This window comes from Labilibaculum manganireducens (assembly GCF_002843385.1).
GTDB lineage: Bacteria > Bacteroidota > Bacteroidia > Bacteroidales > Marinifilaceae > Labilibaculum > Labilibaculum manganireducens.
On sequence record NZ_MVDE01000036.1, the window covers coordinates 1 to 50,671 of the forward strand.

Consider the following 50,671-nt stretch of genomic DNA (forward strand, 5'->3'; position numbering starts at 1 on the left):
TAAGTAACCAAATAGACCATATTCCATTTTCCTAATAAAATAAACCTAGTAGTAACCAATAAAACCAAACAGCAATGAAAAATTTTGAAATAGTATCCCAGGAAGAATTACAGAACATCAAAGGTGGCATCAACGAAATGACCGATAAATCAATATGTGACGATTACATCGTGTAAGTAACCAAATAGACCATATTCCATTTTCCTAATAAATAACACCTAGTAGTAACCAGTCAAACCAAACAGCAATGAAAAATTTTGAAATAGTATCCCAGGAAGAATTACAGAACATCAAAGGCGGTGTAAACGAAATGACTGAAAAATGCACCCTTGAGGATTGTATCGTGTAATGACCAGATTGATCATATTCCATTTTCCTAATAAATAACACCTAGTAGTTAACCAGTAAGACCAAACAGCAATGAAAAATTTTGAAATAGTACCTCAGGAAGAATTACAAAATACCAAAGGCGGTATCAACGAAATGACCGATAAATCAATATGTGACGATTACATCGTGTAAGTGATATATCTTCAAAAAGATTGACAAAACAATTATAATGATTTATATTTACTGAGCCCATGAAAAATTTTGAAGAAATATCTATACTAGAGTTGCACCTTACCAAAGGCGGTGTAAACGAAATGACCGATAAATCAATATGTGACGATTATATTGTTTAAATAATCCAAATATATATTTCCTATAAAAATTTTATCAATAAAATTAGTGTACTTGTTTTTAAGTAGTGTAAAAAACAAAAGACTAATTGACTCTATTATTGAGACCAAATTCATTTGCATGGAGAGACGTCCTACATATAAAGAACTGGAGCAATTGCTAAAAGAAGAAAAAGCTAAAACTGCCAAGGCAGAAGTACTTAAAAATTCTTTTCTGGCAAATATGTCACATGAAATTAGAACACCAATGAATGCTATTATTGGTGCTTCAGAATTATTACGTGACGATTCTCTTTCAAAAATAGAGCGAAATGAATTTACTAACATTCTTAATACCAGCAGTAAAGAATTGTTGGATTTATTTAATAGAATACTTGAACTTTCCCAATTAGAAAGTGGTTCTATGAATTTCCAGGAATCGGAAATATCAGTTCACGCTTTATTTATCCAATTGTATTCTGTATTCGAACAAAATATTACTGATTCTCAGAAAAATTTAATTCTAAATTTTACTGAAGATCTTCAAGAAATTAAAATATTCACGGATCTTGACAAATTAAAGAAGGTTCTATCCTATCTTCTAGAAAACGCAGTGAAATTTACTGAGAAAGGAGATATTGATTTTGGTTGTGCAATTCAGGATAGAAATAATATTCTTTTCTATGTAAAAGATACTGGTCCCGGAATTAACGAAACTGAACAAGAACAAATATTTAAAAAATTCACGCAAGTGGATAATTCGTACACAAGAATTTATTCAGGTGCCGGATTGGGTTTGAGTTTATGCAAAGAGATTGTAAACTTTTTGGGTGGTAAATTATTTATCGATTCACACCTGGGACAAGGTTCCATTTTTTATTTTACAATTCCCCTAAAATATTCAGAATCAAACATCATTTTAAAAGAAAAAATAGAAGCTATTTTAAAGCTTAATATTAACGATATATATTCTTTTTCCACTATTAAAAAGAATATTGCTATTTAGGAAAATTACTAGGTAATAGAAAGGAGCTTGCTGGTCACAAGCTCCTTTTTTTTATTTCGATTTAAAGGATATTTCTTTTAAATTCAGTAGGAGGTCAAATACAATTGTTAGTATCAAAAAGTTGAACTTTTGATCCCAATCGTAGAAAAATCCTGCACAAGCCACAATCATAAATAGAATATTTGCCAAACGCAAAACATCCAAAATTTTAAATGATTTAACGCTTTCATAATTTAGTGTACTAAATCTGTAAAATACATTAAGAACCAGTCCAAGACTTAAAACAGCCAATCCGTATTTCTCAGCCTGTAAAATAAATAAGGCACCAATAATAATTAGTATTGTTGCAATGGTATAAACAATTGGTAATATTTTATTCATCTGTTCTTGCTATTAAAAAAGTAATTCAGGATCAGTAAATTTGTTTTTACCCAAATGTGCATACGCCAGAGGAGTTACTTCTCTTCCGCGAGGCGTTCTTTTAATAAATCCTTCTTTGATTAAAAACGGCTCGTAAACTTCCTCGATTGTACCACTATCTTCACCAACAGCAGTTGCAATTGTAGAAATACCAACCGGCCCTCCATTAAATTTATCAATCACAGTATTTAGAATTCTATTGTCCATTTCATCCAAACCGTGTTTATCAATATTTAATGCTTCCAAAGAGAATTTAGTAATACTCAAATCTATATTTCCATTTCCCTTTACCTGAGCAAAATCGCGCACCCTTCTTAAAAGTGCATTTACAATTCGTGGTGTTCCTCTGCTTCGTGAAGCAATTTCACCAGCAGCTTCATGAGAAATCTCTACGTTTAAAATTTTAGCAGATCTTTCCACAATTTTAGTTAAAATAGGAAGGTCGTAATACTCTAAGTGACAATTTATTCCAAAACGTGCACGCAAAGGTGAAGTTAGTAAACCCGAACGAGTTGTTGCACCAATTAATGTAAAAGGATTTAATTCAAGTTGGATGGAACGTGCAGCGGGTCCCTTATCAATCATTATATCGATCTTGAAGTCTTCCATAGCAGAATACAAATACTCCTCTACAATCGGACTTAAACGATGAATTTCGTCAATAAACAACACATCGTTAGGTTCAAGATTAGTTAAAAGTCCGGCAAGGTCTCCTGGTTTATCCATTACCGGACCCGAAGTAATCTTTAATCCAACACCCAATTCGTTGGCTAAAATATTTGAAAGTGTTGTTTTACCCAATCCAGGAGGTCCGTGAAGCAGCACATGATCCAAAGCCTCTTCCCGCATTTTTGCAGCTTTAACAAATATGCTCAGGTTTTCAACTGTCTTTTTTTGACCTCGAAAATCACTAAATTCAAGAGGTCGTAATTTCTTTTCATACTCTTTTTCGTTGTCCGAAAAATTATTATCTCTGATATCCAAGTGATCCTCCATTAGAAGCAAGATTTGACTACATTCATTTGTAAACAATGAAGTGATTTATACAAAAAAAGGTTACGGAAATTTATTGATCGCTCATTCAGAATAAGATTAAATCCTTTTCATGGATAAAGCTGAAGCTGCAAATTTATTTAAAGATCTAAACTTTTTAGCACTTTAAACAAATTATCAATTTCAAAAGGTTTCGCGATATGACCATTCATACCATTTCTCAGACATTTTTCTTCGTTGGCAATCATGATATCTGCAGTTAAAGCTATAATTGGAATTTTCCGACCATTTTCCAGATTTCGAATTGCTCTCGTTGCATCTAATCCATCCATTTCAGGCATCATGATATCCATTAAAATAAAATCGTAATCGCCTTGTTTAAACATCTCAATTGCCTCTATTCCGTTATTGGCAACATCAATTAAATAACCATATCGTCTTAAAGTAAATTTAACAACGGTTTGATTTAACTTATTATCCTCAACTAATAAAATGGAATAGTTTTTTGTTTCCCAGCTCATATTGTATTTCGTGGATTTTTCAATGCAATGCAAGATAATAAAATCATTACAAAAATTAGATATTTGGTCGAACTAATGATTTGAATATATTTCAAGCCTTCAGAACCAAATTAACCCTTATCAACAAGTCTAATATTATTATTTGTTTTTTAAAATTTCTTAAAAGAATATAATGATTAATATATCCTGTTAATACTGTTGGTAAGAGTTTCCGTATTTTGTTGATTTTTGATTAAAATTAAACCTAGTAACAGGAAATGAACAGGTATTGTTAATTTTATTACATTTGATTTACAATGAAATATCAACGTTATTAACAACTTGTTAATAACGTTAAATATTAATAAAAATTTAACTTATTGATATTAACAGTCTGTTGAAAACCTGTTGAGAGATGTAAATCTTCAAATGAAAAATAAACTTGTAATGGAATAATATTTTTTCTATACAATCAGGAAATTGTATGATCCAAAGAAAAGATTGTAAAATTTAGTAAGGAAAAATCAACAGTATGTTAACTGAATGTGAACAAAAATGTTGATAGCTGTAAAATTCTAATGTAAGTGTCAGATTTACAGTCTTATCATTCATTGTTTTTATTCAGTTGTATGTAGATATTTTAAAATCTCTTTTTTTCAAGCAAATGAGTAATTTTAATTAGTTTTGTAGCCTTAAACAATGAAATATTTTTGTGAATTTTAAAGAATAGATTAAAAATTAAACATTTTTTAATCTGCTTTATTTTGAAAAATTACAAATATGAAACGTTTATGCCAAATCGATTTTGACACACAGGGAGATAATTATTTCAGCATGAAAAGTTCTCCCGAAACAAGTTCGGGACAGGCTATATGGTAAATAAAAAAGAAATAACAAGTATATGAAAACACTAAAAATAGCTATTGCATCAGATCATGCAGGTTATCAATTCAAGAATAGGCTTGGAGAATTTTTAAAGAAAAACGGTTATTTAGTAACTGATTTTGGCACCGATTCGGAAGCTAGTATGGATTATCCGGATACAGCTCATCCATTAGCAGAAGCTGTCGCGTCAGAGAAATTTGATTTTGGATTTACTCTTTGTGGTAGTGGAAATGGAATTACCATGACTGCAAATAAGCATCAAAAAATTCGTGCGGCATTGTGTTGGAATTCTGAAATTGCTGAATTAGCAAGGTTGCATAATAATGCAAATGTGTGTGGAATTCCCGCTCGATTTATTTCTTACGAAGAAGTAGAAAAAATTGCAAAAATATTTTTATCAACTGATTTTGAGGGTGGTAGACACCAAACTCGAATCGATAAAATTCCTTTAAAATAGTGTGCTATTTTTTTTGATAAACAGAATCTAAATAAGGAATTAAAGAATTAAAGATGCTTTATTAGTAGTAAATATTGTTATATTTGTGCTGATTGTTAGATGAATATGAGAGTAATACTAAATAGAAAGAATGTTATCGAATACCTGTAAATATGCAATTCGTTCAGTAATTTATTTATCGCTGAATGGCACAGAAGGAAAGAAAATTGGAATCAAAAAGATTTCGGAAGATTTAGAAATTCCAACTCCATTTTTGGGCAAAATATTGCAAAGTTTAGCCAGACAAAAATTGCTTACTTCAACAAAAGGGCCTCATGGTGGATTTGGTATGGGCAAAAAGCCATCTGAAATAACTTTAATGAATATTGTTGAAATAGTTGATGGATTGGATATGTTCGAGAATTGTTTGATTGGTATGAGACCCTGTAAAACACATACAAATAAACAATCACCTTGTCCGGTTCATAACCAATTTGGAAGTATCCGACAAACCATTTATGATTTATTTAATGGCAAAACAATTGGTGAATTAATAGATGAAATGGGAACAGCTGAAGAATTTATTAGTTTATAGTATTTTCTTTAAAAAAGATATTTTATTGAAGGGCTTGCAGTTTAACAGCAAGTCCTTTTGTTTTTTTAACCAAGGATACATTATTATAGCAAAAATACCTCCTAAAATATCAGCGAATAAATCCCAATAATCGCCGCTTCTATGTACAAAATAGTTTTGCTGAAGGTACTCTATTAAGCCTCCGTAAAAGGCAATTAATGCTAGTATAATTACGGCACTATAAATACGTTTTAATTTCGTTTGAATACTTAGTTCTGCAAATAAGAAAATTCCCATTATAAAGAACATTCCGAAATGAACAAGTTTGTCGAAGTGTGGTATTGATATTAGTGGAGTGTTGGGAAGGTCATCTCCAGGAATTGAGCATAGAATGAAAATGACAACTGCCCAAAGAATGTTTCTCCAAAATAATTTAGTATTCATAAAGTTTTGCTGAATTTTATTCAAAGGTAATACGCATTTTTAAGATTTTTATTTTTTCAGGAGAATACTTTCTTTTCTATCAGCGTAGAATTTTCACCGGAAGTGATTGTAAAGAGGAAACAATTGATCCGGCACTTGTAAAATATTGTATATTTATGATATCTAATTTTGAGTATTTATAGTTTTAAAAGGTACTTATTGGATACAAAAAAAGGAATCAATTTGATCCCTTTTTAAGTTAGCATGCTGTTTTAATCAGTACTTTTTTAAGCTGCCCAGAAAAGAAATATCACTTGTAATTTTAGGTTCTCCCTTGTATTTAACCGAACCAATTCCTGAGATACTTACCCGAAGATCTTCTTCTACACAAACTTTACCACTTCCAACTCCACTAATATCAATACTTCCTCTTTTTGCAATCAGATCGTAGGCGCTTACACTTCCTGCTCCGGAAATATTAATTGATACTTCGTCGCATTTACCAGCTAATTTAATAGTTGAAGCACCACTATTATCAATTGTTAATCGATTGGCTGAAAGTTCTAAATCAGCAGAAGATGCACCGTTTATTTCAATATCCAACTCATCAAAACGAAGCATTTGATCGCTTTTTAAAGAAATTGCACCATTGGCTTTTAATCCGCTAAGATGTTTAAAACCAATGTATAATTTTAATTCTTTTGATTTGTAAATACTCTTTTCGGTTGATATATAAAGTACGTCGCCTTTTACCTGGGTTTTAATAATATCCATAAGATTTTCATCGGCAACTACTTTTAGGCTGTAATCATCATCCTGAGAAAGAATAATAGTAAAGGCTCCGTTAACTTTAATGGTTTCGAAGGTGCTTACTTCTCTTTCCTCTGTTTGTACATTTCCATTGCCTTTTACTCCATCTGCCTGAGCAGGAAATATACATATAAGGCTGATAAGCAGAATCGATACTAAGGAAAATATTTTTCTAATTGGATTCATAACTACTATTTTTAGGTAAAAGTTCACTTTAGCTTTGTTGATATAAAGACGTTTCGGGAATATAAGTGTTGCATTTTTTCGAAACTGATTGTTTTTAACAGCTAACAAAAGTTAACAAGATTTTTAATTATTCGCTTGTTGAAGAGGAAAATTTGTCAAATGAATTTACCTTGCAGAAAAATAGATTGATATGTCGGGAGTATATTTTCACATTCCATTTTGCAAACAACTTTGCCACTATTGTGCTTTTCACAAAAGTATTTCATTGCAGGCAAAAGATGATATGTTGGAATGCTTAAAGCTTGAATTAAAACTTAGAAAAGGATATTTAGGTGATACAAGTTTAAATACCATATATTTTGGAGGAGGAACACCATCAGTGTATCAACCAAAAGAAATTGAATCGTTGATTGATGAAGTGGCCAAGTATTTTACCATTGATGTAAATGCGGAAATTACATTGGAAGCCAATCCTGATGATCTTACTGAAAAATACCTGCAGGAGCTAAGTAAAACCAGGGTAAACAGACTCAGTGTGGGAATTCAGTCGTTTCATGATGAAGATTTGATTCTTATGAACAGAAGACATACCGGTAAAGAGGCTTTTTATGCTGTTCGCAGAGCTCAGAGTTTTGGTTTTGACAATATATCGGTAGATCAGATTTATGGCGTTCCAGGTCTGAGTATGGAAAAGTGGAAGGAGAATTTAGATCTGGTTTTTGACTTGAATGTTCAGCACATTTCATCTTACCATTTAATGTTTGATCCGAACACGATTTTTACAAAAAAGCTGGAAAAAGGACAGTTGGTTGAGATGGATGAAGAAGAGAGTTTTGAGCAGTTTAATTATTTGATTAATGAAGCCAGAAAACATGGTTTTATTCATTATGAAATTTCTAATTTTTCGAAAGAGGGATATATTTCAAAACACAATTCAAGTTACTGGAAACAGAAAAAATATCTTGGAATTGGACCATCAGCTCATTCCTACAATTTGGAGCAAAGAGAGTGGAATATTGCCCATAATTACAAATATATAAAAGCAATTAGGGAAGGATTGAGTTTCTCTGAAAAGGAAGAATTGAGTGAATTCGATCGTTTTAATGATTTTGTTTTGACTTCGCTTCGAACTTATTGGGGAATGGATTTGGAATTGGTGCGTAAGGATTTTGGCGAAGATCTTTATCAGCATTGTATCACAAAATCTAAAAAGTATCTTTTATCTGATCATGTAAGACAAGAAAATAATTGCATCATTTTAAATGATAAAGGTGTGTTTGTATCCAATGATATTATGTCCGATTATTTTTGGATTGAGGATGAATAATAGAATGTAAATACAAACGTTGATAAAGAATATATAAATTACAATTCTATTTTGGATGAAAGCAATTACTTCTTTTTTACTTGCGTTTATTGTACTAGGCATTTCAAATGTTTATTCGCAAAACGATTCAATTCAAGTCTTGAGCCCAAACCATTTTAACAGGGTTTTACAGTTAAATCCAGACGTTGTACTAATAGATGTGAGACCAAAGAAGGAATTCAAAAAAGCTCATATTAAAGGTGCTCATTTAGCTCAAAATTCTGAAGAATTATTTCACTTGATTGATTCTTTGGGAACATCGAAAGTATACTTGCTTTATTGCAAGTATGGAGAGCAAAGTGTTGATGCCGGGAAGATGATTTACGAAAAGTATAAAATATCTGTTTGTTCCCTGGAAGGAGGATTGGATGCCTGGCTTCAGGAGGGAAAAGAAATTGAGAATTGATATTATTTCTGCTGCAATTCTTCCAACAAATTAGGTTTGAATAAACAGGACTGTGTTGGGTCTGCCAATTTAAACTGTTTTGGTACCATTTCTCAAACAATTGTTCAATTCGAATTTTAAATTGTAAGAATTTTTGCAGCAATTGATTCAAACAGATTTGGTTTGAAGGATTGGACTGAGATAGATCTGGCAATTAGAGATGTTTTTCAAAAAACTGGAACATTATAAACAGAGAAATAGAAACAAAACAAAAGGCAGACCCTTGAAGATCTGCCTTTTCTAATTATCTGTATTGTAGTTAACTATTGTACAATAGTAGTTCCGTTGTAAGCTTTATTTAAAGCATCCGACAACCAGGAAGGTTTTGCAGTACCTGCACCAGCACCTGTTGCGTCAGCATTTTCTGTAACTGTTAGTCCAGTAATGGCTTTTACATCATTACCAGTTCCCATATCAACAAATTTAACATTGGTAACAACAATATCACCAGCATCAATTCTAGCATGTGCGGCAGCATCTTTTGTTGCGTCATCAGCATAGAAATATGCCTGAGCTTTGTTAGCTGCCAATCCGCCAATTACAATGTTGTCAATGTTCATTTTACCAGCACCTTCTTTTAAATAGAATGGTTTTTCACCCATTCCGTAAACAGTAAGGTTTTTTAAAGTAGCATTGGTCATAGGAGTTGCAGTACCGTTATCACCATTGTTTGATCCTTCAATTCCTGATTTTGTAGAATTGATTGATAACCAATACTCTCCGGTTCCATTCCATCCGTCAGCGAAATCAATTCCATCATCTTCACTGTCAACAGAAACAAAGTGAGTAGCGTTTACAGTTCCACCGAAAAATTCCATTCCATCGTCACCACCTTTATAAGATACGATATAATCAAGAACAGTTGCAGAACCAACAGCGAATAAAGAAAGTCCGTTAAACTCCTTGGTATCAGTATATTTGTAACCTGTATATTCCAAACGCAGGTAAGTAATGCTTCCTGAATTATCATCAGCAACATCGCCGCCATAAGTTAAACCGGAAACTTCAGCACCAGCACTGGCGTCAGCTTTGTTGGTTGGAGCATATCCGCATAATACCAATCCACCCCATGCTTCTGCTTCTTCTTTTGCACAAGTCATAACAACAGGAGCATCAGCAGTACCATTTACAAAGATTTGAGCTCCTTGTTCAACAGCGATGTAACGAACTGCAGCATTAGCCTGAGTTACTTCCGAAGCGATAATTACAGTTCCTGCAGGTATGGTTAATTTTGCACCTTTTTTAACAATTACAGGACCATCAAGAATATAAGTAGTATTGGAATCTAATGTTTTATCTGATGTGATATCTTCGTTTAACACCAAAGTAGCTTTTACTGCATCACCAAAAACAGTAGTTGTTGCATTAATTGTATTTAATGCGTCTGGCATCCAGTCTGGTTTGTTGATACCATTACCAGCACCACTGGCAGAAAAGTTTTCTGAAACGGTTAAACCTGCCACAGTCTTAACTGTATTTCCTTCACCCATATTTACGAATTTAACGTCGGTAACTTTAATATCACCAGCATCAATTCTAGCATTTGCGGCAGCATCTTTTGATGCATCATCAGCATAGAAATAAGCTTGAGCTTTTCCGTCTGCTAAACCACCAATAACGATATTATTGATATTCATTTTACCAGCACCTTCTTTCAAATAGAATGGTTTTTCGCCCATTCCAAATACTGTAAGGTTTTTTAAAGTAGCATTGGTCATTGGAGTTGCTGCTCCGTTATCGCCGTTGTTTGATCCTTCAATACCTGATTTTGTTGAATTGATTGAAACCCAGTATTCTCCGGTTCCAGACCATCCGTCAGCAAAATCGATTCCATCATCTTCACTGTCAACAGAAACAAAGTGAGAAGCATTAACCGTTCCACCAAAGAACTCCATACCATCATCACCACCTTTATAAGATACGATATAATCAAGAGTAGTTCCAGAACCAACACCGAATAATGAAAGTCCGTTAAACTCTTTGGTATCAGTATATTTATAACCTGTATATTCCAAACGCAGGTAAGTAATGCTTCCAGAATTATCAGCAGGAACATCGCCACCATAAGTTAAACCGGAAACTTCAGCACCGGCACTGGCATCAGCTTTGTTGGTTGGAGCGTATCCGCACAATACCAATCCCCCCCAGGCTTCAGCTTCTTTTACATCACTGGTCATTACAACAGGAGAATTGGCAGTACCATCAATATTTATTTTTGCTCCTTGTTCAACAGCGATGTAACGAACTTCACTGTTTGCAGAGGTTGGTGTTGTGGCTTCGATTCTTGTTCCCGCAGGAATTGTTAAAGTAGCTCCCGATTTTACAAGAAGTTTTCCTGATAACTTGTAAATTTTGCTGGCATCCAATGTCATGCTTTCGGTAACATCCCCCTTAAAATTTTCAACTGTAAATTTATCAAGCGGGTTATCAGTCCCATTGTCATCATCTGAACAACTTGATAAAGCAATTACAGAAATCGCTAACATCGATAACAATAAATTTTTCATTTTTTCTTTTTTTTTAATTATAAAATGGAATTTTTTTTAAAATGTATAGTTTGCTCCCAAACTGAATTTTACTCCTTTTTTATGGTGTTTAACTAACCAGTTTTGGGTTTCATTTTCTTGAATTCTATCTATATTTTGGTTTAATATGTTTTTTACAGAGAGGCTTACACCGAACTTTTTCAATTTGGATTTTACAACAAAATCGAGATTGTGAATTTCCTTGTCTATCTGATTTCCCAGTGATGCATATCCAATTAGATTTAATCGGTCAGAAACATAATTGTAGGAAAGGGTAGAGGTTATTGAATTAACAGTGTTCCAAGAGTATTTATAGCTTAAATTTGCATTTGCAATAAGTGGAGCGGCTCCTTGTAATTCCTCTTTATCTTTATTGAAATTTGCATTTACAAGACCTTGAGATTGTTCGTTAATTTTTTCACTATCCAATGTCTGCTCAGTTTTCATTAAGGTAAGATTGGCTGTTGTGTACAGTTTTTTCGCAGAATTTCCGGAAGAAATTGTGAAAATATCTTTTTTAGCTTCCAGCTCTACTCCATATACATAAGCCCAATCTCCTGTATTTGCATAGGTAAAATCGTTGCTGGCGGATGCCATTACAAATTTGTTGATTGGGTCTACGATGTATTTACCAAAAACAGCAGCAGAAAATAGTTCATTTGGTTTAGGATATACTTCCCACTTTAATTCTCCATTGTAGTTTTTTGAAGGAGTTAAATATGGATTTCCTAATGATTCTTCGTCTTTATCTTGAAATGAAAATAAGGCAGTTTCTTTAAATTGCGGAAGCGTATAAGTTACACCTGCTGCAAACCGCAGGTTCGATTTATCAGTTAAAGCATATCGCAAGGATAGATCAGGCAATACTTTTAATTCCGTGAAATCATTTTGGTCGTTTCCTAAAGCAGTATTGTATTCAATTTGCTGATAAACATTTTCAATTCTAACGCCTAATAAAAGCAACAAACGGGCAGTAAAGTTGTATTCTAAGGAAGCAAATCCTGCATTGATAGCCTGTTTTCCATCGTAAGTATCAAACACAATAAAATGACTTGATCTAACCCTTAAGTCAAACAGTTTATTTTGGAGACCTTCATTGTTAAAATAGGAATCAATATCATCAACATTAGTAAGTCTATTGTTCAAAATTTTATGATTGAACTGAACAGCTTCAAAGCTTCTTGTTTTGAATTTTCCTGAATAGCCTACACTTAATTTTCCTTTGTATCCGGCATCTTCAAATCCTTCTCCAAATTTGTAATCCAGATTAAAATTTCCTGCTATTTCATCCTCTACCAAGTCATGATAATATCTGCTGTTATTGGCCGGATCGTTGGTTGCAAATTCTTTTTCAGTATCTGTACCATTTTCCATGGTAGTATATCTTCTGTCAGGTACAATGTTGTTTACTTTATTATAAGCAACTCCCCAATGAATATCTGTTTTAGAATTTAGTTTATGATCTCCGAGTAACTGATTTACGAGTACTGTGTTTTTTTCATATTCCATTTTACGAACAAGTGCACCCTCTTCAGCCAAATCTTTAATGTATCCTGTTCCACTTCCAATCCAATCTTCTGAAGTATTCATAAACATTGAATTCAAGTAGATATTGGAACTGTTCCAATTGTAATTTAAATTGATCATTCCGGTTGTTTGAGTATCGTATTGGTACTCCTCCCCTGTTAAATCCTTTCTTAAATCATTGCTGCCGTTTATTTTTCTTTCGGCAAGTTCTCCATAGTAGTATTCGTTATCGAATGACAATGTTCCAAAAACATTTAGCTTGGAATTTTCAAAATCGAAAGTTTTTCCTCCCGATAAGGCTAAACCTAAATTCGGATAGATTGTTTTCTCCTGAGGATTCCATTTGTTCTCAAATTTGTAATTTGAAAAATCAGTTGGATAATCTGAGTTATAAAATCCGGTCAAATTAGGTCCGTCACTCATATAGAATTTATCGGCATCCAGTGTGCTTGAGTTCAAACCTGTTTTTACACCTATCTTAAAAAAGTTTTCGCCATTATGCTTTTTCGAAACAATATTGATGTTGGCACCAGCAAAATCACCTGATAAATTCGACATTGAAACTTTTTGAACATCAACAAATTCAATAATATCGGTTGAAAATAATTTCAAATCGATATTTTTAAACTGAGAATCGTTTGATGGTAAAGGCAACCCGTTAAGGGTGGTTGAGTTGTAACGATCACCCAATCCACGAACGTTTAAACCATTGGTTCCTTCTTGTTTTGAAATTCCCGTAATTTTAGTTGCTGCAGCAGCAGCATCGGAAACACCTTGGTTGGCTAATTCCTGCGCACCAATAGATTGTTTAATTACTGCAGATTTTTTCTGATCCAACAGCAATACAACTTCAGATTCTCGTTTTGCTTTGGCAAACACTTTTACATCGTTTAGCTCCACTGTTGAAGATCCCAATACAAAATCCACACTCACCGAGTTTCCCTCATTAACGGTGATGTTTTCTTTTGATAAGGTTTCGTAGGAAATAAAAGAACATTTAAGAGTTACAACGCCAGCAGGAATATTTGGCAGTGCATAATTACCGTCAAAATCGGTTACGGTTCCAATAGTTGTACCGTCTACATATACCGATGCTCCAATTAATGCTTCTCCGGTTTTTCCATCCTTCACATTTCCTTTAGCGCTTCCCTTTTGCGCAAATACACTAATTGATGAAATGCTTAGTAATAAAACTAAGATTACTTGTTTAATCATTTTTTAAAAAATAAGTCAATACATTTTTACTTTCTAATCACATTGCGATGTTAGGGAAGAACTGTGATTAGAATGATAAGTACGTTTTAAGTAAAAATTATCAAATTAAACTGCTGGTGTTAATTTTAAGTTAGGGATTGATTCGTTTGTAAAACAAATGTGAAGTGAATGTAAAGATGATATTTACATTGATAATTGAGGCAGTAGGTAAGTAAATTGTAATTAGTGTGTTATCTCTATTTGCTGCGTTATTATTACAATGAAATTGCGAAATTATTACAGTATTTTTTTAAGACAGTTTTTTTGATTTATTTATTTTTTCGGGTAAAAATGATCGAAAATTTATCACGAAATATTTTTCATTATTTTATGACTAAATTATGGGACTAATTATTTTTATGTCTTAATTATTAAGATTTTATTAATATTTAAACGATTGAACTACAATAAGATTAATGAAAACTTAACATAGATTTCAACTATTATCTTACTTTTATTTAAATATTTGCTGATCGAAAAAGAAGTGATTCAGTAATCCTTATTTTACGTCGTTAGTGTTGGTTTACTTACTTGAAACAGCGTTTTAAAATATATATGAAACGTCCGTAACAAGGATATTTTAACACTGGTGATAATTATTGGTTCATGGCAAGTTCTCCCGATAAATTCGGGACAGGCTATATTGCAATTAAAAAACATATTATAATCATATGAAACGTCCATGCCAAAGCGATTTTGACACACAGGGGGATGATTATTCCAAGCATGGTAAGTTCTCCCGAAACAAGTTCGGGACAGGCTATATGGCAAAAACATACAATTATAATCATATGAAACGTCCATATCAAAGCGATTTTGACACACAAGGAGATGATTATCTCAGCATGGTAAGTTCCATATGGCAACTTAAAAACAAATTATAATCATATGAAATTGATTTCATCAAAAAAGGTTACAGTCTATCTAAGTTTATTTACTGCATTGCTAAGCATATTACTATACGGGCTCACCTATTTTTTACCCTTTAATTTGTTGTATCTGATTATATTTACAATTATAACAGGTTTGCTGGTTTATTTCATGGCAAAGTATCTTGTTGATCGATTTTTATATTCTAAAATCAGAATACTTTATAAAACAATTCATGATACTCAGTTAATTGATAAGGATTTAGCTGAAAAAGTTCAAAATACTGATGCTTTACATGCCGTGGAAATGGAAGTGATGGAATGGAGCGAAAACAGGGGATCGCTGGTTTCACAATTAAAAAAACAAGAGAAATACCGAAAAGAATTCATTGGTAACGTCTCTCATGAGCTTAAGACACCTATCTTTAATATTCAAGGTTATGTTCTTACCTTGTTGGATGGAGGTCTGGAAGATCAATCCATAAACAGAATGTATTTGGAGCGAACCGAGAAAAGTATCAATCGTATGATTACAATTGTTAAGGATCTGGAAGTTATTTCAAAACTGGAATCAGGAGAATTAAAATTGTGTTTTGAGCGGTTTAATATTATCGATTTAATAAATGAGGTGCTGGAGATGCAGGAAATTAGAGCTAAAAAGAATAATATAAAGCTCGTTTTTGTACAAGAGAATGATAGTTCTAAATTTGTGTATGCAGATAAAAAGGAAATTTTCCAGGTTGTAAATAATCTGCTTGTTAATTCTATTAAATATGGAAAAAACAAAGGAACTACTCATATTGAAGTAATGAGTATGGATAAAACGTTTCTGATTGAAATTCGGGATAATGGTATCGGAATTGAGCCCGATAATCTTCCCCGGATTTTTGAACGTTTTTTTAGAGTAGATAAAAGCCGGTCCCGAAATATGGGTGGTTCTGGATTAGGACTTGCGATTGTCAAACACATTATTGATGCTCATAAGCAAACGATAAATGTTAGCAGCACGTACGGTGAAGGTGCAAGTTTTACGTTTACATTGGATAAAGCAAAATAAATAAAACTAAATAACCAAAAGTATAATGGAAAGCAGTAATTACAAGATTTTATTGGTAGACGATGAATCTGATATTCTTGAGTTTTTGAGTTATAATCTGAAAAAAGAAGGTTTTCAGGTTGCTACAGCTGGAAATGGCGTTGAAGCCATTGACAAAGCTAAAAAATTTCATCCCCATTTAATTATTTTAGATGTGATGATGCCGGAAATGGACGGAATCGAAACATGCGAAAAAATCCGTTCGATACCCGATTTTCAAGATGTGTTGATTTCTTTCTTAACTGCACGTGGAGAAGATTATTCTCAAATTGCAGGTTTTGAAGCAGGAGCTGATGACTATATCAATAAACCAATTAAACCAAAGGTATTTATAAGCCGGGTAAATGCTCTTTTAAAAAGATCAGGACGAATTTCTGATGATACTTCTAATCCATCAACGCGATTAATTACGATTGGGAATTTATCGATTGACAGGGAGCGTTATCTAATTATTCAAAATGGAAATGAGTTCTCATTGCCAAGAAAAGAATTTGAGTTGTTATTATTGTTGGTATCGCGTCCGGAAAAAGTATTTACCCGCGATGATATTTATGCGGCCATTTGGGGCGAAAAAATTATTGTAGGAGATCGTACAATAGATGTACATATTCGAAAACTGCGTGAAAAAATTGGCGATCGTTTTATTCAAACAATTAAAGGAGTAGGATATAAATTTGTTGATGTAGATTAGGCATATGCCAGGGTGGCGATACTAACTTTTGCACCCTCGGCTTTTAATAGGGCATGAGCGCACGCCTCAAGGGTTGATCCTGTGGTTACTACATCATCAACCAATAAAATGTGCTTGTTAATTAGATTCGATGGCTCTATCAACTCAAAGATGTTATCCACATTTTGCCATCGTTCTAATTTATTCTTTTTAGTTTGTGATTCGGTATGAATCTTTCGGATTAAATTTTTTGAATCAATAGGTTTCAGCATAGATTTTCCAAGACCAAGAGCTACTAATTCTGCTTGATTGTATCCTCTTATTTTTTCTTTTTTTGAATGCAGTGGAACAGGAATAATAACATCAATATCTTTAAAAAATTCTGAATTTTTTAGGCTTTCACCAAAGTGTTTTCCCAATGCTATTCCAATTTCTTGTTTATTGTGATATTTCAATTTGTGAATTAGCTTCTGAAACTGACTCCCTTTGCTAAATGTATAATACGAAGCGGCATAATTAATATTTACTCTACCCCAAAACAATATCGAGACAGGATTGTTTTTATTCAGATGAAAATCAGTCTTGGGTAAATGAAATAAACACCTGGTACATATTGTTGTTTCATTTTTAAAAAGATAACTACCGCAAGCCTCGCACAGTCTGGGGTAAAACAAATTGAGGAAATCATTAAACCATGTTGATATAGAAAGTTTTAATGTCATGTTGCTTGGGTTGTAATAATTTCTCAATAAAAATTTAACTCTTACTTAATGGTTTGATAAGTTTATTCTAATCTCTTTCAGATTATACTGAGCTATCTTTGTTGTGAAAGAGAATGGTAAATAAAAGAGTTAGTAATTACCTTCTAAAATAAGAAAATTAAGTTAATTAAAAAAATATTTGAGGATTGAATGTTCTTCTTAAAACTGAAATCAAAAAAAATGAAAAAATTAGTATTCCTTTTTGTTGCACTACTTGTTTTAGGTCTTGAAAGTCAAGCTGTAAATGTAGTTACGCCTGTGGGCGATAAAGAAATGGAAGTTGCCGAAATGGCAACAATGACAACAACAAGTTTAACTGGTGTTGTTTTGGATAATGAAACTGGTGAAGCATTAACAGGAGTTGCTATCCGTTTCGAAGGATCAAATGAAACAGTTTACACAGATTTTGACGGGAATTTTAAAATTGCCAATATAGTTCCGGGAAATTACAACATTTTATCAAGTTACATTTCGTATAGTGATAATAAATTAAAGGATGTAAATGTGAATGGTGTAAATAATGTTATTCGCCTGGTTCTTAAAAAGGATTAATTTTTATAGATGAGTAGAAAATTACCAATTGTTTTAGGCATTCTATTTTGTCTGATTACAAATCACTCCATTTCCCAGGTGATTAAGGAAGTTGAAGGATTGTATTACAATACCACCGGAGATCTGTATACGGGAACATATACCGAATTTTACGAAAGCGGTAACAAACGAATAGAAATGAATTTAGTGGAGGGAAAGCGAAATGGAAAAATTACGCTTTACTTCGAAAATGAAAAAATTCAGGAGGTTCGTTCTTATTCGGACGGACTAATGGATGGTACCTGGATTACCTGGAATGATAATTCTGTAAAAATTGCGGAAGCAACTTATAAACGGAATAAAAAACACGGGAAATGGTATATCTGGGATGATAATGGTGTTAAAAGATACGAGATGGAATATAGTGAGGGTGAGAAAGTTGGAACCTGGTATATTTGGGATGAAAATGGAAATCTTCTAAAAGAACGCAAGTTTTAGTAAATTCAACAATAATAGTTCTCTGGAGTCGCTTAATGAAAATTAAGCGGCTTTTTTCGTTTATTCTAATTGTTTGTAATGAATACATGAAAATTGTTAATAATTTTGCAATAGAAGCGTTAAACTATAACAATGGTAATCTGAAATAGAATAAAATTTAATGAATTCCTTTTTCCAAATAGTAATAAATGTTAAAAACCAGCTGGTTCAATTTTTCAGTTTTCTTTATTCTGAATTTGTTGGTTTTTTGAGAAGGAATAAATATGGTGTGATGGGCACACTCGCTTTTCATATGCTTTTGATTATACTGCTTCTGGCTTTTAAACTGAATACGAAGAGAGAATTTTTAGAATCGGAAATTTTAATTGATATTCCTCCCGAAGTGGCCGAACAGTTCCTTAAAGAAGAGAAGGAAAAAATTGAAGAAGCCCTCGAAGAAAAAAAATCTGAAATCTCTAAAAGCGTAGACGAACTTCTTCGGTCAATTGCCGTAAACCAAAACGTTGCAAAATCGAAAACGGATCCGAAACGAAACGTCGATAAAATGATTGAAGAGATTCGAAAGGACTTGGATGATTATGGTTCTGACGATGCTGCAAGTAGTTCAGGGGACTTAAAAGAGTTTAAAAAGGATAGTTTGACCGATGCCGAGGCAAAAGAAAAACAGAAGCTTTTAGATTCTTTGGAAAGTATTGAGTACAGTGGTCCAAGCAGCGTTTATTACAGTTTGGAGGGCCGACATAAAATCTATTTGCCTATTCCGGTATTTAAATGCGAAGGCGAAGGCTTGGTTGTTGTTCAAATTGCTGTTAATCAGGCAGGAAGAGTGATACAATCCAAAATTTTGGAACAGGAATCAGGAGTGCAGGATGATTGTTTATTTGACGCAGCATTACAAGCTTCACGAAAAACCAGATTTAACATCAGTACTAGTAGTCCTCAGCAACAAATTGGTACAATTACCTACCAATTTGTAAAGCAATAAAACTGTTGTATTGGTTTGCTGATACAGCATGAAAATATATTCTTGATTATTAAGCAATAATATATAAATTGGAAACTCATTTTATTAAAAAAAATAATTTCGCTATGAGCTTTTTTTTAGCATACAAACTTCGCAAAGCTTCTGATACTCTTGATATTGAAAATAATAGAGATACTCTTAGAAAAGACTTTGAAGACTTTAAATCTTTTTCTGTTTCGGAAGAATTGAAAGATTATTATGATTTGGAAGCCTATATTCAGTCTGAGAAATTCAAATCAAACAGAAAAACAATCGAAAGTAAGTGCTATAAAAAGAGTGATCTTTTTAAGGATGAAAAGGATTTTAAACGTTTTCAGCGATCTAAAAAATTCAAGACTTATTTTCGATTAAAAGGTTCTAATGAATTATCTACTTTTGAACTAACCAAAGTATCAGATGAAATTTCGCGATTCAAGGAATTGGATTCTATTGTTCACTCTGCAAATTTTAATAAGAAAGAACAGTTAGAAGAATTGAAGGAGTTTAAGCTGATGAAAAGTTCTCAGCATATTAAGGACTTTTTTAAGTTTGAAAAATCGAAATCCTATAAAATTTATAATGAGCTTGAGGATTCGAAAGAACTGGAAGAGTATTTGAAATTAGAGGAAAAGATTAGTTCTGAGGAATTCCGGGAAGAAAAAGCTGATTTGCTGGATAAAAAGAGATTCGAAAAGACCGATGATTATAAGAAGCTTCAGGAATATCTGGCTCTGAAAGAATCCGACAGATATAAAAAGTACTTTGAGCTTAAAAATAAAAATCCTTTTGGAGAATTAAACAAATGGGAACTTAGCTTTTCTGAAGAATTTGATTCCAAACAATTGGATGAAGAGAAATGGATCAATAAATATTTTTGGGGTGAGGAACTGCTGAATAAGGGATATAGTTTAAATTCAGATTTACACACTTTCACCGAAGGTAAAAATATAGATCACGCGGCTTCTTCAATTCTGCTGCAGGCGCGAAAAGAAAAACATCAAGGTTTGTTGTGGAAGCCAACAATGGGTTTTGTGCCTACAGAATTTGATTACACATCTGCAATTATCAATACCGGAAAATCATTTCGCCAAAAATACGGTCGTTTCGAAGCCAAAATAAAGCTTACAAACCCAAATCAGGTTATGCATTCATTCTGGATGGTTGCTGATAAAAATTCTCCCCATATAGATGTTTTAAAGACTTCCGGTGATGGAAAATTGTTGATAGGAAACTATTGGGGGAGTGAAAATCAAATTCATTCAAAACATTTTAAAATAAAGGGAATTGACCTTTCTAAAGGTTATTTTATTTACACCTTGGATTGGAATAAAAATGAATTGGTTTGGAAAATAAACGATGTAGTGGTAAAAACTCAGACCGAAGGCGTTCCGCAAGACCCAATGTATTTAAATTTTAGTATGGGTATTACAAAAGAACAGGCAAACGTAAATGCTTCCCTCGAAATAGATTGGGTACGATGCTACAAAATAAAGGAATAAAAAAAGTGCCCCGGTTGCGGGCACTTTTTTAATTTAATGATGTTCCGACATTAAATACACTAAAGTAGTTATCTATTGAATCGGCAAGTTGAGATTTCAGATCATCCAATTCTTCTTTTTCCATTTCTTCTTCATCCCAATAGGTAAGGACGATATTAAGGTAGTCTTTAATTAGTTCAGGAGATGTTTCAAGACCCAGGTCACTTCTTAGCAACAAATTAAACTCGGCAAACCATAATAAGGCTATTTTGTGTTCGTGAACAGTCCCTTCAACAAATGAACTTAAAGATTTAAATTCCAAAAATTTCTTGATGGTTCGTTCTGAAGCTAAATAATACAATTTAGTTCCTAATTCTAAAAATTCTTTCTGTAGTTTTTTAAAATTACTTTTACTTTTCTTTTCGCACAATATTTTCATGAAAAATGCATTAATCCGTAAAAATTCCTCGCGTTTTTCGTTAGAATTATTTGCAGAAGTAAGAGATCCGCTCAATTCATTTTTTATTTCAATCTCACCAGAATCCCTTGTGGTATTTCTCCTTTCCTGGATTAAAAAGGAAATTAAGAAAGCGAGTGCCGCCAAGCTTAAAATCTGTAATATCATTGAAGTGATTTCCATGAGTAGTATTATTATAAAGATGGTTACTATAGTCGAATGTCTGTAACAAGTTTGTAATGAAAAATTTACGAATTATTATGTTCTTACACAAAACAAGAATGTCCGTTTTTATTTATCCATGTTTTTGTTGGACAAACAGACTGTTTTCCGAGACTAAAAAATGATTTTAAGTTTTTATAAATTTCTCAGTAAAATCAATAGAATCAGACCTTTTCAGATTATGTTTACAGGTCGTAATTTGTATCATTTTCTTTTGGTTATTCAATCTTGATTTTGATGCATAAATGAAATATTAGTTATCTTCAATTAAACAGTACGAGCATATGATATTTTATAAAAAAAAAGCTGACCCTTTGGCCAGCTTTAATTGGATGAATAAAATAAACTATTTTTTAGAAAACATATCGTATAAACGATGTTCAATTTGAGTTGAAAGGCGGAACATGACCGGCGCAATAATTAATGTTAAAAAAGTTGCAAAACTAAGTCCGAAAATAACAGTCCACGACATAGGTCCCCAAAATGCAGTACTATCGCTGCCGAATGATAATTGCGGATCGAATTCACTAAACAAAGTAAAGAAATCGAAATTCATACCTACGGCAAGAGGGAACAGACCAAGAACTGTTGTGATTGCTGTTAGCATAACCGGACGTAATCTGGTTTTACCTGCTTTTGCGATACAATCAACTTCTTCGGCAGAAGTTAAATATTTGCGTTGGCTTTTGTCAATGGTCTCTATTTTGCGTTTTCGCAGCAAGTCAATGTAATCAACAAGCACAATTCCGTTGTTTACAACAATTCCGGCCAATGAGATAATACCGATTCCTGTCATTAAGATGACGAATGGCATATTGAAAATACCTAAACCAAGGAATACACCGATAGTACTAAAGAGTACGGTAATCATTATAATCAGCGGCTTAACTGCCGAATTAAATTGCGTAACCAATATAAGGGTAATTAAAGCAAGGGCAATTAATAAAGCCTGAGTTAAAAATGCTGATGTTTCATCCTGTTCTTCTTGTTCTCCGGTTAACTTGTGAGTGTATCCTTTTGGCATTTCGGAATCGGCTAAAACTTCCCTTATTTTAGCATTTATTTCATTGGCATTAAACCCTTCTTCTACGTTCGAGTAAATTGTAACAACACGTGTGTTATCAATTCGATTAATTCTTTCATAAGTTGAACCATAGTTGTAGCTTGTAACAGCCGATATTGGAATCTGAACCATTTGGTTACTTACCGGACTCATTACATTAATTTTCTGGTTCATAAGAGAGGGAACGTCATATCGGTATTTATCTGCCAGACGGAGCATAATGTCATATTCATCTTCGCCATCTTTAAATTTGGATACTTCCAGACCATATAAGGAATTACGGAGTGCACGTGCTACCTGATTAGTTGATAAACCAAAGCGTCGTACCTTATCGCGGTCGATATTGATCAGCATTTCTGGTTTTCCCTGATCCAAATCGAGTTTCAATTCTTCAATACCGGCAATTCTTTCGTCATCTAGTTTCTGTTTGATACGATTTGCCTGAATTAGTAATTGTTCAAAATCATCACCTGAAACCTCAATATTGATTGGATGTCCAACAGGGGGACCTTCAGAATTTTTTTCTACAAATATTTTAGCACCGACAAAACCTTTAAAATTTGCAGTTAGTTTCTTCATTAATTCGGAAGTACTAACTCCACCTCTTTGTTTGTATTCAACAAACGAAATACTTGTTAATGATTTATTTGCTGAACGGGAGCCTTCAAACATGCCGCCTTTACCTGAACCTACATTGGTTGAAATGGAACGAATGATATCTTTATAGGGTTCCATTGTTTTCTTTACAATTTTCTCAACCTCAACTGAAATTTCGTTCGATTTGTGAATATCAGTTCCCAATGGAAGTTCCATGGTAACGTAAACAGACTTGGGATCGTTATCCGGAAAGAAAACGACTAAAGGCTTGGTTCCAAAATAAAACATGATGGATACAATCATTAAAACAAAAGTTCCAAGAAAGAAAAGTAAGGGACGAATACCTTTAAGTGCATACCTCAGGGTTCTTTCATACGAGTTTTCGAGTGCAACCAGAAATTTTAACTGAAACCAACGTGCAAAAGGTTTTAGCACCACTAGATTTGTTACGATTAGTAAGCCCATGCATGCCAAAAGATTCGCCATGATATAAGTATCGAGCATTCCAAATGCTTTGGATACGTAGAATGGAAGTGAGGCAATTAGGAAAGATCCTGAAATAATAAGGTACTTTTTTGCGTCAATCTTTTTCGAAATATTATCGATTTTTACAAAACTAGCCGTAAATACAGGATTTAGAATTAATGCTACAAACAGCGATGAAGATAGTACGATGATTAAGGTAATAGGCAGGTATTTCATAAACTCACCCATGATTCCACCCCAAAGCAATAATGGGAAAAAGGCGGCAAGGGTTGTTGCTGTTGATGAAATAATCGGCCCTGCAATTTCACTCACTCCTTGTTTGGTTGCTTCTAGTTTCGAAAGGCCTTCTTCATGCAGACGATATACGTTTTCGACCACAACAATTGCATTATCAACAAGCATTCCCAATGCCAAAATCAATGAAAACAGAATCATCTGATTTACCGTGTATCCCATTTGATTGAGAATAATAAACGAGATAAACATCGACATAGGAATTGCTAAACCTGAGAAGAGTGCGTTGCGCAATCCCATAAATAAATAAAGAATCAGGATAACCAATAACATTCCCATAATAATGGAATTTTCAAGGTCGCTAACCTGACCACGAACATCTTCTGATGTATCATCGGTAACCGTTACCAGCAATCCTCGTGGCAAATTCCCCAACTCTTTCTCTTTCGAGATAATTTTATAGATTTCATCGGTTGCAGCCAAAAGGTTTTCACCGGATTTTTTAGAAATTGAGAGGGAAACTACGGGATTGTTATTCAATCTTGAAATGGAAGAAAGTTCTTCATATCCATCTTCAATTTCGGCAACATCCTTAAGATAAACCACTTTACCATTGGTAACTTTTACAATGGTATTTTCGATTTGCTGCATGTTGGTGTAATCAGCACTGGTTCGAATGCTTCGCCGGGTATTATCAGTGATTAATGTACCTGCACTCACTGTAACATTTTCATCGCCAATGGCAGTCTCAATATCTTGAAAGGAAACACCGTTTGCTTCCATTTTGTGCAAATCAGCATTGATCTTAATCTCTCTTTCATCAACCCCTTTAATATCAGCCTCAGAGACTTCAGGTAAGGCTTCAAACTTATCTTGAAGATCTTCTGCAAATTGTTTTAATTCGTTCAATCCAAAATCGCCCGAAAGGTTAATGTTTAGGATTGGAAAATCAGCAAAATCTATGTCTTCAACAATTGGATCCGTATCCAAATCATCAGGCAATTCACTTAAAGATTTGTCTACTTTGTCTTTTGTATCCTGAAGAGCTTGTTTTACATCTACATCAGTGTTAAACTCAACAACAATCAAACTCATATCCTGATAGGAGGCTGAAGACATTTTCTTAACTCCTTTTAAGGATTTTAACTCCTTTTCGATGGGTCTGGTTATCAGATTCTCGATATCAACCGGAGAGTTTCCCGGATAAGGAGTTGAAATTAAAATGTTCGGAATCACTACTTCAGGAAAATATTCCCGAGGCATACTTTGGTACGAAAACCAACCAAACATGCAGAGAATTGCAGTTAGAATAAAAATGGAATTCTTATTCTTTAATGCTCCGAATGTTGGTTTAAACTGCCTTTGATTTTCTTCGGCAGAGCTTGTATCTTTGATTTTATCCATTTTATTTGAAATTATTTGGTGCTAATCAGCGATCCGTTCACAACTTGAGAAAACCCATCTGTTATAATTTGGTCACCTAGCGAAAGACCAGAATCAATCATCGAAACATTGTTGTAGGTTTTGGAAACAGTTACATATGTTTTTCTGGCCACAAGGTTTTTCCCCTCTTTTTTAGCTATGTAAAGGTAGTTTCCTTCAAAATCTTTTTTAATAATGATTGAAGGAACAACCATGGCATCCTGAACTTCATAATCTTTGATTTTCATTACCGAAATCAAATTTGGCTTGATCATGTGTTTTGGATTGTTAAGGTTGATTCGAATTTTAAAACTTCTGTTTGCAGGATCAATTACATTTGATGTGCGGTAGATATTTGCTTTGGTCTGGTAATTAATAGCCGGGAAATCCAGTTCTACAGCTTCTCCTGCTTTAATAAAATTTAAGAATGATTCAGACACATCACCTTCAACATAGACTTTATCAATATTAACCAATTGAGCAAATGGAATAGAAGGTCCTGCCAATTCGCCTTTTTTCTGATGTATTTCATCAACAATACCACTAAAGGGAGCCATGATAATTGCCATATCTTTTTGAGCTTCCAAACCTTCCAGTTTGCGTTCGAATCCTTCTTTATCCGCTTTTGCCTGCAAGTATTCTATTTCAGAACCAATCTTTTGGTTCCATAAACGCTCCTGTCTTTCGAAGATTGTTGTGTTTAGTGCAAGATTGGTTTTTACTTCGTCAATTTGCTGCTGAATTTGAGATGTATTCAATTTTCCTAAAATATCACCTTTGTTCACATGCTGTCCTTCACTTACATCAACAGAAATAATATTCCCGGCAGTTTCCGGAGTTATCGTTATGTTTTTATCGGCTTCCACATTACCGGTTACTTGTATATAATGTTCAAATTTTGATGTCGCTAATTTTTCAACAATCACATTTATCGTTTCTTCTTCGTTATTTGTACTTCGAATTTCATTTTCCAAATCTGCTATTTTGGTTTTCAAAATAGAAAGTTCTGATTTATACTGTTTTAATTGTTCAGATTTGTTCTCATTTTTTTCCGAGTTTTTTGCAGAACAGGCAAAAAGTAATGGAATAATACAGGCTATAAGTAAGTTCTTCATTTAATAATGTTTTTTGTAGGATGTTAGTATTACATTTTACCCAAGGCTTTTTCAAAGGCAATTTTCGAATTTAAAAGCGAGAGTGTTGAATTAATATATGCGGAATGCGAATCCAGGTACTGTTTTTCATTTTCAGATAATTCTGTACTTGTAGATATTCCTTCCTTAAATTTGATTTGTGTTCTATCGAAAATTCGTTTGGCAATTTTTAAGCCTTCGATATCATTTTCGTATTTTTCCTGAGCATTCAACAAGTTGGTAAAGGATAGAGTTACATCCATTTTAAGATTTTGTTGAGTCATTTCCTGTTGATTTTCCAGCTTCATAAAATTGATTTTCTCTTGCTTAATTTTTGAACGCTTTTGGCCTGCCGAAAAAATCGGCATTTTTAATTGAAATCCAAGAACTGATGATTTAAACCAGGGAACATCAGATCTGAATACATTGGTATAATCTGAACTGGTGTTTTTACCATAGTTGTAAAAGGCCGAAATAGTTGGTAAATAAGCCGCTTTTTCATTTTTTATAATCAATTCCTGCGCTTTTAATTGGGTTTCAATAATTCTGAAATCAATATGATCAGACATATTAAAATTCGAAATTACAGGCGATTCTGTTCTAATAGGATCAACCAGTTCTTCCAGGCTATTGGTCAACTCAATTTTTTCATCAATTTCGATCCCTAAGCCAAATTTTAATATAATTAGGGAGGTTTGAATAGCTCTTTTGGCATCTGCTAATTGATTTTTATTTGTATTGAGCATCAGGCGAATTTGATCTACATCCAATTCTTCTCTAAAACCATTTTGGTGATACGCATCAGTTTCGGTTAGGAGTTTCTGATTAATTTCGAGATTTTCCTGAACGGTTTTGTAATTTTCTTCGGCAACCAAAACGGTAAAGTAGGCTTGAGACACAGTATTTTTAATCTCAATTTCTGATTTCTCTTTTTGATTCTGAGAAAGTTGTACAAAAACTTTGGCAGCCATGGTTCCAACAATGTAAGATCCGTCGAAAATTTTCTGACTAACACTAACTGAAGCAGAGCTGGTATATCGCTGACCAAATTTAATTGGAGTATAAGTTCCTGGTGTGCCTCCAAAAAATTCAGAAGGAAGCAAGGAAACAGATAAATTTAGATTATTGTTGTAATCAAGAGCTGCGTCAATTTGAGGCAAACCATCTGCAATTGTTTCCCAAACCTTTTTTCTGGCCACTTGTAAATCATATTCGGTTGCTTTTACCGAGTACGAATTCTCCAAAGCATACTGTTGTGCTTCGGCTAAGGTAAGTTTTAAGTTGGATTCAGTTTGTGCTTTTGCGGGAGTACCGAGTCCAATAAAAATCACCATTAATGCTGGTAGGATGTTTTTCATTGTATTATTTAAATTTATTTTTAAAATATTCAATTCCTTTATTTGTACAAATACCATAAAGATGATAGAGTGTCAATTCTCGGTGGATATCAATATTAAATACTTCTTCCATTGAAAAAACCTGATATTCGGTTGTACCAAGATTCAAGTAGAACCCAACCAAATTCTTACTAATGAAATCAATATTTAATTCCGGTCGGTATAAGCCTTCGTCAATTCCCTTTTGCAGATTATAAAGTAATTCTCGTTGAAATAGTTTAATCTTTTCATCTTTAAAATTATTCCAAATCTCCGGGTAGTATTTTTTTAGATCATAGTCCAGAGAATCACATTTTTTAAGAATTTTTTCGTTAATAAAACTAAAAAACTCAAAATACTGGTCGAGTGCGTTTAAATTGATTATTTGATCAGATTTAAAGGAAAACTGAGGATTCTTAATATCCCATTCGCAGGCTTCATTTATTAATTCATTTTTGTTGGTGAAATAATTGTACAATGTTTTTTTAGACATGCCCATTTTTGAAGCAATGTCATCCATACTTATGCTTTTTATACCATATTGGAAAAATAATGTCCAGCTGGCAGTAATGATATTTATTTTTTGCTCATTCATTATGCAAATATAAATCAATAAAAAACTGCAGAAACTTTTTTTGTATTAAAAGTTTCCTTTTGATGATTAAATCTTGTTAACACTAAAGTCATTTTAATTTTATAGGTTTAATATTGCAACAATAAAAATATAGATCTTGTTTTATTTCAGATCAACTTATTAGGTAACTCTTCATATTTTATCGGTAAAAGGATTGAGACAAGCTATTTTACAGGAAGGACTCTTTGTATTTGTGAACTAAATACTAAAACGTGAATTTTGTGGTTATTAAAGGAAAGATGATTTGTATGAAAAATTTAATAGGATTTTTTTTGTTGTTTATTGCTGGTAACAGTATCGCACAAGTTTCCTTGGTTGGAGGAGAACGTATTGATTATTTCAGCAGTTGGACTGAACGGGGAGCTAAAGTGGTTCCCTCGGGGGAAATACATCTAAGTGCATTGGCTGTAAGCAGATATGGGAATTATCCCAAAACGGAAATTAATTCTCAGTTATTACTATTTCCATTTGCTCCTAATATTGGAGTAAAACATGAATGGTTCGGACAAAACACAATTGTTTCGACCCAACACAGCTTGTATTATCCAACGCTTGGTCTTAAATGGGCACGAAGTAGTGGATTTCAAGATCAAATCCCTAAGTCGGCAGTAGTTCCGCATATTTTTACCTTTAGAAATGAATTAATTGTTAGTCATATAATTAATCCCCAGCCTAAAGATTGTTTTATTAAACTTCCCGATTTAGTACTTACAGGAAGGCTTGGTTTTGATTTTTCGTTAACATCAGGAGACTCTCAGTTGCCATTGCTCGATTATCATTTTTTATATCACAGAACAGCATCCTATTACAACAGCCAAAAGCTTTATTTTGCAGGAGTAGAATTGGATGGGAATGTTTACCGGAATTTTAACTTTTCGATCAATGCAGATTATTATTCTATCGATTTTAATGGCGAATGGGCTGCTGAGAGTCAGGGGAAAATTCATTGGCACCGCGATAGTAAATTTTCTGTTTCGGGAGGGTATAAATTATACTACCTGAACACCAATTACGGGTCTCAGTTTTTAGCGATGCCGGTTATCGATTTTGTCTTTAAATTGAATCATACAACCCGTCTTCAGAATGGTTTATTTAAAAAATAGAAGAGGGTGTCCAAAAAGTAAAGTTTCACTTGAAAACGTCATGTTGAGCGAAGTCGAAACATCTGTTTTTCAAAGTAAAGATTCTTCGACAGGCTCAGAATGACAATAAGATTGAACTTTTTGGACACCCTCTTCTATTTTTATTCGTGATACAAACTAGTGTACAAATATCTTTTTATATTTCTTTTGGGAGTTTTTTTAAATTCCTCGGGAAATACTATGACCCGTGATATTTTCATATAGGCAGGAAAGCTTTTGTTTAAAATTTGCTTGTCTTTATTAAGTGCCTCTTCAATTTCGTCTTTGTTTAATCCTTCCGCATCACAAGCTTCGTAATCCGGATAGATCAGTGCAATTAGCTTGTGATCTTTATCATCAGTAACAATTGATTCCTGAATAAACGGCATATTATTTAAGCATGCTTCAATTTCTTCCGGATAGATATTCTGTCCGGATGGACCAAGCAGCATATTCTTACATCTGCCTTTGATGTATATGTTATCGTCTTTATCAATGATTCCAAGATCACCTGTTCCCAACCAACCGTCCTTATCAAGAGCTTCTTTTGTCGCTTCAGAATTTTTGTAGTAGCCTTTCATTACGTTGGAGCCCTTCACCTGAATTTCACCAACAATATTAAACGGATCGTCAGATTTGATTCTAACCTGCATGCGATCAACTACTTTCCCACAGGAATGTGCACGAAATTTACTGTTTGGACTATAACTAATTAATGGACCACACTCCGTCATTCCGTAACCAACAGAAAATGGAAATTCTATTTTTAGAAGAAAATCTTCCACTTCTTTGCTTAAGGCCGCGCCTCCAATAATCACTTCGATAAATTTCCCGCCAAAGGTTTCTGTGAGTGAATTTCGAATCTTTTTGTAAATTTTCTTTTCCAGTAATGGAATCTTAAGCATCAGTTTCACTCTTCTGCTTTCCAATACAGGCAATATTCTTTTTTTATAGATTTTCTCCATTATAAGAGGAACCAAACAGATTAACCGAGGTTGTACTTCCTGAAAGGCTTTGGTTATTATTTGAGGAGTTGGCACTCTTGAGAGAAATATAACATGACAACCACAACAGAATTCGGTGAGGAATTCGAACATACAGCCGAATACATGTGCCAATGGCAAAAATGAAACGATCTTGTCCTGAGGACGGAAATCCATATAATCGAAGCCGATTTGTATATTCGAATACAGAGACTCATAGGCCAGCATTACTCCTTTCGAAAATCCGGATGTTCCTGATGTATACGATAAAACTGCAATATCTTCATCTTTAGGATTGGCGTAATCCAGTTTGTTTTTATCAACCCTATTTTTTAGTGATTCTGCATTGGCTTTTTCAACTGATTTTTTCAATTTGTCGCACGATGAACAAAAAACGTTATAATCCTCCAATGAAATAATACCTTTCAGTTTTTCAATTTTTGAATCATCAATTTTATTGAAAATATTTTCGGTCGTAAAAAGTAATGTAGATTCGGAATGGTTAACAATGTGATGAATATCGCTGGAATTAAAATCGGGGAGAATGGGTACAATTACAGCTCCATAAGTTATGGTTCCCAAATAAGTAACGGCCCAATTGTTTAAATTACGACCAATAACTGCAATTTTGTCTCCTTTTTTTATTCCTAACTCTTTAAAAAGAAGATGCATCCAATGTATTCTTTGAGCAACTTCCTGATAAGTTAAGGTGTCTTTTTGGTAATTGGTAAATGCTGGTTGCTCCCAGTTTTTATGTATGGTTTTTCGAATCTTTTCGATTAACTTATTCTCAATCATATACTTACTGATTATTTGAAGGCCTTAAAGATACTAATCTTGACAAAAAATCATAATCATACTTGTATTAAATTCCTTTGTGATATAAATAAGTGTCATTAAATCAATCGTTTGCACAACTGCCTTATTGTTGAAAAAAAAAGGTATTTCAGTTTATTAAGAGAATAAATATCCAGTTTGTCTTACGATTTTGACTGATTATTTACTTAATAAGACCATAATTGAATCCAATTTTATATTTTTGTAAACTTATTATCTCATTAACCAGTAATATAAAATGGAACAGAAAAGAATTAAGATCAAAAAGCTGTTGATTTCAAATGAAGTTGGCAGTGAAGTAAATGTGAAAGGTTGGGTTAGAACCAAGCGTGGAAATAAGCAAATTAATTTTATCGCTTTAAATGATGGTTCTACTATTAATAATCTTCAGATCGTTGTTGATGTTCCAAATTTTAATGAGGATTTATTAAAGAAAATTTCTACCGGGGCAGCAATTTCTGTTGTTGGAGAGGTTATCGCATCGCAGGGAAGCGGACAAAGTGTTGAGATTTCTGCTACAAAAATTGAGGTTTTAGGTGTTGCCGACCCCGAAAAATACCCACTTCAACCAAAGAAACATTCTTTGGAATTTTTGAGAGAAAAAGCGCATTTACGTTTTCGTACCAGTACATTTAGTGCGGTTTTCCGTATTCGCCATGCAATGGCTTTTGCGGTGCACGAATTCTTTAATAAAAAAGGCTTTTTCTATATGCATACGCCGCTTATTACAGGTTCGGATGCTGAAGGTGCCGGTGAAATGTTTAGAGTAAGTACTTTGGATGCTAAAAATCCACCTTTAAACGAGGATGGAAGCATTAATTATAAGGAAGATTTCTTCGGGAAGGAAACGAATCTTACAGTTTCCGGTCAGTTGGAAGGTGAATTGGGAGCAATGGCTTTGGGAGAAATTTATACTTTTGGTCCTACATTCCGGGCTGAAAATTCAAATACAACCCGTCATCTGGCAGAGTTCTGGATGATAGAACCTGAAATGGCTTTCTATGATATCACCGATAACATGGATTTGGCCGAAGAGTTTTTAAAGTATATGATTAAATATGCTTTGGATAACTGTATGGAAGATCTTGAATTTTTGAGTAAGAGATTAAAAGAAGAGGAAAAAGGGAAAAAAGCAGATGAACAATCAATGGAATTGATTGAGAAATTGAAATTTGTTTTGGAGAACGACTTTGTTCGTTTAACTTATACTGAGGCAATTGATATTCTTCGTAACTCTCAGCCCAATAAAAAGAAGAAATTCCAATATTTGATTGATGGTTGGGGAGCTGATCTGCAGTCGGAGCATGAGAGATATCTGGTAGAGAAGAAATTCATGAAACCGGTTATCTTGATTGATTATCCAAAGGAGATTAAATCTTTCTATATGAAACAAAATGAGGATGGAAAAACTGTAGCTGCTATGGATATTCTATTCCCGGGAATTGGTGAGATTATTGGAGGATCGCAGCGTGAGGAAGATTTGGATAAATTGGTGACCCGTATGAAAGAAATGGGTATACCTGCTGAAGATATGGATTGGTATTTAGATACCAGAAGATTCGGAACAGCTACTCATAGTGGTTTTGGATTAGGATTTGAAAGAATGATGTTGTTTGTTACCGGAATGGGTAATATCCGCGACGTAATTCCTTTCCCAAGAACTCCAAAAAATGCTGAGTTTTAAGAGGGTAAAAATCAAATGATATTGAAAACCGTATTGCATATGTAGTACGGTTTTTTTGTGCTCTAAATTATGAATGTTGAAATTGAAATTTGGGGTTTTATTGGATGTTTTATCCTGATAAGGCAAAGCCTGACAGAATTATTTATAAAAAAAACGATGAACTAAGCTACTTATTTTGAGCTTTTTGAGTACACCTGTTATGCTTAAGATTTTGATACTTACCACTTATGGCTTGAAAATTGTACTTGAGTGATGATCTTCTTGTAAGTTCACAAGAGAATATGTACCTTGCTTCATTCAAAAAAAAGAACGGAATCAGTATGCTAAAGCAAAGTTTACAGCAAAAGTTATTACAGAAATTATCGCCTCAGCAAATTCAGGTGATAAAATTGTTGGAGCTTCCAACTTTGCAGCTTGAAGAGCGAATTAAAAAGGAGTTGGAAGAGAATCCTGTTCTGGAAGAAGGAAATAATGAAGAGGATTATCAGGATGATAATCAATCTGATGAAGCTCCGGAGAAAGACAAGGATCAGGAAGAATTTTCTTTGGAAGATTATATGAATGATGAAGATACTCCATCTTATAAACTTTCTGCACAAAATTATTCGCAGGATGACAAGCACGAAGAAATCCCTTTTTCGGGAGGAACAACTTTTCATGAATTGCTGATATCACAATTGGGATTGCGCATTCTTACTCCAGAAAAATATGCTTTAACGGAATATCTGATTGGAAATATTGATGAAGACGGATACCTGCGAAGAGAGATTGAAAGTATTGTGGATGACTTGGCTTTTTCGATGGGAGTTGAAACTTCTTATGAAGAATTAGTGGAATTGTTACGGGTAATCCAGGATTTTGATCCGGCAGGAGTTGGTGCACGCGACTTGCAGGAGTGCTTGCTTCTTCAGATTGAACGCAAAGGGAAATTTAATCCAGATGTAAAATTAGCTAAGCTGATTCTGAAAAAGAATTTTGAAGAGTTTACCAAAAAGCACTACGATAAAATTCAGAAGAGAGTTGGCGCAAGTGATGAAGATTTTAAATGTGCTGTTGACGAAATTTTAAAGTTAAATCCAAAACCGGGAAGCACATTCAATAACCCATTAGATAAAGCATCGCCTACTATTATTCCCGATTTTATATTGGAAGAAGAAGATGGTGATTTGTTGCTTAGTTTGAATTCACGAAATGTTCCCGAACTGCATATTAGCAGAGCTTATTCCGAGATGCTCGAGGATTATTCCGGCAATAAGAAAAATCAGTCACGAGAGAATAAAGACGCTGTTATGTTTGTGAAGCAAAAGCTTGATTCTGCAAAATGGTTTATTGATGCAATTAAACAAAGACAAAATACATTGTTGATAAGTATGAACGCGATTATTGATTTTCAGCGGGAATATTTTCTGGAAGGTGATGAACGTAAACTCAGACCAATGATTTTGAAAGATATTGCTGAAATAACAGGGCTGGATATTTCAACTATATCACGGGTATCAAATTCGAAATACATACAAACTCATTTTGGTATTTTTTCCTTAAAATATTTCTTCTCAGAAGGTTTGCAAACCGATTCGGGAGAAGAGGTTTCGACTCGTGAGATAAAGAAGATATTACAGGAGTGTATTGATAATGAGGACAAGAAGAAGCCATTAACTGATGATAAGTTAGCCGTTATTTTAAAGGAAAAATCGTATCTGATAGCCAGGCGTACTGTAGCTAAATACAGGGAACAATTAAATATTCCTGTGGCCAGATTAAGAAAAGAATTATAAATTTTGTTAAAGAATAAACGAGTTGGTGCAAAGACAATTATCTTTGCACCTTTGTTTTGTTAAAGGGCTTGGATAAATGATGTAATCTTTTTCCACATTTTCTATTCTGCATTTTAAATCTACTATTATGAATTTCGCTCGAATAATATCAGGAGTGGCACACCCAATGTTAATGCCATTAATTTCTGTTTTTGTTATATTTCATTCAGGAACCTATCTTGACTTTGCACCCCATCAATTGGTACGTGTAATTTATATGATTGTAGTAATTTCAACAGTATTACTTCCCTTAAGTATTTTGCCTTTACTGAAGAATCAGAATATCATTTCAGATATTGGTTTGGAAAAACGTCAGGAAAGGCTCATTCACTTAGTATTAACACTACTATTTTACTTTTTAGGCTATTACATGTTGCTTAAATTTCCAATCACAAGGATCGTTGCTAATTTACAACTGGCTGCTATTATTTCTATCCTTATAGTTACTCTTATCTCACTAAAATGGAAAATTAGTTTGCATATGGCAGGTATTGGGGGCTTTTTAGGAATGGTAATTGCGTTTACCATACTTTATTCCAGTTCTCTAAAACTTGTATTTATGGTGGGGATTATTTTTGCCGGATTAATAGCATATTCCCGGTTAAAATTAAACCTGCATACTCCATCTCAGGTTTACGCAGGTTTTATAGTTGGTTTAGTAACAATCTGTTCTTGTATGCTGCTAATATAAAATTCTATTATTTATTGGTGCAACAACCACAAATCCGGTGTTTTATTCAATTTCCGTAAGCGAATCAGTTCTTTTACTGCAGTTTCTTTTTTATTAAATGATTGCATTATAACGCGGAACTTGCCGTTTTGTTCCATTACAATACTTGGATATCCTTTTTGGTACAATTTATCTTTAAAATTTTTAGCCTGACTAAAATTATTGTAGCTGGCGGCTACAATGTGATAATCAAAAGAATTCCTGTTTTCAGCAATTTGCTCACTTGTAAATTTTGGATCTGGTTTGTTTGGTTCAGGTGTTAATTCAGGAATCAATCGTTTTGCTGTCTGTTCTACAACCTTACCTTTTTCAATCGGAGTTATTGTTTTTTTATCTTTACATCCGGAAAAAAGAAGAAATACAAGAATTAAAAAGAAGTTAAATTTTACCATTTCGATTTCAAGTTTCAAATCATCGTTTAATATAAAGCCAGTTTTCTTTATGCTCCTCAGATGCTCTAGCCGATTTTAGTTCCTGAAAAGCAAGAGTTCGATCTGAAAAAGCTTTATAAGAAACCCTGTGAAAACCATTTGCAGCTTCAATAATTTCAGAATTATAACCATCCTTGGTTAATTTTTGCTGCAAACGTTCCGCATTTTTCATATTTTGAAAACTAGCTAAAATTAAAAAATATTTGTTCGGAACCTGTTCAACTACAGGTTTAAGTTTCTTTTTAGCTACTACGGGTTCTGCCTTGGTTTCAGTTTTTGATGATTCTTTTTTTGCCTCCACCTTTTCAGCAACTTCTTTTTTTACGGGAGTCTTTTTTTCATCCTTGCAGGCCGAGACACCAACTGAAAGAATAAGTGAAGCAATAAATACGGTTTTAATATATCTTCTCATAAGGGTAGGATTAATATTATAGTAACAAATTTACAATTTTATTAATGATTTCAATAATACTTCGTTTATTTGTTATTTCATTAGTGTCAGATCAACCTTATTCAAATCGGGCTTTGATTCCTGTCATTTCATGAAAACACGAATATTTTGCCAAAACACTAATATAAGTATGAATTTTTGATTAAAAAAAGGATTCTTAAGTCATGCTTCGTGAAATATATTAAATTACAAAACAATTAAAAAATAAATGTATGAAGACAATCGCGTTGGTTGCTCACAATGAAAAGAAGAGTGTGATGCTTGCCTGGGTAAAAAGGCATAAGGATGAGCTTAAAAAGCATAAATTAATAGGGACTACAAATACATCAGAATTATTAAATTCTGTTTTGGATCTTGAGGTTAAAGGTTTTGGTCATGGTCCTAATGGTGGAGATATTCTTTTAGCTGCTCAGATATTGGAAGGCAAGGTAGATGAAGTAATTTTCTTAATTGATGCTGAAACACCGCACGGACATGAGCATGATATTCAAACTTTAATAAGAACATGCGTAATAAATAATGTGCCAATGGCCTTAAATGTGGCTACTGCAGATTATTTGGTAAAACTTAATCAATCAGAGGCATAAAAGTGTTAACGTTAAATTAACACAAAGATAATGTTTGTGAAATATTAGCGTCTCCATGTGTTTGTATGTTTGCGGGGAATTTACGAACTTATAACATGGAGAACTTTTACTTAATTATTGTAGTAGTGCTTTTTGCACTGGCTATTTCTGACCTTATTGTTGGGGTTAGTAATGATGCCGTTAATTTCTTAAACTCTGCATTTGGCTCCAAGGCAGCCCCGCGTTGGGCGATTTTAGCGATTGCCAGTCTTGGAGTTTTGGTTGGAGCTACTTTTTCCAGTGGAATGATGGAAGTTGCCCGTAAAGGGATATTTCATCCCGACCAATTCTATTTTGCAGAAATCATGATCATTTTTATTGCGGTAATGCTAACGGATATCATTCTGTTGGATTTTTACAATACCGTAGGTTTGCCAACCTCAACAACCGTATCGATTGTATTCGAATTACTGGGTGCTGCCGTGGCTGTGGCCGTTGTAAAGATCATGAACTCTTCTGATCAAACAATGCTTGACTTAGGAAGTTATATTAATTCGGCAAAAGCATTGGCGATTATTACAGGTATCCTGTTGAGTGTGGTAATAGCTTTTTTCTCAGGTGCTCTTGTGCAGTACGTTAGCCGTTTGATTTTTACTTATAAATTTGAAAAAACATTTAAGTATTTCGGAGCACTTTTTGGTGGGTTTGCAATTACTGCAATTACCTATTTCATTTTAATAAAAGGAGCCAAGGGGTCTTCTTTTATAACGAAAGAAACTCTTAGCTGGATAAAAGAAAACACACTAACAATTATTTTGGTTTGTTTTGTAGGTTGGACAGTAGTTCTGCAGGCTTTGGTGTGGTTTGTCCGTTTAAACATCCTAAAAGTAATTGTTTTGGTCGGAACCTTTGCTTTGGCAATGGCTTTTGCGGGTAACGATTTGGTAAACTTTATTGGAGTTCCGTTGGCGGGTTTCAAATCGTTTCAGGCATTTATCGCCAATCCAGGTACAGATGCTTACGGAATGACAATGGAAATTTTAAACGACAAGGTGAAAACAGAGACTTATCTGTTGATTATTGCCGGTTTAATAATGACAATTACTCTTTGGTTTTCTAAAAAAGCCAGAACAGTTACCGAAACTGAAATAGGATTGAGTAATCAGAATGAAGGCGAGGAAAAATTTGGATCATCCTTTTTTGCCCGTCTTTTGGTTAGACGTTCTTTGTCTGCAAATAGTAGCTTAAAAAGTATATTACCTGTTAAGTTTCAGGAGGGGATTCAAAAACGATTTGCCAAGCCTTCAGCTCCGGCAGGTATCGATAAAAAGGATGTACCTGCTTTTGATATGATTCGTGCTTCGGTAAACCTTACTGTTGCAAGTATCTTAATTTCTATAGGTACATCTCTAAAATTACCTTTGTCTACAACCTATGTTACATTTATGGTTGCAATGGGTTCTTCACTTTCCGATAGAGCATGGGACAGAGATTCTGCAGTTTACCGAATTACAGGAGTACTTACCGTAATAGGTGGTTGGTTTTTTACAGCATTTTTTGCTTTTACCGCAGCTTTTATTTTCGCAAGTTTAATTAATTGGCTTGGTGGATACGCGATCATTGGTTTATTAGTTGTAGCTGTTGCATTTGTTGTGCGGTCACATGTATTCCATAAACGCAAATCGAAGGGGCAAGACTCTGCCGAAGAAATTGACGAAGAAGATGCTTCTATTATTAGTAAAGGAGAGATTCTTGAACAGCTTACTCATGCAGTGTCGGTTGTAACTACTAAGATTCCTAAGGTTTATGCTAAAATTGTTAACGGTTTGGCTTTTGAAGAACGTGGTACTCTTAAAGAATCTCTAAAAAAAGTAAGGAAGCTCGACAAGGAAGCTAAATCACTGAAAGATCAGGTTCCTTTTGTTGTTCAGAAACTTTCTGAGGACAGTATAACAACAGGACCATTTTACGTTCAATTGCTTGATTACTTAAGAGAAATTGCTCACTCGATTAATTTTATTGCTGAGCCTGCTTTCGATTATGTGGATAACAATCATAAATCATTGGTTCCTGAACAAATCAATGAGTTAAATATAATTCAAACAAAGCTTGAGGATTTCTTCAAAACCATAAACCGTTTGTTAAATGACAATAATTATGATTTAAATCAAATCGAAAAAGCTTTTGGAAAGCAAAAAGATTTACTGTCATCTTTAAGTAAGTTTAGAAAAGAGCAAATTAAAAGAATTAAGGCTGAGAAGGTTGGAACCAGAAATTCGGTTCTTTATTTGGGAATTATTAATGAAACCAAAAACCTTGTGCTTTATTCCGGAAATCTTTTGAAAGCATCCCGCGATTTTACAACGACAAATGGCGTGATCGATCTAACAAATGACGATTTGTAATTAGACTATTATTCAAATTAATATAGAAAGGGTATCCGATTTTTTTGGATACCCTTTTGTTTATTTTATTTTTCGCTCGAGAATGCCTTCCACATCAAAATATTTTTCAAATTCTTTTGTATGTGTTTCAATATACTCTTTAAAACTTTTCGAGTTGGGAAATACCTTGTTAAACTGATCTTTTGATAAAAAGAAGACTTTGTAGCGATTCCCGGCAATTGGCTTGTAACGATAAATCATAAAACCCTTATCGCTGTCTGCACCAATAAATTGCATATTAAAATAAACATTTTCGTTTACTTCCGACGAAAACATTCTAATGTTGATAATCGATTCAATATTCTTCGTTGAGTCTGCAATTTCTTTTAATTGAACAAGGTACTCTGTATCATTAAAAGGAATCACTTCGATATAACCCGATGCTTCTTCTTTTTTATTCTCGGAACTAAGAATCCATTCTCCCAATAAACTTTTTTCGATTACAGAATTCCCCGAAGGCGATATTGGTACTTTCGATTCATAATGATTACAAGAAGTCAAAACTAAAATTCCCAATAGTAGTAACAGCACTTGTTTTTTCATAACTCAATGGTATTTAATGAAGAAGTTCGAACAGTTTTTCCATTCCAACGCTCGCCTTTTCTCTAATATAAGTAATATTTCTGTTTGATCGCATTAATGGCTGATTTGGATCGATGACATAAACAGCTGTTTTATTTGGAATATAGTCGATTAAACCTGCTGCCGGATACACATTTAATGACGTTCCAACAATCACAAAAACATCCGCTTTACTAACAATAGCCACCGCTTCGCCAATTGCCGGAACACTTTCGCCAAACCATACAATATGAGGCCTCAATGGTGAACCTTTTTCACAAGTGTCGTTTAAAGTTAGTTCCCAATGATCCAGATCATAAATTAATTCAGAATCAACTGTACTTCTTGCCTTTTTTAACTCACCGTGAAGATGCAATACATTTGAACTTCCGGCTCGTTCATGCAAATCATCAACATTCTGAGTAACAATTTCAACCTCATAATGTTTTTCAAGTTCCGCAATAAGCAAATGTCCCTTATTGGGAAAACAATCAAATAACAGTTTACGGCGCTCGTTGTAAAATTGATGCACTAAATGCGGATTTTTTTTCCAGGCATGCGGACTGGCAACTTCCATTACATCGTATTGGTCCCAAACACCACCCATGTCTCGAAATGTTCGGATACCACTTTCAGCACTCATGCCGGCACCACTTAACACAACCAATTTTTTCATACAATAAATAGATCTTTTCGACTCAATTTAGTTATAAAATAAGATCGTTCAAAATTTATCAATTCGGGCAATTATCTCTTTAAACGAATTAAGCAAGTATGAGCATATCTATTTTGCTAACTTTTTAAAATCACTCCCCAAAAATCTGTCGGTTTGCTTGCCTTTTACCATATGGTAATCGAAATAATAAAATTTTGCGTCGCCGGCACCAATAAGCATTTTAAAACATCTGGCCTTGTTTTTTGTTTTTTCGGGGCCAACTTTATGCAAAAAGATAATATCGTTGTTCTTATTTCGAATGGCTTCCTCAATTTCATTGGCTTCTACCAATTTCACTTTGCCAGAATATATCTTTCGTATTTTAGCTGCGGAATTAATGTCGTCATTCATTTCATTCTTTAGCAAATAGAGAGTTTTGTCTTTAGTTTCGGAACTGTTTTTATTGTAGTATTTCAGTATGTTTTCAGATATAATGTCAGGATTTTTAGTCACCAGTGCAATATGATTTTGCATAAACAGAACCAAAGAGGTGAGTTTATAAATGTAACTTTCTTCATCAACCTGCACATACGATAATGGGATTGAACACAGGTCAGGCATATCACCAATAACATTTGCCTGTCCTCCCAAAAGCAGACTTAAAAAATTGTATTTGGCCTTGGTTTTGTCTTTATTAAAAGTAACAATACTTGTTACTAAAAATGAATACTTAGGATTGAATCGTTGTTTTTCGAATTCTGCGTTCGAAATAAATTCATACTTGGTAATCGTCCAGTTTTGTTTAACCGCTTCTTTTATCTTGTCATTAAAATCGGAAAACAGATTATCTTCCAAAACCACAAGTGTTTTTGTGTTGTGAAATCTATTGTAGTCAGATGCGCTTGGCAAGTGTTCTTGTGAGAATGACTGGATTCCTGCCAGACAAATTGCGATTGTTATAATGATTCTATTCATGGTTTTACATCTTGATAATGTGTTGATTTTCTTGTTCTTTTATGGTTTTAATACAATTCAAGTATTGAATTTAATCAAAAAAATTATGTCCATCAAAATGTAGAACGAATTGTTGTTGGTATTATTTTCGATCCCGGAAGAATTTTCAAGAGAATGATTGCATGGTTTTTCTAATTGGGTTTAATTTAGAATTTCTAAAATCTGCCGATCTTTCCATTTTTATCAATCTTGTTTCCTATTTTTGTTGCTATGATTGATCAGTCAACAGTTGCACGAATTTTCGACTCAGCCGAAATTACCGAAGTAGTTTCCGATTTCGTGACTCTAAAAAAAAGAGGCGTTAATTTTCTGGGATTGTGTCCTTTTCATAACGAAAAGTCGCCATCCTTTACCGTTTCTCCTGCCAAAGGCATTTACAAGTGCTTTGGTTGTGGAAAAGGTGGAAATTCCGTGAACTTTATTATGGAGCATGAGCATCTCGATTATGTAGGTGCATTAAAATATCTGGCAAAAAAATACCACATCGAGGTTGTTGAAAAAGAGCTTTCGCCCGAACAGGAACGACAAAAGAATGATCGGGAGAGTATGATGATTGTAAATTCTTTTGCTCAAAAATCATTTACCCAGAATTTGTATGAGCATGCTCAAGGCATGGCCATAGGAATGGGATACATGCGGGAACGCGGATTTCGAGATGACATTATCAAGAAGTTTCAGGTAGGTTATTGTTTAGAAGCTTGGGATGCTTTTTCGAATCATGCTCTTGATTGTGGTTATAAAAAGGAGTATCTGGTGAAAACCGGATTAAGCATCGAAAAAGAAAACCGATTGCTCGATCGCTTTCGCGGAAGGGTTATTTTTCCGATTCACGGAATTGCAGGCCGTGTTCAGGCATTTGGTGGTAGAATACTTAAAAATGATGCCAAAGCAGCCAAATATTTAAATTCCCCCGAATCAGAAGTATATCACAAAAGCCGGATTTTGTATGGAATTTTTCAAGCCAAGAAATCCATTGTTCAGAACGAAAAGTGTTTTTTAGTTGAAGGATACACCGATGTACTTTCATTCCATCAGGCTGGAATCGAGAATGTTGTTGCTTCATCGGGAACGGCTCTTACTGCCGACCAAATACGTCTCATAAAAAGATTCACCAATAATATTACCATTATATACGATGGCGATGCCGCAGGTATTAAAGCTTCACTTCGGGGAATCGATCTAGTATTGGAACAGGAAGTAAACGTAAAAGTTTTACTATTGCCGCAAGGCGAAGATCCTGATTCATTTTCACGAACCATGGGTGCCAGTGAATTAAAGGAATATATCGAGAAGAATGAGAGTGATTTTATTGTTTTCAAAACCAATTTGCTTCTAAAAGACGCAAAAGATGATCCGGTAAAAAGAGCCAATCTCATTATTGATATTGTGCGTTCCATAGCCATAATTCCCGACGGTATTGTTCGGGCAGTTTATGTGCGGGAGTGCAGTAATATACTAAATGTAGATGAAAGAGTATTGTATACCGAAATCAATAAAATAATTCATAGAGTAAAAGAAGATAGCTGGAAGAATGAACAAAGATCCAATTTACCGGAAGATCAGACTACAGATAAGTTGTCGGAGAATTCTGCATTTCTGCGTTCAGCAAATGAATGCGATTTGGAGGAACGGGCATTGATTCGAATATTGCTCAATTTTGGAAGTGAAATTCTCTATAGTCAGAAAGACGAAGCAGGAAATGAGGAGCAGTTGTTGGTTGGACAGTATATTATTACAGAGCTCTCCAATGATGAACTGGAATCAGTCAATCCATTGTATCAATTGGTATTCGATCAGTACGGTGAAAATATGGAAAAGGAAGCTTTCAATACAAAAACCTTCTTTCGTGATCTTCCCAACGAAAAAGTAAATCAGTTAGCTGCCGATATTCTTAGTGAACCCCATCAATTAAGTGGTTTGTGGACTCGTAATGAAAGCGTTGTTGAATCAGAGGAAATGAAACTGAAAGAGATCGTTCCTAAATTGGTGAATGAATACAAAGGGAAAAAGGTTCGCTTGTTAATGAAGGAAGTTATGCAGGAAATGCAGAAGGCTCAGGATACCGGTAATGCCGATCGAATGATGGAACTGATGAAGCAAAAAATGGTGCTCGATCAAATTAAAAATGCGATTTCAAAAGAACTGGGAAATCGAACCATATCATAGAATCTAATAAAACACATATATATGAAGACCATATTTATTGAATCCAAAGAGCAAATCGACGAAATTATCAACTCATGCGATACCTGCTTTTTGGGAGTCGTCGATCCGGAAAACAAACCATATGTTATTCCTATGAACTTTGGCTTTCACGATAATTATATTTATTTACACGGAGCAGGCTTTGGAAAACTAATAGATTGTTTAAAATTGAACCCGGAAGCATGTGTTACTTTTTGTACACCTCCAGTTTTGGCTTATCAGGATGTTCACATGGCATGCAGTTACCGCATGAAAGGAAAAAGTGTTGTGGCACGTGGCCCTATCGAGTTCATTATCGATATGGATCAAAAAGTTGATGCGCTGAACATTACCATGGCTAATTATACAGATCACAAATTTACCTACAACACGCCAGCCGTTCGTAATGTAGAAGTATACCGTTTGAAAATTGACGAAATTACCGCTAAGGAATTTGGTGCGCCGCATGGCAACAATTTCCCCTGGCAAATGAAACGAGACAATAAAGAATCTTAAAAAGACCTATAATACAGCAAGCCTTCTCATCTCGGGGAGGCTTTTTTTTTGTTTAGGGCGTTTCCCTCATAAATTCGGGTCAGGCTTTCCGTTCCTACTCCTCGCTTTACTCTTCTCTTATATAGCAGCAAGTAAATTAATCAACTTGCCTCTTCCAATTTCTCAAATGATTTTATACAGCGCTGTGGGGTATCCACTTCAATCCTTAACGCAATAATATACAATTTGCTCAACTTGGCACATTTGACAGTTGTAATTTGTTTCTCATAAGCATATATTTGCTTATTAACAAAATAACATGTGATTTGTGCTTGTTTCACTATTACAGTGCAAAATAGATGATTCAAATAAACATATTTAAATAATATTATTTGTAAATACTTAACATTTAATCGATTATGAGAAAATTAATTTTTGCATTCTTATTTCTTTCCTTTGTTTTTGCAGCTTGCGATAATGGAAGTGATAAGAATTTAGATGATTTAAAAAAAGAAAATCAAGAGTTGAAAGATGCGCTTGCTGCCAGCTCTAAAATTACCAATGTAGAATTTACAGCATCTGAAATGATATTAACCTATACTAATGGGTTAAAGTTGACAACTTCCATACCAGATGTATTAAGAGGTGAAGATGGTACTACGCCAAAAATTGGAGAGAATGGAAATTGGTGGATTGGTACTACTGACACTGGAGTTCTTGCACAAGGACAAAATGGTGCCGATGGCACTGATGGATCTGACGGTACAGATGGAAGTTCTCCAATTATTGGCGAGAATGGAAATTGGTGGATAGGCGATACCGACACAAATGTTGCTGCTACGGGAGCTTCTGGTGTTGCTGGTGTAGGAATTCAATCAATAAGTTTCGATCAGTCAACAGGAGTAATGACCATCACCTTAACAAATGGAACTGAATCAAAATTTGTTATCGACAACAAAGATGGAAGCTTGGCAGCATACATCATGGAAGATTTAAATGGAAAGTATTTGGTGAAAAGCATTACCATGGGAGATATTCCATACGCTGAGTTTGAATATAACGATGATCACCAAATTACTAAATTGACTTCTTATTCGGCTAATGGGTATCAAACCTTTAAAAGGTTCGAAGTTGAAAAAGAGTATGCAGATGGGAAGCCAGGTAAAGTGCTTACCAGACGTTTTGCAACAGAAAAAACTACAAAATATAGTGATGAAGAGTATATAAATACAATAACCAAGTATGTTGAGTTCGATGAAGATAAAGGAGAATGGTTTTTGAGTGAGGAGTATGGAAGAATATACTATTATAGCTTCCGTAATAAAACTAATGGTAAATTTAAATACTATAGATATATTGCAGTTAAAGATGATCGATTGTATAACGAGATATCAGAAAATTATGATGGTACATATAGAGTTTATTATTATCAATCTAGTGTAAAGGTTTATAATGAAGAAACAAGTACTGATGATTACTATTATTATTACGATGTTTTTGATGAGTGTTATGTATATGAAAATAGTCAGGACTATTGGGAAAAATCGGTGAAAATTTCTGATAATGAATTTAAAATATATAATCAAGGCACTGACTATTTCAATGTTAATGGAAGTAGTGATTATCGGGAATATTATCATTTGGTAAGTACTAGAACTATTAAAGGAGAATTTAATATTGGAGAATTAATGAGTGAAACCTATTCTGATTTTGTTTATGATTCAAGTAATAAAGTTGAAAAAATCTATGAAAGCCAAGAAGAAGGTGTAGAAGCAACCTCATACATTCGAAATTCTTATAATGGGGATAATTTAGCCAAAACAGAACGTTTTAATAAAGATGGTGATAGTTGGGTGAAAGAAGCTAAGTATTCAACCTATCAATACAACTCACAGAATTTATTAACTCAAGCCATCGAACACGATGCGGAAGGAAATGAGAAAGTAATTTCTAAAATTGAGTACGATCAGGAGGGTAATCCTATTGAGATATTCAAATACTATAGTGAACAGGTTGGTCGTTACGGAATAGTTAATCCAGAAACTGGAATCAGAGAGTATCAGGATGTTGTAGTCGCTGAAGCTGGCTTGTATTCTTACGCTAAATTGGAATACAATTATACCATGAAAAATTTCTTTGGAAATACGATTGCTGGTTTATTCCCAGAATTGTATGGATTTAATTTTAACAATTCCTTGAAAAGCGGGACTTTTTCAAATTCTATAAATGCAGGTGCTATAGAGTACAAGAATTTCAATGATGGGGGTTATCCTCAAATAATGGAATTTATTGGATCGGGAGATGATGATTCATCATTCATTGGTCAATTAAAAATTGAATACATCAAAATTGAAGATTAACTTTTATTAAAATAGATATTGATTCGCCGCAAACACTGTGGCGAATCAATATTTGAGTTTAAAAGAAAAATTAAATTATTAATATCTTCGGTGGCTGCTTCAGTAATAAATTGAAGCAGCCATTTTATCTTCTGCCACATGTCTCAATTTTTACGACTGAATTTATTGATTTCAGTTTTGCTTGTACTTATACAACCTTCGTTTGCTCAAATGTCAATTAAAGGGATTGTTGTGGATCAATCAAGTGGTTTGCCAATCGAACGGGTAAGTTTAAGTGGTTTATCGGTAAATAAAAATGCTGTAACCAAAACGAATGGAGTATTTTTAATCGAAAATGTTCAAACGGATTCGGTGTTATTTGCAATTCGTCATGTATCGTATCGTGCAGATACTTTATGGATTAGTGCGAATACGGAAAATTTAATTATTGAGCTTGCTCCTTTGGTAATTAAATTGGACAACATTAGCGTATCAGCTATGGCGCAAAGAAAAAGTAAAAGACCGGTTGATAATGTAATATTGGGAATAAAGGAAATTGAAGCTTTACCAATCCAACTTGGCGAAGTAGATGTTTTGAAAGCATTAGAAGTTCAGCCAGGAGTCTTTAGAACCAGTGAATTGAGTTCGGCAATAAATGTAAGAGGTGGATCTGGTGGACACAATAGTTTTTTGCTAGACGGGCAAACCATATTTAATCCGAATCATCTATTGGGCTTTATGAGTACATTCAATGCTGATTTAATAGAAGGGGTTGAAATGAGCAAAAGTGGTTATCATCCAAATTTGGGAGGTAGTTTATCTTCATTTATCCAGATATACAATAGAATTGGTAACACCGATCAATATAAAGGCAAAATAGGAATTGGATTACTGTCTTCCAGGTTAATGATAGAAGGACCTCTAAAAAAAAATAAATCATCGATAATAATTGGTGCTCGCAAGTCTTATTTCGACCTTTTCACAAAAACCTATAATAGAATTCATGAAGGGAAAATTGATTTTACTCCTCTTCCGGAATATAGTTATAATGATATTCAGTTTAAACTTCATTCGAGTTTAGGCCGCAAAAGTTTTATTGAATTTATTGGTTTTAATAGCTCCGATAAATTGGATTTGATAAAAGAGAGCAGTAAAAAACTAAACACTGGTTGGAGCAATAAATTTTTGGCACTTCACTTAAAATACTATCCTTCAGGCAAAAATTATTTTAGTTTTAATTCAGGAGTTAGCTCTTATTCGTTTGATTTGGATAGAGATTTTAATAGTCATTTGTTAATGCGTAGTGATATTTATCGTTGGAACAATTCTTTTAATTGGGAAAGGGAGTTTTCTAAAGTATTAAATATTTCAAGTGGATTATTTTTTGATCGAACCTGGTATAGGCATAACAACAGGAAACTAGAGAACCAATTACTGCTTGAAGAACAAAGTGAAAAGCTTCAATCAATATATACAGGAGCGTATATTCAATCGGAAATAAATTTGTCTTCCACAGTCAGGTTTGATTTGGGATTAAGGCTAAATAGTTTCTTTCAAGACAAATGGTTTTTGAAACCTGCTCCCCGATTAGTTTTGGCTTATGCAAAAAATGATTTACGAATCAACCTTACATATGCCCGGACTTATCAGTTTGATCATTTGATTACAGCATATGGCATGAATTTGCCTAACGATATTTGGTACCCATCTGGCAGCGATTTTCCGGAAGAGAGCTCTGATCAGGTGACTATAGGAGCTAAAAAGAAGTTCAATAAAATTTTACAGGGCGGTATTTCTTTGTTTTACCGAAAAATGAATCATCAGTTCGATTATAAGGAAGGAGCAGATATAGTATTCGAAAGTGTAAGTGAGCAAATACTTATAGGAAAAGGTGAGGCCAAAGGAATAGAGGCTAATTTCAATTTATCCTTAGGTAATATAGCGAGTGATATTAACTATACTTTGGCAGACACATGGCGAAAAACAGATGGTATTAATAATGGACAGAAATATCATCCTTCATTTGATATTACCCATAATGTTAATGCATCGTTTCAATACAAGATAAAAGCAAATTTGTCTTTTTGTGCATCTTGGTTTTTTGCTTCAGCTCAATATATCACTTATCCCCAAGGATTAATGTTGGTTCAAGGATTTGGAAATGACATTGCAAAACAAAATTTGGTTCCTTTGTATGGGAAGAGAAATAATGTTCAAATGCCTTCAACTCATCGTCTTGATTTGTCCTTAAATTATTCAAAGGAGCATTCAAAGGGGCGGTCTGCAATAAGTATAGGTGTGTATAATGTTTACAACAAGGCAAATCCATATTTCGTTTATTTTGATACAGAGAAATCAGAAATAAATTCAACCCGAATAATACCTAAACAAAAATCAATGATTCCATTTTTACCCAGTTTTAATTACAGCTATGAATTTTAATCGAAGACAAATGCGTAGTGCTTTTATATGGACAGTATTGATTGTGATCACCCAAACGCTGCTATCATGCATGCTCAAAGATGATGTAGATATTGAATTCCCGGATGTAGAAAGCCAAATGATGCTTGAATGTTATTTATGTCCGGAGGAAAATTATGAGTTGACATTTATGGAAACGAATAAGCTTAGTGAAGATCTAATTCTTCAGCTCAATTGGAATGCAGATATCACTATTAGATCCTATCATGACACTATTTCCCTTTTTAATATTTTGAATATAGAGAAAGAAACGGGGTATGTATTCAATTACGGTACTCCATCAATTGTACCGAATAATGAGAGCGGAACTTACTATCTGGATGTTGTTACAGAATCTGGCATTAAAATTACAGCTCAAACGAATATTGTATCTCCTGTTAAAATTAGTGAAATACAGCTTAAAGATAAAAATCTAAGTGTTCTTTTCACAGCAGATACTGATTCAACTCAACGGTATTATTCTTTGTTAGTGGAAGGATATCTGGATGGTGAATATACAAAAGTAAGAGACTATATAAATGCAAGTAAAACAAATGAGAATGAAATTACTTATTCGGTTAAAGCGAGTTTTTATAAATGGGAATCAATAAAAGTAAAGTTATTTCATATTACTATGGATAACTATCATTTTCAAATGTCAGCGAAAAATGCCTTAGCCGCTAATATGGATCCATTTTCTGTTCCAGAGGAGATTAAGTCAAATGTAAGTGGCGCAAAAGGGGTATTTACGTACTTTACTGTAGATTCTTTACAGATTAAATAGTTTAGTAGTTCGCATATTTCTGATTTCGATTTTCATTAACAATACTTCACGTGGTATTACAAATACCAGTCATATCTTTATTTCAAAGATTAAAGTAGTTTTATTTTATCGGGTTATAAAATGCTTGTAATTTGGAACACCATCAGGAATCATTCACTCATTTACTTTTCATCAAAAATTATTCAATCAGGTTATCAATGAGTTAAGATAATGTTTAGAAATACTTTCCAAATGCATTAGGAATTAGGAAAAATAATCATTTATCTTTGCACCGCTTTCAAGGGAAAGTGTCCGGTGTTTAGAGTGATTTGGGGAGTAATTTTTTTATCACAGGAACGGGCTTTATTTTTTTTGAAATTTTTTCACTTAGGGATTAGGATTTATTAAAATAAATGATTTATCTTTGCACCCGCTTTCGGAGCTAACGAGCTTGTGAGTCACCAGGAAACTTGGGGATTACAGCGAAATTACCCTGAAAAAAAAGTTGAAAAAAGATTTGCAGATTAGGAATTAAATTCTTTATCTTTGCACTCGCTTTCAGAGACAGAAACGACTGTCTTACAGAGAATGAAATTTTAG

Annotated in this window: 44 protein-coding genes; 25 read left to right on the forward strand and 19 right to left on the reverse strand. The window is 33.8% G+C overall.

What is annotated here, in order from left to right:
- The first annotated feature begins 74 nt into the window (after positions 1 to 74).
- The 3 genes from BZG01_RS22150 (at position 75) to BZG01_RS17530 (ending at position 1,665) form a co-directional block, all read left to right on the forward strand.
- Positions 75 to 176 carry a bacteriocin gene (locus BZG01_RS22150; protein ID WP_143470936.1) on the forward strand — a complete coding sequence of 34 codons (102 nt, stop codon included), beginning with the start codon at positions 75 to 77 and terminating at the stop codon, positions 174 to 176.
- Between the two features lie 71 nt (positions 177 to 247).
- Positions 248 to 349, forward strand: a complete 102-nt coding sequence (locus BZG01_RS22155; RefSeq protein WP_143470937.1) for a bacteriocin — start codon at positions 248 to 250, stop codon at positions 347 to 349.
- 452 nt (positions 350 to 801) lie between these two features.
- Positions 802 to 1,665, forward strand: coding sequence for a sensor histidine kinase (locus BZG01_RS17530; protein WP_101311145.1), 864 nt, complete (start codon positions 802 to 804; stop codon positions 1,663 to 1,665).
- A gap of 51 nt (positions 1,666 to 1,716) precedes the next feature.
- Here BZG01_RS17530 and BZG01_RS17535 read toward each other — a convergent pair whose 3' ends face one another.
- The 3 genes from BZG01_RS17535 to BZG01_RS17545 form a co-directional block, all read right to left on the reverse strand.
- Complete coding sequence (locus tag BZG01_RS17535; RefSeq protein WP_101311146.1) at positions 1,717 to 2,046, reverse strand: hypothetical protein; 330 nt, start codon at positions 2,044 to 2,046, stop codon at positions 1,717 to 1,719.
- A 12-nt stretch (positions 2,047 to 2,058) separates the two neighbouring features.
- Positions 2,059 to 3,081 (reverse strand): Holliday junction branch migration DNA helicase RuvB, encoded by a 1,023-nt coding sequence (gene ruvB, locus BZG01_RS17540; protein WP_101311147.1) that lies wholly within the window; start codon positions 3,079 to 3,081, stop codon positions 2,059 to 2,061.
- Between the two features lie 137 nt (positions 3,082 to 3,218).
- Positions 3,219 to 3,599, reverse strand: a complete 381-nt coding sequence (locus BZG01_RS17545; RefSeq protein ID WP_101311148.1) for a response regulator — start codon at positions 3,597 to 3,599, stop codon at positions 3,219 to 3,221.
- Between the two features lie 880 nt (positions 3,600 to 4,479).
- On the opposite strand from BZG01_RS17545, the gene rpiB reads away from it, so the two are divergent.
- Together rpiB and BZG01_RS17555 are read left to right on the forward strand one after the other, a co-directional pair.
- Entirely contained in the window at positions 4,480 to 4,920 is a 441-nt protein-coding gene (rpiB, locus tag BZG01_RS17550; protein WP_101311149.1) for a ribose 5-phosphate isomerase B, read from the forward strand.
- 130 nt (positions 4,921 to 5,050) lie between these two features.
- A complete protein-coding gene (locus BZG01_RS17555) occupies positions 5,051 to 5,494 on the forward strand; it encodes an RrF2 family transcriptional regulator (RefSeq protein ID WP_101311150.1) in 444 nt (147 codons plus the stop codon).
- Here the strand turns inward: BZG01_RS17555 and BZG01_RS17560 are convergent.
- Positions 5,489 to 5,917, reverse strand: a complete 429-nt coding sequence (locus BZG01_RS17560) for a VanZ family protein (RefSeq protein ID WP_101311151.1) — start codon at positions 5,915 to 5,917, stop codon at positions 5,489 to 5,491. The two genes, BZG01_RS17555 and BZG01_RS17560, sit on opposite strands and share 6 nt — an antisense overlap.
- Before the next feature lie 255 nt (positions 5,918 to 6,172).
- Positions 6,173 to 6,892, reverse strand: a complete 720-nt coding sequence (locus tag BZG01_RS17565) for a head GIN domain-containing protein (protein WP_101311152.1) — start codon at positions 6,890 to 6,892, stop codon at positions 6,173 to 6,175.
- Between the two features lie 190 nt (positions 6,893 to 7,082).
- Between BZG01_RS17565 and hemW the strand changes: the two genes are divergently transcribed.
- Together hemW and BZG01_RS17575 are read left to right on the forward strand one after the other, a co-directional pair.
- The gene (gene hemW / locus BZG01_RS17570; RefSeq protein ID WP_101311153.1) at positions 7,083 to 8,219 is read left to right on the forward strand and encodes a radical SAM family heme chaperone HemW; all 1,137 of its coding nucleotides are present in this window, start codon (positions 7,083 to 7,085) and stop codon (positions 8,217 to 8,219) included.
- A gap of 55 nt (positions 8,220 to 8,274) precedes the next feature.
- Positions 8,275 to 8,664, forward strand: coding sequence for a rhodanese-like domain-containing protein (locus BZG01_RS17575; protein WP_101311154.1), 390 nt, complete (start codon positions 8,275 to 8,277; stop codon positions 8,662 to 8,664).
- Between the two features lie 302 nt (positions 8,665 to 8,966).
- On the opposite strand, the gene BZG01_RS21630 is transcribed toward BZG01_RS17575, so the two are convergent.
- Complete coding sequence (locus BZG01_RS21630; RefSeq protein WP_180327376.1) at positions 8,967 to 11,210, reverse strand: hypothetical protein; 2,244 nt, start codon at positions 11,208 to 11,210, stop codon at positions 8,967 to 8,969.
- Between the two features lie 36 nt (positions 11,211 to 11,246).
- Entirely contained in the window at positions 11,247 to 13,970 is a 2,724-nt protein-coding gene (locus BZG01_RS17585; RefSeq protein WP_101311155.1) for a TonB-dependent receptor, read from the reverse strand.
- Positions 13,971 to 14,680: 710 nt separating this feature from the next.
- On the opposite strand from BZG01_RS17585, the gene BZG01_RS17590 reads away from it, so the two are divergent.
- From BZG01_RS17590 to BZG01_RS17600, 3 genes are read left to right on the forward strand one after another with little or no spacing between them, the layout of a single operon-like run.
- Entirely contained in the window at positions 14,681 to 14,893 is a 213-nt protein-coding gene (locus BZG01_RS17590) for a hypothetical protein (RefSeq protein ID WP_101311156.1), read from the forward strand.
- Positions 14,894 to 14,897: 4 nt separating this feature from the next.
- The gene (locus BZG01_RS17595) at positions 14,898 to 15,935 is read left to right on the forward strand and encodes a sensor histidine kinase (protein ID WP_101311157.1); all 1,038 of its coding nucleotides are present in this window, start codon (positions 14,898 to 14,900) and stop codon (positions 15,933 to 15,935) included.
- Between the two features lie 25 nt (positions 15,936 to 15,960).
- Entirely contained in the window at positions 15,961 to 16,665 is a 705-nt protein-coding gene (locus BZG01_RS17600) for a response regulator transcription factor (RefSeq protein WP_101311158.1), read from the forward strand.
- Here the strand turns inward: BZG01_RS17600 and BZG01_RS17605 are convergent.
- Complete coding sequence (locus tag BZG01_RS17605; protein ID WP_101311159.1) at positions 16,662 to 17,366, reverse strand: ComF family protein; 705 nt, start codon at positions 17,364 to 17,366, stop codon at positions 16,662 to 16,664. The two genes, BZG01_RS17600 and BZG01_RS17605, sit on opposite strands and share 4 nt — an antisense overlap.
- Positions 17,367 to 17,585: 219 nt before the next feature.
- Here BZG01_RS17605 and BZG01_RS17610 point away from each other — a divergent pair, with 219 nt between their 5' ends.
- The 4 genes from BZG01_RS17610 to BZG01_RS17625 all read left to right on the forward strand — a co-directional run bounded on the left by BZG01_RS17610 (position 17,586) and on the right by BZG01_RS17625 (position 20,936).
- Positions 17,586 to 17,957 carry a carboxypeptidase-like regulatory domain-containing protein gene (locus BZG01_RS17610; RefSeq protein ID WP_180327377.1) on the forward strand — a complete coding sequence of 124 codons (372 nt, stop codon included), beginning with the start codon at positions 17,586 to 17,588 and terminating at the stop codon, positions 17,955 to 17,957.
- A 9-nt stretch (positions 17,958 to 17,966) separates the two neighbouring features.
- A complete protein-coding gene (locus tag BZG01_RS17615; protein ID WP_101311161.1) occupies positions 17,967 to 18,434 on the forward strand; it encodes a toxin-antitoxin system YwqK family antitoxin in 468 nt (155 codons plus the stop codon).
- A gap of 247 nt (positions 18,435 to 18,681) precedes the next feature.
- On the forward strand, positions 18,682 to 19,419 hold the full coding sequence (locus BZG01_RS17620; protein WP_143470938.1) for an energy transducer TonB family protein: 738 nt from the start codon (positions 18,682 to 18,684) through the stop codon (positions 19,417 to 19,419).
- Between the two features lie 104 nt (positions 19,420 to 19,523).
- A complete protein-coding gene (locus tag BZG01_RS17625) occupies positions 19,524 to 20,936 on the forward strand; it encodes a glycoside hydrolase family 16 protein (protein WP_101311163.1) in 1,413 nt (470 codons plus the stop codon).
- A 28-nt stretch (positions 20,937 to 20,964) separates the two neighbouring features.
- Here the strand turns inward: BZG01_RS17625 and BZG01_RS17630 are convergent, their stop codons facing one another.
- From BZG01_RS17630 to BZG01_RS17650, 5 genes are all read right to left on the reverse strand, one after another.
- Positions 20,965 to 21,555 (reverse strand): hypothetical protein, encoded by a 591-nt coding sequence (locus BZG01_RS17630; protein ID WP_101311164.1) that lies wholly within the window; start codon positions 21,553 to 21,555, stop codon positions 20,965 to 20,967.
- 385 nt (positions 21,556 to 21,940) lie between these two features.
- Entirely contained in the window at positions 21,941 to 25,378 is a 3,438-nt protein-coding gene (locus BZG01_RS17635) for an efflux RND transporter permease subunit (protein WP_101311165.1), read from the reverse strand.
- An 11-nt stretch (positions 25,379 to 25,389) separates the two neighbouring features.
- Positions 25,390 to 26,511 carry an efflux RND transporter periplasmic adaptor subunit gene (locus BZG01_RS17640; RefSeq protein ID WP_101311166.1) on the reverse strand — a complete coding sequence of 374 codons (1,122 nt, stop codon included), beginning with the start codon at positions 26,509 to 26,511 and terminating at the stop codon, positions 25,390 to 25,392.
- 29 nt (positions 26,512 to 26,540) lie between these two features.
- Positions 26,541 to 27,887, reverse strand: a complete 1,347-nt coding sequence (locus BZG01_RS17645; RefSeq protein ID WP_180327378.1) for a TolC family protein — start codon at positions 27,885 to 27,887, stop codon at positions 26,541 to 26,543.
- A 4-nt stretch (positions 27,888 to 27,891) separates the two neighbouring features.
- Positions 27,892 to 28,500 carry a TetR/AcrR family transcriptional regulator gene (locus BZG01_RS17650; protein ID WP_101311168.1) on the reverse strand — a complete coding sequence of 203 codons (609 nt, stop codon included), beginning with the start codon at positions 28,498 to 28,500 and terminating at the stop codon, positions 27,892 to 27,894.
- Between the two features lie 287 nt (positions 28,501 to 28,787).
- On the opposite strand from BZG01_RS17650, the gene BZG01_RS17655 reads away from it, so the two are divergent.
- A complete protein-coding gene (locus tag BZG01_RS17655) occupies positions 28,788 to 29,642 on the forward strand; it encodes a hypothetical protein (RefSeq protein WP_143470939.1) in 855 nt (284 codons plus the stop codon).
- A 140-nt stretch (positions 29,643 to 29,782) separates the two neighbouring features.
- Here BZG01_RS17655 and BZG01_RS17660 read toward each other — a convergent pair whose 3' ends face one another.
- Positions 29,783 to 31,441 carry an AMP-binding protein gene (locus tag BZG01_RS17660; protein ID WP_101311170.1) on the reverse strand — a complete coding sequence of 553 codons (1,659 nt, stop codon included), beginning with the start codon at positions 31,439 to 31,441 and terminating at the stop codon, positions 29,783 to 29,785.
- 277 nt (positions 31,442 to 31,718) lie between these two features.
- Here BZG01_RS17660 and asnS point away from each other — a divergent pair, with 277 nt between their 5' ends.
- From asnS to BZG01_RS17675, 3 genes are all read left to right on the forward strand, one after another.
- Complete coding sequence (gene asnS / locus BZG01_RS17665) at positions 31,719 to 33,164, forward strand: asparagine--tRNA ligase (RefSeq protein ID WP_101311171.1); 1,446 nt, start codon at positions 31,719 to 31,721, stop codon at positions 33,162 to 33,164.
- Between the two features lie 320 nt (positions 33,165 to 33,484).
- A complete protein-coding gene (gene rpoN / locus BZG01_RS17670; RefSeq protein ID WP_101311186.1) occupies positions 33,485 to 34,939 on the forward strand; it encodes an RNA polymerase factor sigma-54 in 1,455 nt (484 codons plus the stop codon).
- 127 nt (positions 34,940 to 35,066) lie between these two features.
- Entirely contained in the window at positions 35,067 to 35,669 is a 603-nt protein-coding gene (locus BZG01_RS17675; protein ID WP_101311172.1) for a phosphatase PAP2 family protein, read from the forward strand.
- 11 nt (positions 35,670 to 35,680) lie between these two features.
- Here the strand turns inward: BZG01_RS17675 and BZG01_RS17680 are convergent, their stop codons facing one another.
- Both BZG01_RS17680 and BZG01_RS17685 read right to left on the reverse strand, forming a co-directional pair.
- The gene (locus tag BZG01_RS17680; RefSeq protein ID WP_101311173.1) at positions 35,681 to 36,100 is read right to left on the reverse strand and encodes an SPOR domain-containing protein; all 420 of its coding nucleotides are present in this window, start codon (positions 36,098 to 36,100) and stop codon (positions 35,681 to 35,683) included.
- A 19-nt stretch (positions 36,101 to 36,119) separates the two neighbouring features.
- Positions 36,120 to 36,551, reverse strand: a complete 432-nt coding sequence (locus BZG01_RS17685) for an SPOR domain-containing protein (RefSeq protein WP_101311174.1) — start codon at positions 36,549 to 36,551, stop codon at positions 36,120 to 36,122.
- A 251-nt stretch (positions 36,552 to 36,802) separates the two neighbouring features.
- On the opposite strand from BZG01_RS17685, the gene BZG01_RS17690 reads away from it, so the two are divergent.
- Entirely contained in the window at positions 36,803 to 37,177 is a 375-nt protein-coding gene (locus BZG01_RS17690) for a methylglyoxal synthase (protein ID WP_101311175.1), read from the forward strand.
- Between the two features lie 95 nt (positions 37,178 to 37,272).
- Positions 37,273 to 39,561: an inorganic phosphate transporter gene (locus BZG01_RS17695; RefSeq protein WP_101311176.1), complete on the forward strand. Its 2,289-nt coding sequence runs from the start codon at positions 37,273 to 37,275 to the stop codon at positions 39,559 to 39,561.
- Positions 39,562 to 39,621: 60 nt separating this feature from the next.
- On the opposite strand, the gene BZG01_RS17700 is transcribed toward BZG01_RS17695, so the two are convergent.
- The 3 genes from BZG01_RS17700 to BZG01_RS17710 all read right to left on the reverse strand — a co-directional run bounded on the left by BZG01_RS17700 (position 39,622) and on the right by BZG01_RS17710 (position 41,791).
- Positions 39,622 to 40,143, reverse strand: a complete 522-nt coding sequence (locus BZG01_RS17700; protein ID WP_101311177.1) for a hypothetical protein — start codon at positions 40,141 to 40,143, stop codon at positions 39,622 to 39,624.
- 13 nt (positions 40,144 to 40,156) lie between these two features.
- Positions 40,157 to 40,837, reverse strand: coding sequence for an SIR2 family NAD-dependent protein deacylase (locus BZG01_RS17705; protein WP_101311178.1), 681 nt, complete (start codon positions 40,835 to 40,837; stop codon positions 40,157 to 40,159).
- A 108-nt stretch (positions 40,838 to 40,945) separates the two neighbouring features.
- Positions 40,946 to 41,791: a hypothetical protein gene (locus BZG01_RS17710; protein ID WP_101311179.1), complete on the reverse strand. Its 846-nt coding sequence runs from the start codon at positions 41,789 to 41,791 to the stop codon at positions 40,946 to 40,948.
- A gap of 249 nt (positions 41,792 to 42,040) precedes the next feature.
- Between BZG01_RS17710 and dnaG the strand changes: the two genes are divergently transcribed.
- The 5 genes from dnaG to BZG01_RS17740 all read left to right on the forward strand — a co-directional run bounded on the left by dnaG (position 42,041) and on the right by BZG01_RS17740 (position 50,092).
- Positions 42,041 to 43,996 (forward strand): DNA primase, encoded by a 1,956-nt coding sequence (gene dnaG / locus BZG01_RS17715; RefSeq protein WP_101311180.1) that lies wholly within the window; start codon positions 42,041 to 42,043, stop codon positions 43,994 to 43,996.
- 21 nt (positions 43,997 to 44,017) lie between these two features.
- Positions 44,018 to 44,530, forward strand: coding sequence for a pyridoxamine 5'-phosphate oxidase family protein (locus BZG01_RS17720; RefSeq protein WP_101311181.1), 513 nt, complete (start codon positions 44,018 to 44,020; stop codon positions 44,528 to 44,530).
- Between the two features lie 398 nt (positions 44,531 to 44,928).
- Entirely contained in the window at positions 44,929 to 46,869 is a 1,941-nt protein-coding gene (locus BZG01_RS17730) for a hypothetical protein (RefSeq protein WP_101311183.1), read from the forward strand.
- A 138-nt stretch (positions 46,870 to 47,007) separates the two neighbouring features.
- Positions 47,008 to 49,290, forward strand: a complete 2,283-nt coding sequence (locus BZG01_RS17735; RefSeq protein WP_101311184.1) for a TonB-dependent receptor — start codon at positions 47,008 to 47,010, stop codon at positions 49,288 to 49,290.
- Positions 49,280 to 50,092 (forward strand): DUF4249 family protein, encoded by an 813-nt coding sequence (locus BZG01_RS17740; protein ID WP_101311185.1) that lies wholly within the window; start codon positions 49,280 to 49,282, stop codon positions 50,090 to 50,092. Before BZG01_RS17735 ends, BZG01_RS17740 begins: the two co-directional genes overlap by 11 nt.
- The last annotated feature ends 579 nt before the right edge of the window (positions 50,093 to 50,671 follow it).

Bases quoted from the DNA above. Each gene is read 5' to 3' on its own strand.
- BZG01_RS17685 (WP_101311174.1), bottom strand. From the start codon at position 36,551: ATGAGAAGATATATTAAAACCGTATTTATTGCTTCACTTATTCTTTCA.
- BZG01_RS17720 (WP_101311181.1), top strand. From the start codon at position 44,018: ATGAAGACCATATTTATTGAATCCAAAGAGCAAATCGACGAAATTATC.
- BZG01_RS17640 (WP_101311166.1), bottom strand. From the start codon at position 26,511: ATGAAGAACTTACTTATAGCCTGTATTATTCCATTACTTTTTGCCTGT.
- BZG01_RS17730 (WP_101311183.1), top strand. From the start codon at position 44,929: ATGAGAAAATTAATTTTTGCATTCTTATTTCTTTCCTTTGTTTTTGCA.
- BZG01_RS17615 (WP_101311161.1), top strand. From the start codon at position 17,967: ATGAGTAGAAAATTACCAATTGTTTTAGGCATTCTATTTTGTCTGATT.
- BZG01_RS17680 (WP_101311173.1), bottom strand. From the start codon at position 36,100: ATGGTAAAATTTAACTTCTTTTTAATTCTTGTATTTCTTCTTTTTTCC.
- BZG01_RS17600 (WP_101311158.1), top strand. From the start codon at position 15,961: ATGGAAAGCAGTAATTACAAGATTTTATTGGTAGACGATGAATCTGAT.
- BZG01_RS17660 (WP_101311170.1), bottom strand. From the start codon at position 31,441: ATGATTGAGAATAAGTTAATCGAAAAGATTCGAAAAACCATACATAAA.
- BZG01_RS17610 (WP_180327377.1), top strand. From the start codon at position 17,586: ATGAAAAAATTAGTATTCCTTTTTGTTGCACTACTTGTTTTAGGTCTT.
- BZG01_RS17625 (WP_101311163.1), top strand. From the start codon at position 19,524: ATGAGCTTTTTTTTAGCATACAAACTTCGCAAAGCTTCTGATACTCTT.
- BZG01_RS17560 (WP_101311151.1), bottom strand. From the start codon at position 5,917: ATGAATACTAAATTATTTTGGAGAAACATTCTTTGGGCAGTTGTCATT.
- BZG01_RS17585 (WP_101311155.1), bottom strand. From the start codon at position 13,970: ATGATTAAACAAGTAATCTTAGTTTTATTACTAAGCATTTCATCAATT.
- asnS (WP_101311171.1), top strand. From the start codon at position 31,719: ATGGAACAGAAAAGAATTAAGATCAAAAAGCTGTTGATTTCAAATGAA.
- BZG01_RS17575 (WP_101311154.1), top strand. From the start codon at position 8,275: ATGAAAGCAATTACTTCTTTTTTACTTGCGTTTATTGTACTAGGCATT.
- BZG01_RS17675 (WP_101311172.1), top strand. From the start codon at position 35,067: ATGAATTTCGCTCGAATAATATCAGGAGTGGCACACCCAATGTTAATG.
- BZG01_RS17555 (WP_101311150.1), top strand. From the start codon at position 5,051: ATGTTATCGAATACCTGTAAATATGCAATTCGTTCAGTAATTTATTTA.
- BZG01_RS17565 (WP_101311152.1), bottom strand. From the start codon at position 6,892: ATGAATCCAATTAGAAAAATATTTTCCTTAGTATCGATTCTGCTTATC.
- BZG01_RS17530 (WP_101311145.1), top strand. From the start codon at position 802: ATGGAGAGACGTCCTACATATAAAGAACTGGAGCAATTGCTAAAAGAA.
- BZG01_RS17650 (WP_101311168.1), bottom strand. From the start codon at position 28,500: ATGAATGAGCAAAAAATAAATATCATTACTGCCAGCTGGACATTATTT.
- BZG01_RS17605 (WP_101311159.1), bottom strand. From the start codon at position 17,366: ATGACATTAAAACTTTCTATATCAACATGGTTTAATGATTTCCTCAAT.
- BZG01_RS17535 (WP_101311146.1), bottom strand. From the start codon at position 2,046: ATGAATAAAATATTACCAATTGTTTATACCATTGCAACAATACTAATT.
- BZG01_RS17645 (WP_180327378.1), bottom strand. From the start codon at position 27,887: ATGAAAAACATCCTACCAGCATTAATGGTGATTTTTATTGGACTCGGT.
- BZG01_RS17630 (WP_101311164.1), bottom strand. From the start codon at position 21,555: ATGGAAATCACTTCAATGATATTACAGATTTTAAGCTTGGCGGCACTC.
- BZG01_RS21630 (WP_180327376.1), bottom strand. From the start codon at position 11,210: ATGAAAAATTTATTGTTATCGATGTTAGCGATTTCTGTAATTGCTTTA.
- BZG01_RS17735 (WP_101311184.1), top strand. From the start codon at position 47,008: ATGTCTCAATTTTTACGACTGAATTTATTGATTTCAGTTTTGCTTGTA.
- BZG01_RS17695 (WP_101311176.1), top strand. From the start codon at position 37,273: ATGGAGAACTTTTACTTAATTATTGTAGTAGTGCTTTTTGCACTGGCT.
- rpoN (WP_101311186.1), top strand. From the start codon at position 33,485: ATGCTAAAGCAAAGTTTACAGCAAAAGTTATTACAGAAATTATCGCCT.
- BZG01_RS17690 (WP_101311175.1), top strand. From the start codon at position 36,803: ATGAAGACAATCGCGTTGGTTGCTCACAATGAAAAGAAGAGTGTGATG.
- BZG01_RS17705 (WP_101311178.1), bottom strand. From the start codon at position 40,837: ATGAAAAAATTGGTTGTGTTAAGTGGTGCCGGCATGAGTGCTGAAAGT.
- BZG01_RS22150 (WP_143470936.1), top strand. From the start codon at position 75: ATGAAAAATTTTGAAATAGTATCCCAGGAAGAATTACAGAACATCAAA.
- dnaG (WP_101311180.1), top strand. From the start codon at position 42,041: ATGATTGATCAGTCAACAGTTGCACGAATTTTCGACTCAGCCGAAATT.
- BZG01_RS17595 (WP_101311157.1), top strand. From the start codon at position 14,898: ATGAAATTGATTTCATCAAAAAAGGTTACAGTCTATCTAAGTTTATTT.
- BZG01_RS17740 (WP_101311185.1), top strand. From the start codon at position 49,280: ATGAATTTTAATCGAAGACAAATGCGTAGTGCTTTTATATGGACAGTA.
- BZG01_RS17655 (WP_143470939.1), top strand. From the start codon at position 28,788: ATGAAAAATTTAATAGGATTTTTTTTGTTGTTTATTGCTGGTAACAGT.
- BZG01_RS17700 (WP_101311177.1), bottom strand. From the start codon at position 40,143: ATGAAAAAACAAGTGCTGTTACTACTATTGGGAATTTTAGTTTTGACT.
- ruvB (WP_101311147.1), bottom strand. From the start codon at position 3,081: ATGGAGGATCACTTGGATATCAGAGATAATAATTTTTCGGACAACGAA.
- BZG01_RS17590 (WP_101311156.1), top strand. From the start codon at position 14,681: ATGAAACGTCCATGCCAAAGCGATTTTGACACACAGGGGGATGATTAT.
- BZG01_RS17635 (WP_101311165.1), bottom strand. From the start codon at position 25,378: ATGGATAAAATCAAAGATACAAGCTCTGCCGAAGAAAATCAAAGGCAG.
- BZG01_RS17710 (WP_101311179.1), bottom strand. From the start codon at position 41,791: ATGAATAGAATCATTATAACAATCGCAATTTGTCTGGCAGGAATCCAG.
- BZG01_RS17545 (WP_101311148.1), bottom strand. From the start codon at position 3,599: ATGAGCTGGGAAACAAAAAACTATTCCATTTTATTAGTTGAGGATAAT.
- rpiB (WP_101311149.1), top strand. From the start codon at position 4,480: ATGAAAACACTAAAAATAGCTATTGCATCAGATCATGCAGGTTATCAA.
- hemW (WP_101311153.1), top strand. From the start codon at position 7,083: ATGTCGGGAGTATATTTTCACATTCCATTTTGCAAACAACTTTGCCAC.
- BZG01_RS22155 (WP_143470937.1), top strand. From the start codon at position 248: ATGAAAAATTTTGAAATAGTATCCCAGGAAGAATTACAGAACATCAAA.